The organism is Microbacterium sp. GCS4, from assembly GCF_001262495.1.
In the GTDB taxonomy this organism is placed as follows: domain Bacteria; phylum Actinomycetota; class Actinomycetes; order Actinomycetales; family Microbacteriaceae; genus Microbacterium.
Genome location: NZ_LGYE01000001.1, coordinates 449068 through 505340 on the forward strand (window position 1 = coordinate 449068; position 56273 = coordinate 505340).

Genomic DNA, 56273 nt, shown 5'->3' on the forward strand with positions numbered 1-56273 from the left:
CAGTTCCGAGGCGACCCTCTCGAGCAGGCTGCCGAGGTGCAGCTTCTTCTCGTGGATCTGCAGCTCCAGGCCGTGCACGCTCTCCGTGAGCCCCGCGAGGCGCTCCCGGAGCGACGTCTCCTGGGCACGGAGACCCGTGAGCTCCTCGTTCTGCGCCGACCTCGCGGCTTCCGCCCCGGCCAGAGCGAGTCGCGCCTCGCTCACCGAGCGGTCCAGCGAATCGAGGATGCGCGGGAGCTCGTCGGCGACTCCGGATGCCGCCTCGCGCTGAGCCCGACGGATCACCGCACGACGTGCCGCCTCGGCGGCCGCATCGCGCTCCTGCTCGCGTTGCCGCTCGAGTCCGGCGACCCGTGCCTGCGCCGCTCGGACGCGCTCACGGAGCGTCTCGATCTCGAGTCGCGCCCTGACCTCGCCCTCGCGAGCGAGTTCGAGCGCCTCGAGCAGACCATCCCGCGCCGAAGCATCCAGCACCGGCCGCGGTGCGGACACCGCGTCGTCGAGCTCGGCCTTCGCGGACTCCGCCGTCCGCTCGGCATCTTCCACGGCGGCCTGCGCCTGCGCGAGGCCGGATTCCAGACGCTCGCACTCGGCGACCGCCGACTCGTGCGTCACGGTGATGCGGTTGACCTGCTCGGCGTGGCTCGCGAGTGCGGCGTCATGCTCACGGAGCGCGCGCAGCGCGTCCTTGGCGTGGCGACGAGTCGACTCGACGGTCTCATCAGCGTCGATCCGCGCTTCGCGCAGCGAGTCGACGATGACCTGCACCTCGGCCATCCGGTCGGTGGCGGCATCGCGTTCGGCCGCGAGTTCGAGGCGCGATCGCTCGCCGCCCGTTCCGGTGCGCAGGGTCTGCGCCGTGACGACCTCGCCGGTCGCGGTCACGATCGTGGTCGTCGTGTCGCCCGCGAGGTCGAGTGTCTCCCGAGCCGTCCGCGCGGCTTCGATGTCATCCGCGATCATCACGTGCGAGAGGATGCCGAGGACGCCGTCCGGCGCGGTCACGGTGTCGATCGCGCGGGTGACCCCGGCGATCTGCGGGAGATCGACGGAGGGACGCAGCGCGTCCGCGACGACGAAGTCGACCACTCCCCTGCGGTGCTCACCCGCCTGGACGGCGAGGGCGAACGCATCCGCCGCTGTGTCGACGAGCACGCCCTCCGCGAGGGGCCCGAGCACCGCGGCGATCGCGGCCTCGAACCCGGCACGCACCTGGACGGCATCCCCCACCAGGCCTCGGATGCCGGACCCGCCGGCCTTCACGATCTCTGCGGCGCCGCCGGAGACGGCCAGCGCGCTGCTGAGAGCCGCGGCCTTCGCCGTGAGGGCGTCCACCTCGCGCTCGGCCGCGTGCAGACGCTCCCGCAGAGTCTCTCGCTCGGCTTCGGCCGCCGTGGCCGCGCGCTGCGCGCTCTCGTACGCGGCGGAGTGCTCCGCGGCGGTGCCTTCGGGCGCTTCAGCGCCGTCGATGGATTCCAGAGCCTCCGCGGCTTCGCGGCGTCGCGCGTGTGCGGCCTCGAGTGCGTTCTCCTGGCGCAGCACCGCTCCGCGCACAGCGGCGAGGGCGGATGCCGCCGCGTCCGCCGTGCCACGCAGCGCGGTCAGGCGCATGTCGTACTGCGAGACCAGAGCGCTCTGCTCGGCGATGTCGACGTCGAGCGTGTCGAGCTCTGCGCGGGCGGCGACGACCTCGCGACTCGCCGATGCCGCGGCATCCTGCGCGTCACCGAGCCCCGCGGAGATCTCCGTGATCTCGTCCTTGGCCTCGTCGATCGTGGCCTGAGTCACGGTCACCGCGGTGACGGCGGCGTCGTCGTCCTCCGATCCGAGGAGAGCGAGTCGCTGGTTGGCGAGCGTGTAGAGCCCGCGCATCCGCTCCTGCACCTGTTCGAGGCCGAATGCGATCCCCCGCGCCTGGTCGACCGCGACCGAGTTCTGGTCCTGTTCGAGTCGGGTGATGCTCGCCCTCACGGCCTCGGCCTGATCCGACAGCACCAGGCGCTCGGTGTGGCGCTCATGCTCGGTGCGCGTGTGGTCCGCGAGGGCCGTGCGGAGTGCGACGACGTCGTCGGCGAAGATGCGCGCCTTCGCGTCGCGCACCACGGCGGCGATGGTCTGCGCCTCCCTCGCGATCTCGGCCTGCCGCCCCAGGGGCTTGAGCTGCCGGCGGATCTCTCCGGCCAGGTCACTCAGGCGAGTGAGGTTCGTCTCCATCGCGTCGAGCTTGCGAAGGGTCTTCTCCTTGCGCCGACGGTGCTTGAGGATGCCGGCCGCCTCCTCGATGAAGCCGCGACGATCTTCGGGCGACGCCTGGAGGACGGTATCGAGACGCCCCTGCCCGACGATCACGTGCATCTCACGGCCGAGGCCGGAGTCGCTCAGCAGCTCCTGCACGTCGAGCAGACGGCAGGACTCGCCGTTGATCGCGTACTCGCTCGACCCGTTGCGGAACAGCGTGCGGCTGATCGTGACCTCGGCGTACTCGATCGGCAGCGCTCCGTCGCTGTTGTCGATCGTGAGCTGCACCTCGGCACGCCCCAACGGGCCTCGCGTCGACGTGCCCGCGAAGATCACATCCTCCATCTTGCCGCCGCGGAGCGTCTTGGCCCCCTGCTCGCCCATGACCCAGGCGAGTGCGTCGACCACGTTCGACTTGCCCGATCCGTTGGGGCCGACGATGCACGTGACCCCCGGTTCGAACACGAAGCTCGTCGGCTGCGCGAAGGACTTGAACCCCTTGAGGGTCAGGCTCTTCAGATGCATGCGCGTACCGCGCTTCCCGGCTGGATCACGCCCTCACGCTACCGGAATCCCGCGCCAGGACCGGCATCCCGCGCGGTTCGACGGTGAACGACACAGGGATGCGACACGCCGGACACGCCCGGGATGCTTGACGTCGGCTGTGAGCCTTCGCTACCGTGAACCTCCGGATCGCCACACGAAAGGAGGTTACCGATGATGATCACTCAGCTGAACGCACAGGCCACAGGCCTCGCCGCGCCCTTTGCGCCGCGCCTTGCGCACTCGGTAACCGCCGGCGTCCGTCGTAGCTCTCTGTCGTAGATCAGAACGCGTGACGGCTCAGCCGCATCGTTCGTCCGCAGAGCAGCCTCCGGAGGACTCCGCCCGTCATCGGGCATCGTCCTCAGCGCGTCTTCGCGCCCCCTCCCGCTGATCCGTCTTCGGATCACGGTTGCCGCCGACCCGGCGTCCGCATCCTCGCGGTCCGGGACCGGCCCGTCCGCACCGGTCGACCGACGACGAAGCGTCGTCCGTCCGCGCATCGGTGCCGACGCAGTCTCGCCTCATCACCACCATTCACCGAAGGACACCATCGTGAACACCACGCTGTACCGCAGCACCACCCACCCGCCGGATACCGAGGACCAGCTGGTCCTGCACATCCCCGACCACGACGAACTGCAGCGCCTCGCGCTCGCCGATCGTCTCTCCCTCCGGATCGGCCTCTGGCTGCTCCAGAGGGCTCAGCATCCGCGACGGATCCGCCGCATCGCGACGGCCCGAACCGCAGAGCTGATCGATCTCGACCGTCGGACGCGCTCCGCCGCCGAGACCACCGCACTGCTCACGTTCGACCTGCAGCGTCAGCTGCGCTGACCGGAGGCCGTCATGAGCATCGGACTCACCGCCGAGGCGACGCTGCATCCGCTCGTGCTCCCCGCACGGGCGGATGCGGCGGACGCCGACGAGTTCCGCGAACTCGCCCGCATCCGCAACCTCGTGTACCGCGAGATCACCGGTCGCGAGGAGCAGGACCTCACTCACGAAGCGCTGCTGCCGCTTCTCCGCTCCCGCGAGGAGCGCACCACTCGCGTCTGGGCGGTCCGCGTCGGTGACGAGACCGTCGGCCGCGCCGTGGTCGACATCCCCCACGAGGAGGGCTCGCGGGTCGCGATCGCGACGGTGGAACTGCGCCCGCGGGTCTGGGGCCGCGGGATCGGCAGCGCGATCCTCCCGCACATCGAGGCCTTCGCCCGCGACCACGGTCGTACCGTCATCCAGAACTGGACGGAGCAGCAGCAGGGCGACGGTGACCGGCTGACAGCGCGCACGGGCATCGGAAGCGTTCCCGACGACCACGTCGCCCGCTTCCTCACCCGGCACGGATTCGTGCTCGAGCAGGTGTATCGCATCAGCAGTCTGCCGCGGACCGCGGAGTCTCACGAGCGGGCGCAGCAGCTGCTCGCGAAGGCGCAGGAGGCGTCGACCGGCTACCGGGTGCTGCAATGGGAGATCCCCACGCCCGCCGAACACGTCGACGGGTTCGCGTGGCTGAAGTCGCGGATGTCGACGGACGCCCCCTCGGCCGGCCTCGACGCCGACGAGGAGGCATGGGACGCCGACCGTCTGATCCGCAGCGAGCAGAGGATCGTCGAGATGTCGCAGAGACTGCTCGTGACGGCGGCCCAGCACGTGGACACGGGCGAGCTGGCCGGCTTCACCGAGCTGGGCATCGGCCCCGATCTCTCGGCGACGACGCACCAGCACGACACCCTCGTGCTCCGCGAGCACCGCGGACACCGGATCGGGCAGCTCGTGAAGTGCGCGGCGCTGCTCCGCTGGTCGGACGTCGCGCCGGAGTCGCCGTCGATCATCACCTACAACGCCGAGGAGAACCGACCCATGCTCGCCATCAACGAAGCCCTCGGCTTCACCGCCATCGCCTACGAAGGCGCCTGGAGAAAGGACCTCACATGAGCACGATGGCTCTCACCATCACACCGCTGCTCGTCCCTGCATCGCTCGACGACCAGGAGGCCGCGGACTTCCGGGCCTTCGGGGCGTTGAACCGGCAGATCTGCGACGAGGAGACCGGGCTGCCCGACCTCGCGCCGGATGCCGAGCAGATGCTGCCCGCGTGGCAGGAGAACACCGACGCACTGAGCCTGGGCTTCGTCGCGCGCATCGGCACGGAGATCGTCGGGATGCTCGCGATGGACTTCGCCCAGGAGGCCGAGGCCCGTGCCGCGGAGATCGACCTCCTCGTGCCCGAGTCGTCAGCGGGGCTCGGCGTCGAGGATGCGCTTCTCGAACTCGCCGAGCGCGAGGCGCAGGCCCGCGGCCGCACCCTCGTGCAGATGTGGACGCTGCACCGGCCGATCGAGACAGACCGCATGATCACCCCGCGCACCGGATGGGGGCGCATCCCCGCCACCCGCCTGTCGGAGGCGCTCGAGCGCCACGGCTACGTGTGCGAGCAGGTCGAGCGCAACAGCGAGCTGGACCTGCGCGCCGACCCGACTCTGCTCGTCGCGGCGTTGGCCGAGGCTGAGCAGCATGCGGGACCCGACTACCGCACCGTGCACTGGATGGCGCCGACCCCACCCGAGTACCGGGACGGTTACGCGGCGATCCTCGCCCGCCTGTCGACCGACGCCCCCAGTGGCGACATGGAGTTCGTCGCCGAGGAGTGGGATGCCGAGCGGGTCGTCCGCCGCGATGTGCGCAACACCTCCGCTGGCCAGGCGTTCTCGGTCGTCGCCGTGCAGCACGTCCCCTCGGGCGCGCTCGTCGCCTACAACGAGCTGCTGATCGGCGCAGACCGGTCAGGCGTCACGCACCAGTTCGGCACGCTCGTGGCGCGCGAGCACCGCGGGCACCGCCTCGGCACGATCGTGAAATGCGCGAACCTGCTGCGCTGGCGAGAGCTCATGCCGGAGTCGGCAGTGGTGTCGACGTTCAACGCGGAGGAGAACCGTCCGATGTTGAGCATCAACGAGGCACTCGGATTCGTGCCGGTGTCGTACGCGGGGGCGTGGCAGAAGCGGCTCTGAGGATCATCCGCGCGGAGTACGCGTCGGCTGGTCGATCATCCGTCCGACCGACGCGATGGCAGCCCTCGGGCCGCGAGGCTTGGGAGCATGAATTCCTCCGTCCTCGAAGCACGAGCCCTCAGCAAGTCCTATGGCACCACGCGCGCACTCGCCGGGGTGGACCTCACTGTCCACCGCGGCGAGTCCGTCGCGATCATGGGTGCATCGGGCTCGGGCAAGACGACCCTGCTGCACGTCCTCGCCGGCATCGTCGCGCCGGATGCCGGTTCCGTGACGTTCCAGCCCTCGACCGGGCATCCGGTCGAGGTGTCGGGACTCGGCGAGACAGAGCGCTCTCGACTGCGGCGTGAGCGTTTCGGCTTCGTTTTCCAGCAGGGACTGCTGATCCCCGAACTCACGGCTGTCGAGAACGTCGCTCTCGCGTCGATGATCAACGGCGTGAAGCGCTCGGACGCCGTGCAGCACGCCGCCGCCTGGCTCGCCGCCCTCGGGCTGGCAGGAATGGAGGACCGCCGGATCGGCGAGCTCTCGGGCGGCCAGGCGCAGCGTGTCGCGATCGCGCGCGCTCAGGCGACGGGCGCGGAACTCGTCTTCGCCGACGAGCCCACGGGCGCGCTCGACTCGCGTACCTCGCACGAGGTCATGGATGCGCTGCTCTGGTCCACCACGGGACAGGGACGCACGCTGCTCGTCGTGACGCACGATCCCGAGGTCGCGGCGCGCTGCTCGCGAATCGTCTCGGTCCGTGACGGTCAGATCGTCTCCTCGGAGGTGTCGGCATGAACGCCCGCGTCCTCGCCCTACTGCTGCGGCCTGCACCCGGTCAGAACGCTGTGCTCGCATTGCCGATCGTGGCGTTCGCGCTCGTGACCGCGCTCGTGCTCACCGTGGTGGGCGGCGCGCAGGCGTTCTGGTCGTGGACCGACGACATGGCCGGCCTCTATCAGGCCCTCGCCGCGATCGCCCTCGTGCTCCTCGTGGTCCCGCTCGCCGGCCTCGGCGGTGCGGCCGCGCGGCTCTCCGCCCGACGTCGCGACGAACGCCTGTCGACTCTGCGGCTCCTGGGCGTCACCCCGATGGGCGTCGGCGTCGCCACTGTCGTCGAATCGCTGCTGGTCGCCGCTGCAGGCGCTCTCGCCGGTGTGGTCGTCTACCTGGCCCTGAGCCCGGCCATCGGACTGATCCCGTTCCGCGGTGAGGCGCTCGGAGCCGCATCCGTGCTCCTCTCCCCTCTCGCGGTCATCGCCGTGGTCGGCGGCATCCTGCTCGTCGCCGTCGGCAGCGCCGCACTGGGTCTGCGCCGCGTCGTCATCTCTCCCCTCGGCGTGCGGATGCGGTCGGCCGTGTCCTCGGTGCACTGGCTGCGCGCGGTGGTGGCCGTCTCGGTGCTGGCTCTCGCGTTCCTGCTGATCAAGGTCTTCCCCTCGACCGCGGGCCTCACGACCACGATCGTCGTCATCGCCGGGCTGTTCGCCGCGGCCCTCGCGGTCCTCAACGTCCTCGGTCCGTGGGTTCTCAAGGTGTCGGCATCCCGTCAGCTTCGCCGCGCCGAGCGCCCCGAGCGCCTGCTCGCGGCCCGTACCGTGCTCGACTCCCCGAAGGCCGCATGGCGTCAGGTGAGCGGCATCGCCATGGCGAGCTTCATGGCCGTGTTCGCCGGCACCGGCGTCTCGCTGATGTCGCTCATGGACGGCGAGGGGGCGTCAGCGCAGGATGCTGCACTCGTCACGGACATCCGCACCGGTCTCATCATCACCCTCGTCGGATCGTTCCTGATGGTCGCAGCATCCGTCGGAGTGAACCAGGCCGCGTCGATCCTCGACGAGCGCGAACTGCACCGGAGCCTCCACCACCTCGGCGTTCCGCTCGAGACCGTCGACTCCGCCCGCCGACGCGCGATCATGTCGCCGCTGCTTGTCACGGCGCTCGGGTCGGCGCTCTGTGCCGCAGTGCTGGTGTTCCCGCTCCTCGGCATGGCCGTGATCACCGCACCCGTGTCGCTGCTGACGATCGCGACGGTCGTCGCCGTGGGGATCGGCGTCGTCTGGGCGACGACCCGGGTCACACGTCCGCTGCTCGCGCGGTCGTTCCAGGCGGCGTGAAGCGGGTGCTCAGCGACGCCGCTGGCACCGCGGGCAGTAGTGGCTCGAGCGGTTCATGAACGCCTCACGACGGATCGGACCACCGCACCGGGGACACGGCTGGCCACCGCGCCCGTAGGCGTTGAGGGAGTGCGCGAAGTAGCCGGCCTGGCCGTTGACGTTCACGTACTGTGCATCGAAGCTCGTGCCGCCCTCGGCCAGTGCCTTGTCGAGCACGAGGCGGACCTCGGCGAGCAACCGGCGTGCGGCCTGCGTCGACAGCGACGACGCAGCGGTCTCGGGGTGGATCCGTGCGGCCCACAGCGATTCGTCGGCATAGATGTTGCCGACGCCGCTGATGAGCTGCTGGTCGAGCAAGACGCGCTTGATAGCGCTGTTCCGACGTCGGAGTGCCATGAGGAACCCGGCGTCGTCGAAGAGCGGATCGATCGGATCGCGCGCGATGTGCACGACCTGCGAGGGAATGCGCGTGGGGCCGTCGTCCTGCAGTGCGTCGACGGCGAGCGAGCCGAAGGTCCGCTGGTCCGCGAAGACGATGGCGAGGTCGCCGTGCGTCGGGTGCTCGACGTGGAGCCGCACGCGCTCGTGTCGCTCGGGCGTCGCATCAGGGGCACGCAGCAGCATCTGCCCGCTCATGCCCAAATGGGCGATCAGGGCGGACTCGTCGCCCTCGAGCGGCAGCCACAGGAACTTGCCCCGACGGTCCGCGGCCGTGAAGCGATGCCCCTCGAGTCGCGACACGAAGTCGGCCGCCCCGGCGCTGTGGCGGGTCAGGGCGCGTTCGTCGAACACGCTGACGGCCGTGATCCGTGCGCCGATCGTGGCGGGGGCGAGGCCCGCACGCACCACCTCGACCTCGGGAAGCTCAGGCACGCTCGTCGAGCACCCGCCACGCACTGAGCGCGGCGGCCATCTCGGCAGTCTTCTTGCTGCTGCCGAGACCCGTCATGGTCAGCTCGCCCACGACCACGGTCGCGGTGAAGCGGCGATCGTGATCCGGACCACTCGCCTCGATCGAGTACCGCGGAGGCGTCGCCCCGAGGCGCGCGGCCAACTCCTGCAGGCTCGTCTTCGGATCCATCGCCGCGCCGTAGCGCTCGGGGTCGGCAAGCAGCGGCTTCGTGAGACGCAGCACGAGATCGGTGGCAGCATCCGGTCCCGCCGACAGGAAGGTCGCGCCGATGACGGCTTCCATAGTGTCGGCCAGGATCGAGTCCTTGTCACGACCGCCGGTCTGCTCCTCGCCACGCCCGAGCAGGAGATGCGAGCCCAGACCGATCCCCCGCGCCACCTCGGCGAGGGCCACGGTCGACACGACGCTCGCTCGGCGCTTGGCCAGCGATCCCTCGTCGAGCTCGGGGTGCGTCGTGAACAGCATCACCGTGACGGCCTGCCCGAGCACCGAGTCCCCGAGGAACTCGAGCCGCTCGTTGTGCGGGATGCCGCCGTGCTCGTAGGCGTAGGAACGATGGGTCAGCGCCAACTCCAGAAGCTCCGCGTCGATCTCGACACGGAGCTTCTCAGGAAGTGTGCGCGTCCCTTCGGGGACCACTGTCACAGCGTTGGGGTCGCGACTCAGACGTCGGCGACCTTGCGGCCCTTGTACTCGAGGAACAGCTCGGTGCCCTGCGAGTCGGTGACGACCTTGGCCTGGTGCGGGCGGCTGTAGACGACCTTGCCGTTCTCGACGGTCTTGACGAGCGCGGGAGCCTCGGCCTTCCACTGCGCGCGGCGCGAGCGGGTGTTGGAACGGGAGACCTTGCGCTTCGGGGGGTTACCAGCCATGACTAGCTCTCTTCTTTCTCGGCGGCCCGGCTCTGTGCCGTACCGTCCTGGTCTGTGATCTTCTGGAGCGCACTCCATCGCGGATCGATGGGAGCGGCCTGCTCCGACCCGGTGCTCTCGGTCAGTCTCTCGCCTGTGACCGGGTCGAGCCCGAGGCAATCCGGCTGACACACCGGCTGGAAGGGAAGCGACAATACGGCCGCATCCCTGACCAGAGTTTCAAGATCCACGTGGTCGTCTTGAACCTCGAAGTCAGTTTCTTCCTCACAAGGATACGCGAAAAGCTCCTGGAACTCGACTTCGACAGGCCGGGCGATGTCCGTGAGGCATCTGCCGCACACTCCGGAGTACTCGGCATCGACGGTCCCGGAGGCGAGGATGCCCTCGTGCACCGACTCGAGACGCACGTCGACATCGAGCTCGGATCCCTGGGCGAACGAGACGATGCCCTCGCCCCACGCCTCGGCGACGGTCACCGTGAAGGCATGCTCGCGCATCTCCCCCGGGTTGCGCACGATGTCGCGGACGGGGAGGACGAAGGGGCCGTTGAGTCGGGAACGCACCCGGCAATGCTACCGGCTCCTGCACAGTCGAGGCTGGCCGTCGCCTGACCGCTCCGCGTGACGGGCTGTCAGATGCCGCGGGCGCCGGTGTCGAGGAACGCGGCCACCGCCGGCGGCACGAAGGGGGCGATGTCGCCACCCAGGCCGGCGACCTGTCGCACCAGCGAACTCGACACCAGCGCGTGCGCCGGGTCGGGAAGCAGGAAGACGGTCTCGATGTCGGCGAGGTGTCGGTTCACGATCGCCATGGGCGACTCGTAGGCGACGTCGATCTGCGAGCGGATGCCCTTGACGAGAACGCCGGCACCCACATCGCGCGCGTAGTCGACGAGCAGACCCATGCTCCACGAACCCACGACGACGTTGCCGTCCATGCCGTCCTCGGCGATCGACTGCTCGAGCAGCGACATGCGCTGCGCGATCGGCAGCATCGCCTCCTTGCCGGGGTTGTGCACCACGAGGACGTGGAGTTCGTCGTACAGCTTCGCCGCACGACGGATCACATCGAGATGGCCCAGGGTCGGCGGATCGAAGGAACCCGGGACGACGGCGATCCGGCTGCTCATGCTCCCAGCCTAGAGCACGGTCCGGCATGCACCGTGTGCGCGGTTCACGCTCAGTTCTTGGCCAGGGCAGCACGGTCCTCGTCGCTCACACGACGGGCGATGGCCGAGCGCAGACCCGGATTCGCTGCGAGCTCGGGATCGTCGGCGAGGATGCCCTCGGCGAGCTCCCGCGCACGGACGATGAGCTTCGAGTCCTTGACGACCCGGAGCAGTTTGAGCGACGACCGCACGCCCGCCTGCGCCGCGCCCAGCACGTCGCCCTCACCGCGCAGCTCGAGATCGACCTCGGCGAGCTGGAAGCCGTCGAGCGTCGCGGCCACAGCATCCACCCGCTCGCGTGCCACCGATCCCGATTCGGCCTCCGTCACGAGCAGACAGAGCCCCGGCACTCCGCCTCGACCCACGCGGCCACGCAGCTGGTGGAGCTGCGACACCCCGAAGCGATCCGCGTCGAGCACGATCATCGTCGAGGCGTTCGGCACGTCGACGCCGACCTCGATCACGGTCGTCGCGAGGAGCAGATCGATGTCGCCCCGCGCGAACGCCTGCATCACGGCATCCTTCTCGTCCGAGGGCATGCGCCCGTGCAGGACGGCCCGGCGCAGGCCGCCGAGGGTGGGATGGGTCGCGAGTGCCTCGTCGAGCTGCACCACACCCCAGCGGGGGCCCGCGGCGCCTTCCGGCTGCAGCAGCGTCTCCCCCGCTTCTGCGGTCTTCTTGGTGGTGTCGATCGCAGCGCATACCGCGAACACCTGACACCCCTGTGCGATCTCCTCGGCCGCACGCTCCCAGACCCGGTTGAACCAGCCCGGATGCTCCGCGAGCGGGGCCACGAACGACTCGATGCCCGCCCGCCCCTTCGGCATCGTGCGGATCACCGAGGTGTCGAGGTCGCCGAACACGGTCATCGCGACCGTCCTCGGGATCGGAGTCGCCGTGAGCACGAGCGCATGCGGACTCGACCCCTTCGCGCGAAGTGCCTCACGCTGCTCGACGCCGAAGCGGTGCTGCTCGTCGACCACCACCAGACCGAGATCGGCGAAGGTCGTCTTCTCCCCCAGCAGTGCGTGCGTGCCCACGACGATGAGCGACTGCCCCGAGGCGACCCGCAGGGCAGCCTTTCGCCTCTCGGCGGCCGGGAGCTGACCCGTCAACAGCGTCGGCATCACGAGGGGCGCGAGCTGCGGACCGAGCATCTTGGTAATCGACCGGAGATGCTGCGCCGCGAGCACCTCCGTCGGCGCGATGAGCGCCGCCTGCCCACCGGATTCGGCGACCTGCAGCATCGCGCGCAGCGCCACGAGCGTCTTTCCCGAGCCGACCTCTCCCTGCACCAGGCGGTTCATGGGCCAGGAACCCACGAGATCGGCGGCGACCGCTTCGCCGACCGTCTGCTGGTCGGGCGTCAGGGTGTACGGCATCGCGGCGTCGAAGCGCTCCAGCAGGCCGCCGGGGGCCGCGGGACGCGCCGTGGCCGAAAGCGATCGCACGGCGTCTCGCTGCTGCAGCAGGGCGGTCTGCAGAGTGAGCGCCTCGTGCATGCGCAGCGTCCGCACCGCGGGATCGATGTCGTTGCGGGTCTTCGGCCGGTGGATCTGCTCGAGCGCCTCCCGCGCCGTCAGGAGCTCCTCCCTGGCCCTGACCTCGGCAGACAGCGGCTCCGGCACGTCGGAGAGATCGTCGAGCACACGACCGACGAATTTCGCGATCTGCCAGGTCTGCAGGCTCGACGTCGCCGGGTAGATGGGGATCAGCACGGCGGCTCGGGCGTCCGCGCGGCGCCGTGCGGCATCCTCGTCGTCGAACAGCTCGTACTCCGGGTGCGCGAACTGCGTCACGCCGTTGAACTCGCCGACCTTGCCCGAGAACACTCCGCGTCGCCCGACAGCGAGCTCCTCCGAGCGCCACTTGGCGGCGCCGAGATTCTTGGCGAAGAAGGTCAGCGACATCTTGCCGATGCCGTCGCCGATCACCACGTCGGCCATCGCACCGCGACGGTTGCGCATCGCGCGGGCGCTCGACGACAGCACCTCGGCCACGATCGTGACGGTCTCGCCGATCGGGAGCTCGCGGATCGGAGTGAGCTCCCCCGGATCCGCATAGCGACGCGGGTAGTGCGACAGGAGGTCCCCCACCGTCGCCATGCCGAAGGCACGGTCGAGCGTCTTCGCCGGGGTGGCGCCGAGCGCCTCCGCCAGGGACGTGTCGAGCGTGAGCGGCATCCTCCGAGTCTAGGAGGCGGCACGGACACGGCGCGCACCGCGCCTGTCGTATCGTGAACGGGTGACGAGGATCATCGCCGGGACGGCACGAGGAGCACGGCTCGAGGTCCCGGGAGCGGGGACGAGGCCCACGAGCGACCGGGTGCGAGAGTCGCTGTTCGGCGCTCTGGAGTCGTCCGACGCGATCGTCGGCGCCCGAGTGCTCGACCTGTACGCGGGATCCGGAGCATTGGGGCTCGAGTCCCAGAGCCGCGGCGCCGCGGAAGCGGATCTCGTCGAGCACGGTCGCGCGGCCGCCGCCGTGCTGAGGCGCAACGCCGCGGTGGTCGCGAAGGCGGGCGGGCTGCCGGCGGCGCGGGTGCACCAGAGCACCGTCCGGGCGTACCTGCAACGTGCGACCGGCACCTTCGACCTCGTGTTCACGGATCCGCCCTACGATCTCGACGACGACGCGATGACCGCGGATCTGATCGCCCTCGCACCGCTGCTCAGCGCGGATGCGGTGGTCGTGATCGAGCGCGCGCGACGCTCGACGCCTCCCGACCTCGATGCCGCGGGCCTCGAGCTCCTGCGCGACAAGACTTATGGGGACACACGCATCTGGTGGGCCGTCCCCCGGCATCCGTCGCCCGCGTCCTAGCCCACCCGACCGTCTGTTTCTGCCGTTCGGCAGAAACAGACGGGCGATTTGTGTCATACGGCAGAAACAGACGGGTGTTCAGCCGGAGGCGGAGTCCCAATCGCGGTAAGGGTCCCATCCGCTCACGTCGACGGGGCGGTCATCGACCAGCAGGTCTTCGTCGCCGCGCGTCCGCACCTCGCCGATCCGCCGGTATCCCGGGGGAAGCGCCTCGGTCGGGAAGGCGGCGAGCAGCGCATGATCCTCCCCTCCGGCGAGAGCCCTCTCCGGATCGTCGCCGAGCGCGGCGCCCTCCAGCGCGATCGTGACACCGGAGGCGGCCGCGAGACGACGCGCGTCGAGTGCGAGGCCGTCGGACACGTCCATCATCGCGGTGGCCCCGGCGAGGGCCGCCACCGGACCGAGACCGATCGGCGGAGACGGGCGCAGCTGCGCCGCGATCGCGGCGCGCTCCCCGTCGCCGAGCACGGCGGGTTCGACCGGCACCGGGGCGTCGCCGTCGCGGAAGCGGCCGAACAGCACCGCGAGTCCGCGCGCGGCGTGGCCCAGCTCACCCGCGATCGCCACGACGTCACCCGGTCGTGCACCGGAACGGGTGACCGCAGCACGGCCCTCGAGATCGCCGAGCGCCGTGACCGCGACCGTGAGGACGTCGGACACCGTGAGGTCGCCGCCCACGACGGCGCAACCGGGTGCGAGCGCCGCACAGGCCTCGCGGAACCCGTCGGCGAGCTGCTCGACGAAGGACAGCCGCAGTTCTCGCGGCACGGCGAGGGCGACGAGGAGTGCCGTCGGTCGCGCGCCCATCGCGGCGACGTCCGCGAGGTTGACCGCGGCGGCCTTCCACCCGAGGTCATAGCCGCTCGACCAGGCGAGGCGGAAGTCGGGGCCGTGCACCAGCGTGTCGGTGGTCGCGACGACAGAGCCGGAGGGCGCGGCCACGACCGCGGCATCGTCGCCCGGCCCGATCAGCGCGTGCGCGGCGGGCACCGTCCTCGTGAGGATGGCGCGGAGGATCTCTCCCTCGGAGAGCTCTCCGAGGCGCGGGTCGTCGGAGTCGGGTCGGGAGGGCATGGAGTCAAAGGTAGCCTGGATGCATGCCCTCCTCCCGTCGTCTGCTCCTCGTCGCGGGGATGCTGATCGCCGCCGCCGGCCTCGCCGGATGCTCGACCACGATCCACCTGGAGCCGGCAGCCGACGCGAACAATCCGTCGTGCGCGGAGGTCTCCGTGCTGCTTCCGGATGCCGTCGGCGACCTCGACCGCGTGTGGACCGACGCGCAGGCGACCGGCGCCTGGGGCGAACCCACCGTCGTGCTCCGCTGCGGGGTCGACGTCCCCGCCCCCTCGACCGAGGTGTGCACGACCATCGGCGGTGTCGATTGGCTCGTGCTCGATCAGGAGGACGAACGCCAGCGCCTCGTCACCTACGGTCGCGATCCGGCGGTCGAGATCATCATCCGCCGCGGAGAGGAACTCGACTTCCGCACCGTCGTGGAGAGTCTGTCGACGAGCATCCAGTCCGGTCTGGAGCCGGCGACCGCTCGCTGCACCGACCGAGTGCCGACGGATGACGGCACCGGCTCGACGGAGGGCTGACGGCCGCCCGGCCGCGCCCGTCGCTCAGCGGCGCAGACCCGCCTCTCAGCGGCGCAGACCCGCCTCGATGAGCTCCGAGATCAGGTCGCCGTAGCTGAGGCCCGAGGCCACCCAGCACTTCGGGAACATCGAGATCGGCGTGAAGCCGGGCATCGTGTTGAGCTCGTTCACGACCAGCTCCCCCGAGGCCGTGAGGAACATATCCACTCGGGCGAGTCCCCGACCGTCGACGGCCTCGAAGGCACGGATGCCGGCATCCTGGATCGCGGCGATCTGCGCCTCCTCCAGCTCGGCAGGGCACACCACGTCGACGCCGTCGCCGCCGAGGTACTTGCCCTCGAAGTCGTAGAACCCGCGCGAGGTGAGCACGATCTCGCCCGGGAGCGATGCGCGCACCCCGTCGGCGCCTTCCAGCACCGCGACCTCGATCTCCCGGCCGGAGACGCCGGTCTCGATGAGCACCTTGTCGTCCTCCGCGAACGCGATCGCGAGGGCCGCGTCCAGCTCGTCCGGGGACTCGACCTTCGACACGCCCACGCTGGATCCCGCGCGGGCGGGCTTGACGAAGAGCGGAAGGCCGAGAGCGGCGGCCGCCGAGCGCACGGCCGCGGCATCCCGGTCCCACTGGCGAGCTCGCACGGTCACCCACGGCGCCACCGGGATACCCGCGGCCTGCAGAGCGATCTTCATGAAGTGCTTGTCCATGCACAGCGCGGAGTCGAGCACCCCTCCGCCCGCGTACGGGACCTCGAGCGTGTCGAAGTAGCCCTGGATCGTGCCGTCCTCGCCGTGCGGGCCGTGCAGGATCGGCAGCACGATGTCGATCTCGCCCAGTCCGTCGAGAGTCCCATCGGGTCGCACGACGCGCAGAGTGCGGTCACCGCCCGGCTCCGGCCACAGCACACGGGTGCCGTTGTCCACGACCTCCGGCAAGTGCGCGGCGTCGAGCGGGAACTTCGCGGGATCGTCGTCCTCGAGGACGAAGGCCCCCTCGCGCGTGATCCCGACGGGGATCACCGCGTAGCGATCGCGATCAATCGCGCCCAGAACCCCGCCCGCCGTTGCGGAACTGATCGAATGCTCGCTGGAGCGCCCTCCGAAGAGCACCACCACCGTCTGCTTGTCCATGGTTGGTCCTCTCACCCTGCGGGGTGTCGTCGTCCGTCGTCAGGTGGGGTGCGATGTCACGCGGGTCCATCTTCCCGTCCAGCACCATCTTCACCTGTTCGACGATGGGCATGTCCACCTCGGACTCGCGGGCGAGCTGCAGCACCGGCGCGACGGACGCGAGTCCCTCGGCGGTCTGCTGCATCTGCTTCACGACGTCCTGGAAGCTGTATCCCTGGCCGAGCAGGCGCCCTGCCGTGTTGTTGCGGCTGAGCGGCGACTGGCAGGTCGCGATCAGGTCGCCGAGCCCCGCGAGCCCCTGCAGGGTCTCGGGGTGAGCGCCGTTCGCGACCGCGAAGTCCGTCATCTCCACAAGACCGCGGGTGATGATCGAGGCCTTGGTGTTCTCTCCGTAGCCCACGCCGTCGACGATGCCGATCGCGACGGCGATGAGGTTCTTCAGGACACCGCCGAACTCGGTGCCGATCACATCGGTGTTCACGAAGGTCCGGAAGTACCCGTTGCGCGCGGCGCGGGCCACCTCCTCGGCGGTCTCCTGGCTGCGCGACGAGATCACGGCGGCGGTGGGCTGCTCGCGTGCGATCTCGAGTGCGAGGTTCGGACCGGAGGCGACCGCGATGCGGTCGGGGTCGCACCGCAGCTCCTGCTCGATGACCTGGCTCATCCGGAGACCCGAACTGCGTTCGACCCCCTTCATGAGGCTGACGATCTTCGCGTCGCCGTCTGCGAGCAGCGGGCGCAGCGCCTTGAGGTTCTCGCGCAGCGACTGGCTCGGCACAGAGAGGTACACCTGATCGACGTCGCGCAGTGCGATCGCCAGCTCGTGCGTCGCGGCCATGGTGCGGGGCAGGTTGATGCCGGGAAGGTAGCGGGAGTTGCGCTTCGCCTCGTCGATCTCGTGGGCGAGCTCGGCGCGCCGAGCCCACATCGTGACCTGGGCGCCGCCATCGGCGAGGATCTTCCCGAAGGTGGTCCCCCAGCTGCCCGCACCGATCACGGCGACGCGGGGGCCGGCAGGTACCGTGCGCTTAGGAGTCAAGGCGACCCGTCTCCTTCTGCCCGTGTGCGGCGGGGTTCCATCGCTCAGCCGGTGCCTTCTCGTCGCGGAGTCCTTCGAGGAGCTCGGTGATCGCGTTCATAACGCGTGTGGTGGCCTCGTTCAGCGCCGCCGGTTCGCCGGCCCGATGCTGCAGATCGGACAGGTCTACGGGATCGCCGATCACGACGTGCACGGGCTTGCGGAGCGGCCAGAGGCTCAGGCCCTTCTGATAGCGGCCCATGATCGCCTGCGTGCCCCAGTGGGCCATCGGGATCACCGGGATGCCGCCGGCCAGGGCGAGGCGGACGGCGCCGGACTTGCCGCGCATCGGCCACATGTCCGGATCACGTGTCAGCGTGCCCTCCGGGTACACGATGACCCCGCGGTCGTGCTCGACGAGTTCCTGCGACTGCTTCATGGTCTGCTTGGCCGCGGCCGCAGAAGATGTGCGCGCCACCGGGATCATGCCGGTCTTGCGCAGGATCCACCCGACCACCGGGACACGGAACAGGCTCTCTTTCGCCATGAACCGCGGAGCGCGGCCGACCCGCCACACGGCGACGGCCACGATCAGCGGATCGAACTCCGAGTAGTGGTTCGGGGCGAGCACGAACGAACCCTCGCGAGGAAGCTTCTCCGCACCGGTGATGCGGATGCGTGCGAGCAGCCCCACGAGCGGCAGCACGATCGCGGCGACCGGCCAGAAGAGGCTCGGGCGAGTCGTCTCCGGGGACCGGGAACCCATCGACGTCACCGGACGACGTCGAAGTCGGCGCCCAGGGCGTCGAGCTTGGCGAGGAACTTCTCGTACCCGCGGCTCAGGATGTCGACGCCCGAGACCTGCGATTCGCCCTCTGCCGTCAGCGCCGCGATGACGTGGCTGTAGCCGCCGCGCAGATCGGGCACCACGATGTCGGCACCGTGCAGCGGGGTCGGTCCCGTGATCACGGCCGCCTGCTCGAGGTCGCGGCGAGGCACACGTCGCGGGCCCGCCTGGAGTCCGCGAGGGTGCACGACGATGTCGGCGCCCATCTTGACGAGGGCGTCGGTGAAGCCCATGCGGTTCTCGTACACGGTCTCGTGCACGACGGAGCGCCCGTGCGCCTGCGTGAGCGCGACCACGAGCGGCTGCTGCCAATCGGTCATGAAGCCGGGGTGCACGTCGGTCTCGACGACAACGGGCTTCAGCTCGCCGCCTCGACGGAACAGGATGCCGTCCTCCTGGATGTCGAACCATCCACCCGCCTTGCGGAACACGTTGAGGAACGTGAGCATCTCCTGCTGCTTCGCGCCGCCCACGAAGATCTCGCCGTCGGTCGCGAGTGCGGCCGAGGCCCAGGATGCGGCCTCGTTGCGGTCGAAGATCGACCGGTGGTCGTATCCGCGCAGGGTCTCCACGCCCTCGATGAGGATCACCCGGTTGGGCTCGTAGGAGATGATGGCGCCCATCTTCTGCAGTACCGCGATGAGATCCATGATCTCGGGCTCGATCGCCGCGTTGCGGAGCTCGGTCGTGCCCTCGGCGCGGACGGCCGTCAGCAGCACCTGCTCGGTGGCGCCGACGCTGGGGTACGGGAGGTGGATGTTCGCGCCGTGCAGACGCGCCCCTCCCGTGGAGAGGCGGATGCCGCTCGGAAGCTTCTCGACGATCGCCCCGAACTTGCGGAGCGCGTCGAGGTGGAAGTCGATGGGGCGGTCGCCGATGCGGCAGCCGCCCAGGTCGGGGATGAAGGCCTGACCGAGCCGGTGCAGCAGCGGGCCGCAGAACAGGATCGGGATGCGCGAGGCTCCCGCGTGGGCGTCGATCTCCTCCATGTGAGCGGACTCGACGCCGCTGGGGTCGAACACGAGCGACCCGGGCTCGTCGCCCGCCGACACCTGGACGCCGTGCACCTCGAGGAGCGAGCGCACCACGGCGACGTCGCTGAGATCGGGGACGTCGCGCAGGGTGCTGGCGGTCTCGCCGAGCAGCGTCGCGACCATGGCCTTGGTCGCGAGGTTCTTCGCACCCTTGACGTCGACGCGGCCGCGCAAGGGGCGGCCTCCGCGGATCGCGAGGACGTCTCCGGTCAACGCTGGGACTCCATCCGCCAGAGCATCGCGCACAGGTGTCGTCATTCGGAGCCTCACTTCGTTCAACGGAATTCGGGACGGGGTCGCCCTCTGCTCCCCCGTCCCGCCGTTCACTGAACGGGGAGGGTCCGGGGCCGCCACGATTCGCGGCGGGCTTCGAACTGCGCGATCTTGTCTTCGTTGCGCAGCGTGAGCCCGATGTCATCGAGCCCTTCGAGGAGCCGCCATCTAGTGTAATCGTCGACACCGAGGTCGGCCTGGATCTCGCCGATGGTGGCGACCCGCTCCTCGAGGTTCACGGTGATCGACGCCCCGGGATTTCGGTCGATCTCGGCCCAGATCCGCTCGAGATCCTCCTCGGAGATCGTCGCGGCGAGCAGACCCTGCTTGCCCGAGTTCCCCCGGAAGATGTCAGCGAAGCGGGGGCTCAGCACGACGCTGAACCCGAAGTCGCGCAACGCCCAGACGGCGTGCTCACGGCTCGACCCTGTGCCGAAGTCAGGCCCGGCGACCAGCACGGATGCGCCCTGGAACGCCTCCTGGTTGAGCACGAAGTCGGGGTCCTGCCGCCAGCCGTGGAACAGCGCGTCCTCGAAGCCGGTCTTGGTGACCCGCTTGAGGAAGACGGCCGGGATGATCTGGTCCGTGTCGACGTTGGAGCGCTTCAGCGGAGCGGCGATCCCGGTGTGGGTGCTGAACTTCTCCATGGTCAGACCTCCGCCATCTCGTACAGGTCGCTCGGACTCGACAGCGTGCCGCGGATGGCGGTCGCCGCTGCGACGAGCGGCGACACGAGGTGCGTCCTCCCGCCCTTGCCCTGGCGTCCCTCGAAGTTGCGGTTCGAGGTCGACGCGCACCGCTCGCCCGGAGCGAGCTGGTCAGGGTTCATGCCGAGGCACATCGAGCAGCCGGCGAAGCGCCACTCGGCGCCGAAGTCGGTGATGATCTTGTCGAGCCCCTCGGCCTCGGCCTCCAGGCGCACACGGGCCGATCCCGGCACGACCATGACGCGCACGCCCTCGGCCTTCTTCCGCCCCTCGATGATCGACGCGAACGCGCGCAGGTCCTCGATGCGACTGTTCGTGCACGATCCCATGAAGACGGCGTCGACCGGCACCTCCTTGAGAGGGGTACCGGGGGTCAGGTCCATGTACTCGAGCGCCCGCTCCGCCGCGGCGCGCTCATTCGGGTCCAGGATCGTGGTGGGATCGGGCACGGATGCCGACAGCGAGCTGCCCTGGCCGGGATTGGTGCCCCAGGTGACGAACGGCTCGAGCTCGTCGGCGTCGATGAACACCTCGGCGTCGAACGCCGCGCCCTCGTCGGTCGGGAGCGTGCGCCAGTAGGCGACGGCGTCGTCCCAGTCCTGGCCCTTCGGCGCGTGTGGGCGTCCTTCCAGGTAGGCGAAGGTCGTCTCATCCGGGGCGACCATCCCCGCGCGGGCGCCCGCCTCGATCGACATGTTGCAGATCGTCATGCGGCCCTCCATGGAGAGCGCGCGGATCGCGCTGCCGCGGTACTCGAGCACGTAGCCCTGGCCGCCGCCGGTGCCGATCTTCGCGATCACGGCGAGGATGATGTCCTTGGCGGTGACGCCGGGGCGCAGCGTGCCCTCGACCGTGATCGCCATGGTCTTGAAGGGCTTCAGGGGCAGGGTCTGCGTCGCCATGACGTGCTCGACCTCGCTCGTGCCGATGCCGAACGCCATGGCTCCGAAGGCGCCGTGCGTCGAGGTGTGCGAGTCGCCGCACACGACCGTGATGCCGGGCATGGTGAGTCCGAGCTGAGGACCGACGACGTGCACGATGCCCTGCTCGGCGTCGCCCAGGGAGTGGAGTCGGACGCCGAACTCGGCGGCGTTGCGCCGCAGCGTCTCGATCTGGGTGCGACTCGTGAGGTCGGCGATCGGCTTGTCGATCTCCCACGTCGGGGTGTTGTGGTCTTCGGTGGCGATCGTGAGGTCGAGTCGGCGCAACGGGCGCCCCTCGGCCCGCAGGCCGTCGAAGGCCTGAGGGCTCGTGACCTCGTGCACGAGGTGCAGGTCGATGTAGATGAGGTCGGGCTCGCCGTTCTCGCCCTTCACGACGAGGTGATCGTCCCAGACCTTCTCGGCCAGGGTCCGGCGACGTGCGGACTCAGAGTCTGCTGCGGGGGTGTTCATTGCGATTCTCCTGAAGCTGGCGGTTCGGCCCACAGTGGACTCCGCGACGAGGAGGGGCTCAGAACGAGGTCTCGTCGCGGCCGCTAAGAAGGAGCACGATCCGCATGACGTCAGGTTACCACCGCTTCCGCGGACTGCGACGCGCCGTGACACAGTACTGTCACCCGCACCATCGAGAGGGCTCTGCATGACCGTCGACTCCCCCGGCTTCGCCACCAAGGCCGTCCACGCCGCCCGGAACCAGGATGCCGCGTCGTCGCGGGCCACCCCGATCTACCTCACCGCGGGCTTCGAGTTCGACGACTTCGACCATGCCGCCGACCACTTCGGCACGGGAGCCGGCTTCGGCTACACACGCACCGGCAACCCGACGGTGCGCGCCGTGGAGCGTCAGCTCGCGGCACTCGAGTCGGGAGCCGACGCCGTGCTCGTGGCGAGCGGTCAGGCCGCGGTGTCGACGGCCCTGCTGACCGTCGCGGGCGCGGGCGACCACATCGTCTCGTCCACGCACATCTACGAGGGCACGCGCGGCCTGCTGCTCGACAACTTCGCCCGCCTGGGGATCGAGACGACGTTCATCGACGACATCCGCGACCCCGACGCCTGGCGCGCGGCGATCCGCCCGAACACACGGGCGCTGTTCGCCGAGTCGATCGCGAACGCCCGCAACGACGTGCTCGACATCGCGGCAGTGAGCGCCGTGGGCGATGAGACGGCGATCCCGCTGATCGTCGACAACACCCTCGGCACGCCGTTCCTCGTGCGCCCTCTGGAGCACGGTGCCGCGATCGTGGTGCACTCCGCGTCGAAGTTCCTCGCCGGTCACGGATCGGTGCTCGGCGGCGTGATCGTCGACGACGGCCGCTTCGATGCGGCAGCCGCCGGCCACAACGCTCCGCACCTGGTGCTCCCGGGGCGCGCAGGCCTCGCGAGCGTCGCGGCACGGCACGGGGGCAACGCGCGCATCGCGTATGCGCGCGAATCCGTCGCCCCGCGGTTCGGCGCCTCGCCCTCGCCTCTGAACGCGTTCCTGATCGGCCAGGGCGTGGAGACCCTCGGCCTGCGCGTCGAGCGTCAATCCCGCAACGCTCTCGAGGTCGCGCGCTGGCTCGCAGCGCAGGATGCGGTGGAGAGCGTCGACTACGTCGGCCTCGAGAGCCACCCGGATCACGCGCTGGCGACGAAGTACCTCGGCGGGGGCTTCGGATCGATCTTCACCTTCACGCTCAAGGGCGGACTCGACGCCGCACGCGCGTTCGTCCAGGACGTCCGTGTGTTCACGCACATGACGCACATCGGAGACGTGCGGTCGCTCGTCCTGCATCCCGGGACCACCAGCCACGCCTCCCGCACCGAGGAGGAACGCGAGATCCTCGGCGTCCGTCCTGGGACCCTGCGCCTGTCGATCGGCATCGAGGACGTCGCCGATCTGATCGCCGACCTCACCCGGGTGCTCGAGCCGGCCCGCGAGGCGGTCGCATGAGCCGCCCGCAGCATTTCGGGTGGTTCCTCGCCCGCGGCTTCGGCCCGCAGGGCTGGGGGTATCCGTCGCTCGACTGGGACTACGACTGGACCCGTCCGGAGATCTACCAGGAGGCCGCACGCACGCTCGAGCAGGCCGGCTTCGATCTCGTCATCATCGAGGATGCGCCGTCGCTCGGCTCGCCCGACACGATCGACCTGCGCGTGCGGCACGCGTTCGGCGGGCCGAAGCACGACCCGCTCCTGCTCGCGCCCTACCTCTTTCAGGCGACCAGGCATCTCGGCGTGGTCCCGACCGTGAACCCCGCCGCCTACCTGCCGTACACCGCGGCCCGCCAGTTCTCGACCCTGCAGCACCTCAGCGGCCACCGCCTCGGGCTCAACGTCGTGACCGACACCGGCAGCGCCCGGCACTTCTCCGCGGCAGCGCAGCTCGGCCACGACGAGGCGTACGACCGCGCCGAGGAATGGCTGGACGGCATCCGCGCGCTCTGGCGCAGCTGGGACCAGGGTGCGCTCGTGCGCGACCGCACCACCGACGTCTACGCCGACGGCTCGAGGCTCCGCGCCGTGCAGCACCGCGGCGAGCACTTCGCCTTCGACGGTCCGCTCAACGCCATCCCGTTCACCGACGGCGAGCCGGCGATCGTCTCCCCCGGCGGCTCGGGGCGCGGACTCGGCTTCGCGGGTGCGAACTCCGACGTGCAGCTGGCCCTCGCGCCGCTCACGGAATCGTCGGTGCGTGCCTACCGGACGAAGATCCACGACGCTGCTCGCGCCGCGGACCGCACGCCCGAAGACATCAAGATCCTCTTCGCGATCCAGCCGGTCATCACCGCGTCCGCCGAGGAGGCGGACCGCATCGTCGCGGCCTCGGCCGAACCCGACGACGCGGCGCTCGTGCAGATCGCCCGCAAGCAGTCGAGCGACCTCGAGACCGACCTCACCGCGCTCGACCTCGACCGACCGCTCGACCTCGGGATCTTCGGCCCGCACGTCTCGCAAGGCAGCATCCAGCGGCTCGTCGGCGACCGGGGTGAGGATGCGCCGCTCCGCGCGCACCTCGCCGCGCTGGCCCGCAGCGGGCGCATCAGCGACCGCACCGGTTTCGTCGGCACCGCCGAGGAGTTCGCCGACCTGATCGAGGAGCTCGGAGACTGGGGCAACGACGGCGTGCTGCTATGGGGCGACTTCCACCCCGTGACGCTGCACCGCACGCTCGACGAGCTCGTCCCGGTGCTGCGGCGGCGCGGGATCCTGCGACGCGAGTACGTCGACGGCGGGCTGCAGGCCAACCTGCGCGCATTCTGAGGGCGGGCGATCCCTTCGTCGCCGGGGCTACCAGCCTATCGACCCGGGCACGCCCTTGAACGGTCCGACGACGGACGAGGTGACCCACCCGCCGTAGAAGCCGCCGGGCTGAGCCACGACGACTTCCCCGTCGACCGTGCACGCGTCCATGGGTCCGGCGTACACCGCGACGCGGTCGGCGAGCACCTCGAAGCCCCTCGACGGCTCCGGGTAGTTCCACCCGGCGCCCGCCGCCACGATTCCTCCGCCGTGCACGTCGAAGTAGCGCGCCGCGCCCTTGAACTCACAGAAGGACGAGCCCGAGGCGTCCACGAGGGCGCCGGGCACGAGATCGGCGATCGGAAGGTAGTACACGGGCGGATGGCTCGTCTCGAGCACCCGCACAGCGCCACGCGTGTCTGCGATCAGCTCCCCGCCGAGCCGGATGGTGACGCGAGCCGCGACCGGCTCGACGCGTGGCGGTCGCGGGTAGTCCCAGACGGACTCCTGACCTGCAGCCGGAACCTCTGGATGTGGTCTTCGCATCTGTTCACTGTACGTCCGTCGGTGTTGACTGGGGTCATGACCGCGTTGCCGATGTTCCCCCTCGGTTCGGTGCTGTTCCCGTACACGCCCCTGCCGTTGCGCGTGTTCGAGCCGCGATACCTCACCATGGTCGGCCGACTCCTCGACGAGGAGGACCCGCAGTTCGGCGTCGTGCTCATCCAGCGCGGCCACGAGGTCGGCGGCGGCGACCAGCGCAGCACGATCGGCACCATGGCGCGTCTGGTCAGCGTCTCCGCGGACGCCGAGGTGCTCCACATCGTCGCGGTCGGCACCGCGCGATTCTCGGTCGATCACTGGGCTGACGACGAACCCCACCCGAGAGCCGAGACCTCGCCCGTCCCCGCGCTCGTGTGGAACGACGCGCTCGCACCGCTGCGGACGGAGGCCGAGGCGATCGTGCGCCGGGTGCTCGCACGCAGCGACAGCCCCTGGGACCCCGACACCGAGCTGTCGGAGGATCCGATCGCCGCGGTCTGGCAGCTCGCCGCGATCGCCCCGCTCGGCGAATACGACCGCTACACGCTCCTGCAGTCCACCACGACCGGCGGCCTGCTCGGTCAGCTGATCGATCTGACGCTCGAGGCCGAATCGCTCGGGAAAGAGAGCTGAGACTCAGTCCACCGGCGTCGTGAGTCGCGCAGCGCGCTTCTCCCGCGAGGACGCCACCAGGCTCGCGATCGTCGCGACCGTCATCGACACGACGATCACGCCCAGGGACACGAGGTTATCGATGTCGGGCACCCATTCGACGTGCTCCCCGCCGTTGATGAACGGCAGCTCGTTCTCGTGCAGCGCATGAAGGATGAGCTTGACGCCGATGAAGCCGAGGATCACCGCGATGCCGTAGTGCAGGTACCGCAGGCGGTCGAGCAGATCGCCGAGCAGGAAGTACAGCTGGCGCAGCCCCATGAGCGCGAAGATGTTGGCCGCGAACACCAGGAAACCGTTCGTCGTGATCTCGAAGATCGCGGGGATAGAGTCGATCGCGAAGATCAGGTCGGTCACGCCGATCGTGATGAACACGATGACCATCGGGGTCCACATCCGCTTGCCGTCGACCGTGGTGCGGATCTTCGAGCCGTCGTAGGTCTCGCTGATGTCGATGCGGCGGCGGAGCAGGCGCACGATGAAGTTCTCGCGCTTCACGTCGTCGTCGTGGTCGCCCTCGGGCATCGCCTGCTTGATGGCCGTGTAGATCAGGAACGCGCCGAAGATGTAGAAGATCGGCGAGAAGTGCTCGATGATCGTGACGCCGACGAGGATGAAGGCCCCTCGCAGCACGAGCGCGATGATGATCCCCACCATGAGCACCTGCTGCTGCAGACGCCGCGGCACCGCGAACTGCGCCATGATCAGCACGAACACGAAGAGGTTGTCGACGGAGAGGCTGTACTCGAGCGCCCAGCCGGTGATGAAGTCACCGGCGTTTCGCCACCCGGCGACGTTGCCCAGGATCAGCGCGAACAGCAGCGCGAGCCCGACGTAGAACACGACCCACAGCGTCGACTCCTTGGTCGAGGGGATGTGCGGGCGCAGCCGGATGAGCAGCAGATCGCCGATGAGGATGAGGCTCAGAACCACCATCGAGGTGATCTCGAACCAGAGAGGGATGTCCACGGGCGTGCGGGACCTTTCGAGAGGGTACGGAGAAGTCCGAAAGTCTCTCCCCCGCACACATCGGTGCGGCGCGCGCCCGGAGCAGCTTCGATGATGCTCGTGATGACGTTACGCGCGTATCCGGGATACTCCCTCTCGCAGAAGTCCATGCTAGACCCTCGGGCGTGGTGGAATGGTCGTCGTGACCACGACTTCGCACACGGATCAGCCCGCCTCCGGAGCCACACCGCTCGAGACACCTCAGCGCAACCCCTGGGCCCGCTCGATCGGCTCCCTGATCTTCGTCAGCCGATGGCTGCAGGCGCCGCTGTACATCGGCCTGATCATCGCCCAGCTCGTGTACGTCATCGTGTTCATGGTCGAGCTGTGGCACCTGATCGTCGAAGACGTGTTCCACGACATCACGCACATCAACGAGGCGACCATCATGCTGAGCGTCCTCGGCCTGATCGACGTCGTGATGATCGCGAACCTGCTCATCATGGTGATCATCGGCGGGTACGAGACCTTCGTGTCGCGCATCAACACCGACGGGCATCCCGACCAGCCGGAGTGGCTCTCGCACGTCAACGCCAACGTGCTCAAGGTCAAGCTCGCAATGGCGATCATCGGCATCTCGTCCATCCACCTGCTCAAGACTTTCATCGCGGTCGGCAACATGGACGAGGACGGCATCAGCAAATCGGAAGCGGCCGGTCTGGGAAGCTACACGCCTACCGGAGTGCTGTGGCAGGTCGTGATCCACATGGTGTTCATCGTGTCGGCGCTCGCCCTCGCGTGGATCGACAAGATGTCGCAGAGCACGATCAAGGCGGCGCACGCGGCATCCACCGGAGCCGCCGCACACTGATCTGAGACGATGGGGCATCCCTCGACACTTCCCTGGTGAGAGACACCGAACGGAATCAGGATGCCCGTGCAGACGAGTGATCAGAGATGGGTGGCCCAGGCCGCGGCCGGCGACGAGAGCGCCTTCCGCGAGCTGTACCGCCTGTATGTCCGACCGGTCTACTGGATCGCCCACGGCATCATCGGCTCCCCCGCCGACGCCGAGGACGTGACGCAGGAGACCTTCGTGACCGCGTGGCGCAAGCTGCCGGGTCTGGAGCTGCAGGGAGAGTCGGTCCTGCCGTGGTTGGCGACGATCTGCCGTTTCCAGGCGGCGAACCGGCTGCGTCAGCGCCGGCGGGATCAGGCGCACACCGCGGATGCCGTCGATGACACGCTCCCCGCGGCGATCAGCGTCGAGGAGCAGGTGATCACCGCGGACCTCGCGGAGCGGATCGCGGCGGAGATCGGCACGCTGAGCGAGATCGACCGCGAGATATTCCGCCTCTGCGCTGCCGAGGGCTATGCGTATCAGGCGGCTGCGGAGGAGCTGGGCATCAGCCACGCCGTGGTTCGGAATCGTCTCTCGCGAGTGCGCACCCGCCTGCGCGGTGCCGTCAAGGAAGCGAGCGAGGCATGAACGACAAGACCACCGACGGGCTGCCGGAGCTCTCCGACGCCGCCGTCGACCGCATCGAGAAGGCGGTGTTCGAGGAGATCGCCTCGGAGCGGCCACGGCAGATGGCCGCATCCCTCCCCGAGAGGTCGCGCGTGCGCCGACGGCGCTGGCTCACCGGTGCCGGGATCGCGGCCGCGTTCGTCGTCGGGGTCCTCGTGACGCCGCCGATCCTGAGCAGTGTCGGCGGCAGTGCCATGAGCACCGCCGAGGGCGGCTCGGGGATCGCGGGCTGGAGCTCCGACGGTTCGAGCGGAGGCGTTGCGGACCGCAGCGACCCGATGGGCGTCTCGGAGGCGGCGCCGGAGTCCTCCACGGTGAATCCCGACCTGCAGACCGCCCAGGGGGACGTCGACGCGACCGACCGCGACATCATCGCGACCGGGAACGTCACCCTGCAGGTGAAGGACATCGCCGCCGCGGCCGATGAGATCTCGGCGCTGGCCGAGGAGTACGACGGCTACGTGGAGAGCACCGAGGTCGGCAAGAGCCTGGCGCTCGACGACGGCCGGGGCGCGGTCGCGCCGGACTCGGGCTACGGCTGGATCAGCATCCGTGTGCCGTCCGCCGACCTCCCGACGGTGATCGAGGAGCTGCGCGAATCCGGAGAGGTGCTGTCGTCGTCGATCTCGAAGCAGGACGTCACCTCGACCACGATCGACCTCCAGGCCCGCGTGGACGCGACGACGGCCTCCGTCCAGCGACTCACCGAGCTGATGGCGCAGTCGGGCAGCGTGTCGGAGCTGATCGAGGCCGAGGTCGCGCTGACCGATCGGCAGGCGCAGCTCGAGTCCTACCAGCAGCAGCTCACGGCGCTGCAAGATCAGGTCGCGATATCGAGTCTGCAGGTGCAGCTCACGAAGACCGCCGAGCCGACCACGGCGGACCCGGCGGGCTTCGGCGACGGACTGCTCGCCGGCTGGAACGGTCTCGTGGTGTCGCTCAACGCGCTCGTCGTCTCCGTGGGGTTCCTCCTCCCCTGGCTCGCGATCGCCGCGCTCGTGGTGCTGCTCGTCTGGGCTATCCGGCGGGCGCGACGCACCCGCCGCGAGCGGGGCGCTGCGTCGGTCAGCTCCCGTTCGGAGGCGATCGAGGCGTCTGAGAAGTAATCCTCCGATGGGGGCGGTCTCGACGCGTCGAGACCGCCCCCATCGTTGATTTTCCGGGGTATACAAGAAGTCTTGTCGTCCTATCTGTTCGCCCGTACCTTTGCGTGCATGGAAGACATCTCCGTCATCACCGCCGTGCACCACCCACTGCGGCGGCGCATGTACGACTACCTGCTGCTGTACGGCACGTCACAGGTCACGACGCTCGCGAAGGCCCTGCAGAGCCAGGTCGGCAGCATCAGCCATCACCTGCGGATGCTGGAGCGCGCCGGTCTCGTGGAGCGCGTCGAAGACCCGCAGGGCGATCGCCGCACGAGCTGGTGGCGTGTGGCTCGTCGGGGGCTCACGTGGTCGGCAGGCGACTTCGCCGACTCGCCCGCCGACGCGCTGCTCGCGCGCGAGGCCCAGCGCCAGAGCATCCGGATGCAGATCGAGCGGCTCCAGCAGTGGCAGCGCCGTCACGACGACCCCGCCTATGCGGCGTACGATGCGTCCAACACGGAGACGACGTCCTGGGCGTCGCCGGACGAGCTGCGCGACCTCTCGGCGCGGCTCCTGAAGACCCTCGACGACTGGAGGGACTCCGTCGATCTCGAGGACGGGCAGGAGCGCACCCCGATCTTCTTCTTCGCGCACGCCTTCCCGACGGTGCCGTGATGACCGCCGTCGCACCGGAGCAGCTGACGGTCCCTCCCCCGTTCCGCAGGGATCATCGCGTCCACGCCTGGATCATCGTGAAGGCGTTGTCGGATGCCGGAGACGCGGTCTGGACCATCGCCCTCGCCTGGACGGCCGTGCAGATCGCCACTCCCGCCGTCGCGGGGCTCATCGTCGCCGCAGGTACCGTGCCGCGCGCCGTGATCCTGCTGTTCGGCGGGGTGATCGCCGACCGGGCCGATGCGCGCCGCGTCATGATGCTCTTCAACACGGTGCGCGTGGGCGTGCTGATCGCCGTGGCCCTGTGGGTGCTGGCCGAGCCCCCGAGCGTGACCCTGCTGCTCTGCGCCGCGATCGCCTTCGGCGTGTGCGACGCGTTCTACGAACCCTCGGCTGGCACGATCTCCCGCCAGCTCGTCCGCCCTGAGGACCTCCCCGCCTACAGCGCCATGTCGCAGACGGCGACGCGGCTCGGCACCATGGCCGGCGCGGCGCTCGGCGGTGTACTGGTCGCGTGGTCGGGGCTCGTCGGCAGCGCGAGTGCCAACGCCGTCACGTTCGCTCTCGTGGTCGCGTTCATCGCGATCTGGCTGCGCCCGAGGTTCCGGCTGCCCCGCGCCGAGCGGGAGTCGGTCCTGCGCGGCATCGGACGCGGCTTCGGACACCTGCGCGTGCACCCCACCACCCGCACGCTCGTGATCGCCCTGTCCGGACTCAACCTCGCCGTCGGGCCGGCGATCGGCATCGGCCTGGCGCTCCGCGCCCACGACCAGGGGTGGGGAGCTCAGGCCGTGGGTCTCTTCGAGGCGCTGCTCGGACTGGGTGCGGCCCTCGGCGCCGCGAGCGTGCTGCGCTGGCGTCCTCGGCGGGAGGCGCTCGCGGGCTTCTGGGCTCTCGTCGTGCAGGGCGCCGCCATCGTCACCGTCGGCTTCGGACCTTCGTGGCTCGTGGCCTCGGCCGCCTTCGTCATCGGTCTCACGGCGGGATACGCCTCCGTGCTCTTGAGTGCGACGTTCGCCGCAACCGTCGACACCGCCTATCTCGGACGCATGAGCTCGCTCACCCGACTCGGAGACGACTGTCTGATGCCCCTCGCGATGGCGGCGTTCGGCGCTCTCGCGTCCGCGACCGCAGTCGGCATCCCGTTCGCCCTGTTCGGGGGCGCGATGATGGCGATCATGATCCTGCCGCTGAGCAATCGGACATTCCGCACCATGACGATCCGCGACACGTCATCCCCAGCCTGACGCCCGGTCCGCAGTGCGGATCGTCGCGACGCTAGAGTCGTCGCCATGAGCAGTGCCGCGCCGGAGACGACCTCCCGAGCCGTCCCGGTGGGACGCGACCTCACGCTCGATCTGGCCCGCGTGACATGCGTCGTCCTGGTCGTGTTCGTGCACATCCTGTTCACCGGCGTCGGCCGCGCTTCGGACGGGTCGCTCCTGATCGAACGAACGGTCGAAGCCCAGCCGTGGTTCAGCGCCGCCACCTGGGTTGCGAACATCATGCCGCTGTTCTTCGTCGTGGGCGGCTACGCGGCTCGTGCCGGCTGGCGGTCGACCGTCGCCCGCGGCGAGAGTGCCGATGCGTTCGTGCGCGTCCGACTGGCGCGGCTGGCGCGGCCGGCCGTCCCGGTGTTCGCGTTCTTCACGATCGCGCTCGGTGCGGTGCGGATGCTGGGGATCGACCCGGCTCTCGTCGACGTCGTGGCGGTCGGGGTCGGCTCGCCGCTGTGGTTCCTCGCCGCCTACCTCGTGGTCCAGGCGTGCGCTCCCGCGATGATGCGCCTGCACGAGCGCCACGGCGCCCGGGTGCTGCTCGTCCTGCTCGCCGGAGCGCTGCTCGTCGACGGGGTCCGGTACATCGTGATCGGCGGCCTGCTCGGCATCCAGCCCGTCCCGCCCGTCGGCTACGGCGCGGGTCAGGAGCTCTTCGGGGTGCCCAACATCGTGTTCGTCTGGTTGTTCGCACAGCAGGTCGGCTTCTTCCTCTACGACGGCTGGTTCGTGCGTCGGCGCTGGTGGCAGCTCGCGCTGCTGATCGCCGTGGGCTATCTCGCGCTCTGGGGTCTCGTGTCGCTCGACGGATACTCCTGGAGCATGCTCGCCAACCAGTGGCCGCCCACCACGCCCATGGCCGTGCTCGCCGTGATCCAGGCCGCGGGCCTCACCCTTCTGCACCGGCCCCTCACCGCGCTCATGAGGACCAGGGCGGCGCAGGGGGCTGTGTTCGTGATCGGCTCACGCCTCATGACGATCTACCTGTGGCATCTGCCGGTGATCATGATCCTCATCGGCATCCAGCTCGTGCTGCCGCTGCCGATGCCCGCGCCGGGCAGCGCCGTCTGGTGGTGGACCCGGCCGCTGTTCCTGGCGCTCGTGCTCGCCGTCGTGTGGGCCGCGTCGCTGTGGCTCGTGCGTTTCGAGGCCGCTCCGGCTCCGGGAGCGCCGCGCTTCCCCGGCGCTCGAGCATGCGTGGTCGCCGTGGTCGTGTTCGTCGTGCCGATCATCGGCATCACGACCTACGGGCTCGATTTCCCGCTGGCCGCTCTGTCGCTCGCCTGCACGCTGGCAGCACTGTGGTTCACCGGATCGAAGCGCGTGGAGTGACCTCCGCGGATCGCACCCGGGTACGACGAAAGCCCTCGGCGAACCGAGGGCTTTCGTGTGTTGTGTGACCCCAGCGGGATTCGAACCCGCGTTACCGCCGTGAGAGGGCGGCGTACTAGGCCGCTATACGATGGGGCCAGTCTTGCGGAGCTTTTCCGTCCCGCGACAACTGTTCAAGTATGCCATGACGATTCTCGTGCCGCCAAATCGAGGCGGGAGCGCGCCGGATCCCGGGCGTGGCGCGCCCGAAGAAGCGATTGCCAGCGGCCGTCGGAAGGAGTTGACTCGTCTCATGCGCGTCACGAAATTCGAACATGCCGCCCTCCGCATCGAGAAGGGCGACGACGTCCTGGTGATCGATCCGGGGTCCTTCACCGCACCGCTCGATGACCTGCACGGCCTGGTCGCGGTGGTCATCACGCACGAGCACCCGGACCACTGGACGCCCGAGCACCTCGACCGCATCCTCCGCGCGGCACCGGGTACGCCGATCTTCGCACCCGCCGGAGTCGCCCGAGCAGCGGAGGGCTACGAGATCACGGTCGTCGCACCGGGAGAGACCGTCACGGCCGGCGACTTCTCGCTGCGCTTCTTCGGAGGAACACACGAAGTCATCCACTCCTCGCTCCCGGTGGTCGAGAACGTCGGCGTGCTCGTGGACGACGTGTTCTACTACCCGGGCGACTCGTACGCCGTACCCGAGGGCATCGATGTGCAGACCATGGCCGCGCCTCTCGGCGCTCCGTGGCTCAAGATCGGCGAAGCCATGGACTACGTGCTCGCCGTGAAGCCTCGACGCGCGTTCGGCACGCACGACATGACGTTGTCCGTCGCCGGCAAGACCATGCACCGTCAGCGCCTGCAGTGGGCGACCGAGCAGAACGGCGGGGAGTTCTTCGTGCTCGAGCCCGGAGAGTCGCTCGACATCTGATGGCGGATTCTCCGTCAGCCGAGCGTCGCCTCGACGTCGCGGCTGTGCGGGACCTTCTCGCGACGGCATCCGCCGACCTCGCATCGCGGCCGCTCGTCCTCGCCGCCGAGGGTTGGGACAACGCAATCTGGCGACTAGGCGTCGACCTCGCCGTCCGCGTGCCGCGGCGCGCTCTCGCCGCCGACCTCATCCTGCACGAGCAACGCGCCCTCCCCGCACTCGCGCCGGCGCTCGCGCGCCTCGGTGTGCAGACTCCGGTGCCCGTGGTCGTCGGCCGCCCCTCGGAGCTCTTTCCCTGGGCGTGGTCGGTGGTGCCGTGGATCGATGGCTCGCCCGCGCTGGGGCGGCCGCGCGAGAAGAACACGGCGTGGGCCTCTCTGCTCGCCGCCGCGCTCGATGCCGTGCACGGGCCGGCCCCCGCCGATGCTCCGGTCAACCCGTTTCGGGGCGTCCCCCTGCCGCACAGAGACGCCGCCCTGCGCGAGCGCCTCGACGGGCTCCGCTCCTCCGGCCTCGACCCCGTGGCCGACGACCTCGGCGGCATCTGGGAACGCGGCCTCGCAGCCGCGCCCGCTCGCGAGCGCGTGTGGATCCACGGCGACCTGCACCCGGGGAACCTGCTGGTCCACGAGGGTCGGCTCGCGGCGCTCATCGACTTCGGCGACGTCACTGCCGGCGATCCCGCCTACGACCTGGCGGCATCCTGGATGCTCTTCGACGCGGATGGTCGGATCCGCTTCCGATCCGCGACCGCCGATCGCTACGACGACGCCATGTGGACGCGCGCACGCGCCTGGGCCGCGTACCTCGCTGCCGTCTTCCTGACGAAGAGCGACGACCGCCCGGAGTTCCGCGCACTCGGAGAGAGCACGGCGCGGGCGGTCGTCGACGGCTGAGCTACTGGGCGGCGCGCACCCGCAGATCGCGTGCGAGATGATCGCGCTGTTCGATCACGATGCGCCGCAGAGCGGCCGGCGCGTCGCCGTGCGCGTCGAGCCAGGCATCCACGCGGTCGAGCGTCGGCGTGGCCGGGAACAGTCCGACGACGAGACGCTGCGCGAGCTCGATGCTGCGCGTACGCCAGGCATCGGAGATGCGGGAGAAGTACTCCTCGTCGAAACCGTCGACCAGATCGCGACGACCGCCCGCGCGGAAGCCGGCGATCTCGGCGTCGAGATGGTCGTTGCTGAGCGAGTGGTCGTTCCACGCGTCGTCCCACGCCTCGGCGCGCACGCTCGCCTCGGGTCGCGACGATCGCGCCCGGCGTGCGGCGGTGCGACCGGTGCCCGTGTCGTCACGCGCGCTCTCGGCCTCGATCTCGTCGAGTCCCGCGTGCGCGGTCGCCACGAGAGACGTGAGCAGCTGCCAGCGCAGATCCGGGTCGATCGTCAGCCCCTCGGGCGCCGCACCGTCCAGGAGCGCGCGGACCTCAGCATGGTGCACGTCGTCGAACGCGGATGCCGCGGCCAGCGATCGAGCCCAGGACAGCTGCGCGTCACTTCCCGCATCCGCAGCCTGCAGAGCGTCCCACGACGTCTGGGCCCACAGCCGCTGCTCCTCGGCACGCGCGTCTTCGGACACATAGTGCTGTATAGCGAACGCCGCGTTGGCGATCACTCCGACCAGCAGCCCGATGTTGGACTCGCCGGGAGCGTGCCGTCGGACGATCGCCGTGTAGCGCGTCGCGGCGAGCTCTCCGTCGCGCGTCGCGTTCCACAGCGACGACCACACCAGAGCACGCGCGAGCGGATCCTCGATCGACGACAGCGACTCCTCGACGGTCGCGAGCGAGCGCTCGTCGAGCCTGGCCTTCGCATACGTGAGGTCGTCGTCGTTCAGCAGGACGAGGTCGGCGGCGGGCAGCTGCAGCGGGGTGCGCTCCGCGGCGATGTCCAGAGATACCTGGTCACGGCGAACGATGCGCTCGTCGACTCGGTCGTAGAGACCGATGCGCAGGCGGTGCGGGCGCGGCTCGTGCTGTACGAGCACGGCCGCGCCGTCAGCATCCCTGTCGAGCTCGAGCGTCGAGAGCCCCGATGTCTGGAGCCACGCGCGCGACCATTCGGTCATGTCGCGTCCCGAGACGGCGCTGAGCTGCACGAGGAAGTCGTCGAGCGTCGTGTTGCCGAAGGCATTCGCGGAGAAGTAGCGACGCGCGCCCTCGAAGAACGCCTCGTCGCCCACGAACGCCACGAGCTGCTTGAGCACCGACGCCCCCTTGGCGTAGGTGATGCCGTCGAAGTTGAGCTTCGCTGCCTCCAGGTCGGTGATGTCCGCGACGATGGGATGCGTCGTCGGCAGCTGGTCCTGCTGATACGCCCACGCCTTGCGGCGTGCGGCGAACGTGACCCACGCGTCCTGGAAGCGCGTCGCAGCGGCCGAAGCGTGGGCACCCATGTAGTCGGCGAAGGACTCCTTGAGCCATAGGTCGTCCCACCACTTCATCGTGACGAGGTCGCCGAACCACATGTGCGCCATCTCGTGCAGGATCGTGTTGGCGCGAGCGGCACGCTGCGCCTCGGTCGCCGCCCCGCGTGACAGGTAGGCCTCGGTGAAGGTCACCAGGCCCGGGTTCTCCATCGCCCCGAGGTTGTACTCGGGCACGAAGATCTGGTCGTACTTGCCCCACGGGTAGGGGTAGGCGAAGGCCTCGGTGAAGAAGTCGAGGCCCTGTCGGGTGATCTCGAGGATCCCCTCGGCCTCGAGGTGCTCGGCCAGCGAGCGACGCGAGAACACGCCGAGCGCGATGCGCTGCTCGTCACGGGTCCACTCCCCCTCGACACGCGCATAGGGCCCCGCGGCGACGGACGTGATGTAGCTCGAGATGGGGAGGGTCGGCGCGAACTCGATGCGCTGCACCCCGACGCCTTCGTCGACGGTGGCCGGCGCCTGGTTCGACAGCACCTCCCAGCCCGCGGGCGCGTCCACGACGAAGACATACTCGGCCTTCATGTCGGGCTGCTCGAAGCAGGCCATGACCCGACGCGAATCGGCGGGCTCGTACTGCGTGTACAGGTAGGTGAGGTCGTCTGCGGGGTCGTGGAAGCGATGCATCCCCTCACCGGAGCGGCTGTAGGCGCCGACGGCCTCGACGCGCACCGTGTTCTCGGCGGCGAGTCCCTGAAGGCGGATCCGCGCTCCGTCCCAGTCGACGGGCTGCTCCTCCTCGTTGAGCAGCACACGGTCGACGGACAGGCCGATGAAGTCGATCCACGTCTCGTCGCTCGTCGCGGAGAACTCGAGCGTGGTGGTCGTCGGGAATCCGGGTCGCGCGCGCTCGGGGGCGCCGGTCAGGTCGAGCTCGACGCGGATGCGGTGCACGGTGACGGATGCGGATCGCGCGGCCGTCTCCTCGCGGGAGAGATTGGCTGTGTCCATGTTCCCATCCTGTCATCCGCCCTCTATCGGTCATGCAGCGGGTCGGACCGGGTCACTTGCCGAGCAGCCGCCGGATCGCGGACTCGGGTGACACCGTGAGATCGAGCGTGCGCCCGCGCGCGTACTGACGGAACACCCTGGGGTCGATGTAGCTGCTGCGCGCCACCGCGATCGTGTTGCCGAGCGCCGAGGCCGTCGCCTGCACCGCGAGGCGCTCGGCCTTCTTACGGTCGTTGCGGCCCTCGAGCACGCCGATGCGCGCGAGCGCGTCGGCCGCGAGGATCGTGCCGTGCAGGGTGCGGAAGTCCTTCGCGGTGAACTTCCCCCCGGCAACCTCGCGCAGGTAGTCGTTGATCTCCGTGGACGACAGTCGTACGCGTCGCCGACCCTTGCGGTAGGCGAGGAGCGTCGCCCGGGGCGACCCGACCGAGAACTCCGTGAGCGCCTCGGCCAATGCTTCATCGGTGATCTCGATGGATGCGAGCTGCTTGCTCTTGGCGGGGAAGCTGAGGGCCACGGTGCTGCCGTCGATGCGCACGTCGCGTCGGCGCAGGGTGCTGAGCCCGCGGCTGCCGTGCTTGACCAGGTAGCGCTCGGAGCCGATGCGCAGCGCGCCGTCGTCCAGGAGCCGGAACGCGACGGCCAGGGCACGATCGCGCGAGAGCCCCGGCTCGCCGATCGCCATGGTCACCCGTCGGCGGGCGGAGGGCAGGGCGGCGGCGAGACGCAGGGCGCGAGCGAACTTGCGTTGGTCGCGGCCGGTGCGCCACAGCGGGTGGTACACGTACTGGCGGCGACCGGCGTCGTCGGTGCCGACGGCCTGGATGTGCGCGAGCGGGTCGGCGGCGATCCAGACGTCGGTCCATCGCGGCGGGATGACGAGGTCGGAGATGCGTTCGCGGTCGGCTTCCGACACGGGCTGCCCGCCCGCGTCGAGGTATCGGAACCCGGATCCCGAGCGGCGACGCCGGATACCCGGTTCCTCTCCTGGAACGACTCGTCTCAGCGCCATCCTCGTGCCTCCCAGGTCTCGCTCGTCGACGACATCGAGGATGCCGCCTCCCGACGAGGACGCGATAGGGCATGGCGTCGCAGCAGCGCGATCTGCTAGGACTCGGAGGTCGCGTTCGATGCGTCGTCACCGACCGGATTGTCGACGGCCACCGGGGTCTGTCATCCTCATGTGTATGACGATGTCACTCGAGCAGTTCCAGTCGGCCCTCGCGAGACCGGATCTGCGCGGCGGCCTCGCCCTGCCGCTCAGCGACGCCGAGGCCGAGCTGGTCGCCGCCGATCCGGCATCCGTGCAGAGCTGGTACGGCTACTGGCTGTCCCTGCAGCCGGTCGCACCGGCTCCCGAGGCACCGGTCGCGCCGGGTCCCCCGACCGGTCCGGCGAGCTTCGACGCCCCGCCACCTCCGCAGTACACCGCGCAGCAGAGCGTCCCTGCGTCGGATACCGCGCAGCCCACGGTCCCTCTCGCGGGTCCCGCGTCCGTGGATCCGGCCTTCGCGACCACCGCGGCGTACCCCGAGACCGGATATCCCGGTACCGGCCACCCCGGTGCGGGCTACCCCGGCGGAGAGCACGCCGGTGCGAGCTACCCAGGGGCCGCGCAGTTCGCGGGAGCCCCCGGCCTCGCAGCGCCCGCGCGGAAGAACGTCGGCCTGTGGGTCACCCTGTCGGTGCTCGGTGCGCTGCTCCTGATCATCGCGATCGTCGTCGTGACCGCGTTCGCCACGGCCCGTACCTGGACCAAGGTCGACGTTCCCGAGCAGCCCGAGACGTTCCACAGCGAGACCTATGAGACCGGGCGCTTCGACGTCACGATGGACGCGGTGAACCCCTGCTTCGTGAACCAGGACTGGACCGACTGCACGAACCTGCTCCTCGCGAGCTACACCGCGGCCTGCGTGGGCGTCGAGCTCACCGAGGACGCGACCGCCCTGTGCACCGAGTACAACAACGCAATCCTCGAGATGCAGGCCCAGGACACGCCAGGCTCGTACGTGGCCACGCTGGGCACCTACGGCAACCTCTCGCGCACCCCGGAGACGGACGTGCGCCAGGTGTCGAACGAGGATTACCGCCCCGCCGAGACGCATGAGGCCGTGTGCTATCTCGGCTTCCTCGGAGAGTGCGAGTAGCCCGCCCCGCAAACCACGAAACCCCCGCCTGAGCGGGGGTTTTCGTTGTGCTGGGGTACCTGGACTCGAACCAAGAACAACTGAACCAGAATCAGCCGTGTTGCCAATTACACCATACCCCAAGGGCGAAACCTGGGCCTCGCACCGAGAGTCAAGCCTACCCGAGCGGCGACCGGAATGCCAAAACGTCCGATCGCGGGTCGCCGCCCGGGCGTGCCGTCACTGCGCGAGGAACGCCGAGAGTCCGCGCAGGCGGCGGAGCGACTCGTCCTTGCCGATCAGCTCCATGGACTCGAACAGCGGCGGCGACACACGGCGACCCGTGATGGCGACGCGGGGCGGTCCGTAGGCCACGCGCGGCTTGAGCTCGAGGTCCTCGACGAGCGCCTTCGCGAGCGCGTCCTGGATCTTCTCCGGCGTGAACTCCTCGATGGGCTCGATAGCGGCGACGCACGCGTCGAGCACCTCGGCGGCGTTCGCCGGCAGGCCCTTCAGCGCATCCGCGTCGTACGACACCTCGTCGACGAACAGGAAGCCCAGCATGCCGGGGACGTCGCCGAGCAGCTGCACGCGCTCCTGCACGAGGGGCGCTGCACGGAACGCCAGCACGAGCTGCTCGTGGGTGGGCTCGTCGAAGAGACCCGCTGCCGCGAGGTACGGGATCGTCCGCTCGGCGAAGTCCTTCTCCCCCAGCATCCGGATGTGGTCGCCGTTGATCGACTCGGCCTTCTTCTGGTCGAAGCGGGCGGGGTTCGGGTTCACGTTCGTGATGTCGAAGGCCGCGATGAACTCCTCGAGCGAGAACACGTCGCGGTCGGGGCCGATCGACCAGCCGAGCAGCGCCAGGTAGTTCAGCAGGCCCTCGTGGATGAAGCCGCGCTCGCGGTGCAGGAAGAGGTCGGCCTGCGGGTCGCGCTTGGAGAGCTTCTTGGTGCCGGTTTCCCCCAGCACGAGCGGCATGTGGGCGAAGCGCGGCACGAACGTCGTGACCCCCGCGTCGATCAGCGCCGCATAAAGCGCGAGCTGGCGCGCGGTCGACGGCATGAGGTCCTCGCCGCGCAGCACGTGCGTGATCCCCATGAGCGCGTCGTCGACCGGGTTCACGAAGGTGTAGAGGGGGATGCCGTTGGGACGTACGACCACGAAGTCCGGGAAGGATCCGGCCGGGAAGGTGACCTCGCCGCGGATGAGGTCGACATACGTGACGTCTTCGTCGGGCACCCGCAGGCGGAGCGCGGGCTGGCGCCCCTCGGCGCGGAAGGCGGCCTTCTGCTCGTCGGTGAGGTCGCGGTCGAAGTTGTCGTAGCCGAGCTGCTTCGCGCGCCCTGCGGCCTCATTGCGGGCGTCGATCTCCTCGGCGGTCGAGTAGCTCTCATAGAGCGCACCCGTCGCGAGGAGCTTGTCGATCACGCCGCGGTAGATGTCGTGGCGCTCCGACTGGCGATACGGTGCGTGCGGTCCGCCGACCTCGACGCCCTCGTCCCAGTCGATCTTCAACCAGGTCAGAGCGTCGACGAGCTGGCGGAAGCTCTCCTCGCTGTCGCGGGCCGCGTCGGTGTCCTCGATGCGGAACACCATCTTCCCGCCGTTGTGACGGGCGTACGCCCAGTTGAACAGCGCGGTGCGCACCATGCCGACGTGCGGCAGGCCGGTCGGCGAGGGGCAGAAGCGGACGCGGACGTCGGCACCGCTGGCGGTCGTGGTGAGGGGATGAGGAGTAGCCATAGCCCTTCGATTCTACGGCTCAGCGGGGTTCGCCCACGGCGATGGCGGCGGTGTGCTCGAGCGGCACCGCATCGCCGACCGCGAGAACGTCGCACAGCTCGTCGAACCCTCGCCGGAAGGCCGAGCGCCCTGCCGGGTCGAGGCTCCGGTAGAACAGGCCGGCGCCGGCCACCCCGCCCTCCGCCGACGCCCAGAGCGACGCGAGCGAGGCCCGCCACGTCCACGTGCTCTCGGACACCTGGACGCCACGCCATCCGGCATCCGTCACCATCTCCGCGAATCCCGCGGTGGTCCGAGCGAAGTCACGCTCGGGAGGCAGTCTCTCCCCCTCGGCCGGCACGAGTCCCGCGCGGTCGCAGACCTCTCGCCAGAACCACGACGGAGACTGCACCCAGATCGTCGCCGCGACCCGCTGGCGCGCCACACGCGCGAGCTCCCGGGCCGACTCCCGCGGGTCCGCGACGTGGTTGAGCACGAAGTTCGCCGTCACCGTGTCGAACGACTCCTGTGCGAACGGCAGGTCGGGAAGGCCGCCGTCGACGCACACGATGTCCGGATGCTCGCGCTCCGCGACCGCCCGCATCGAAGGCTCCGGCTCACATCCCGTGACTGCCCAGCCCTCCCGGGCGAACTCGGCGAGCAGCGCCGAGGTGCCGGACCCGACATCCAGCAATGTTCGCCCTTCACCCGGCCCGAGCGCGGCGATCAGCTGCGGTCCGGTCCCCAGGCACAGGGACGCGTACGAGACCGCGTACGCCTCACCGGTGCCGTTCCACGCCTTCACGGCCTCACCGGCTCTCGACCTCACGCGGCGGACGCCGCACCGCGAGGGGCGACAGCACCACGATGACCAGCACGATGACCGAGGCTGCGATGCCGAGACCCGCGTACTGGAAGTTCGCCAGCACGACGCCCGCGAGCACGGCTCCCGCCGCGGCGGACAGGCTCATGAGCGAGTCGCTGCGCCCCTGACGACGCGTGCGCAGCTCCGGCGCGCTCGCCTCCGTCAGCAGCGCGGCCCCGGCGACGGTCGCGGCGCTCCAGCCCAGACCGAGCAGGATCAGGGCGACCATCACTCCCCATTCCTGATCGTTCACGAACACCGCGAACGCCAGAGCCCCGCCCAGGAGCACCTGCCCCAGGAGAACGACGCGGAGGCGACCCCATCGGTCGGCCAGGATGCCGAACACCGGTGAGAGCGCGTACATGCCGCCGACGTGCAGCGCGATCGTGATGCCCACCAGCGCCGAGACGTCGGCCGCGGTTGGCGCCATGCCGTGCGCGCCGTGCGCCATGTGCGAGAGGTGCACGGGAGTCATCGCCATGACCGAGGCCATCACGACATGTGACCCGGCGATCGCGAAGATCGCGTACCGTGCGACGCGGGGTCGGTCCGCGAACACCGCGCCGGTCGCGGCCTCCGCAGCCGTCGCGAGGCGCTGAGCCGTGAGGAGCGGGTCCGGGCGGAGCGCGACCAGGTACAGCACGAGCGCGGCGCACTGCGCGACGAAAGAGAACGCGTACGAGCCGGTCTGCGGCGGCATCCCGAGCATCTCGCCGACCACCTCGCCGGGGCCGAGTAGCAGCGGACCGGCGACGCCGCCGATCGTCGTGGCCCATACGACGATCGAGAGATCCCGACCGCGGTGCTTCGGCGCCGCGAGGTCGGTCGCCGCGAACCGCGACTGCAGATTGCCCGCGTTCCCGGCGCCGATCATGACGATACCGACGAGCAGCAGCGGGAACACCCGCAGCGACGCCGCAAGGATCACGACCGCGATGCCCACGAGAGCGAAGAGGTTGCCGAGCGTCAGGGCGCGCCGGCGTCCGAGCCGAGCGGCGAGGCGTGCGAGCGGGATCGCGCACAGCGCGGCGCCGAGCGTCACGGAGGCCGTCGCGAGGCCGGACAGCGCGTCATCGCCCGAGATGTCGGCGGCCAGCAGCGCCCCGAGCGACACGGTCGCTCCGAAGGCGATGCCCCCGAGCACCTGCCCGAGCGACAGGGTCAGCACCGTGCGTCGCTGCACCCTCGCGAGCTGAGCCGCCGACAGGGCGACGACGCTCATGACGCGCGTGGTGCGTCGCGCACGATGTTGCGCAGGATGCCGAGGCCGGTGATCTCCACCTCGACGGTGTCGCCGGCCGAGAAGGCGCCGACGCCGGCGGGCGTGCCGGTGAGGATCACGTCACCCGGGAGCAGCGTGAAGACGGCCGAAGCGTGCTCGATGATCGCGGCGACCGAGTGGATCATGTCCGTGAGCGGCGCGTGCTGGCGCACCTCGCCGTTGACACGGGTCTCGATGGTCGCCGTCGTGGGGTCGAAGTCCGTGTTGATGGTCGGGCCGAGCGGGCAGAACGTGTCGAAGCCCTTCGCCCGTGTCCACTGGCCGTCCTTGCGCTGCAGGTCGCGCGCCGTGACGTCGTTCGCGATCGTGTAGCCGAGAACGTGATCGAGTGCGTCGGCTGCCGACACGTTCTTCGCGACACGGCCGATCACGACGGCGAGCTCCCCCTCGTACTCGGTCCGCTCGGAGATGGCCGGGCGGACGATCGCGTCGCCGGGGCCGATCACGGAGGTGTTCGGCTTGAGGAACAGCAGCGGCTCCTCCGGGGCCTCGCCGCCCATCTCGGCCGCGTGGTCGTGGTAGTTCTTGCCGACGCACACGATCTTCGAGCGCGGGATCACGGGTGCCAGGATCACGGCATCCGCGATCGGCACACGCACGCCCGTCGTCTCGTAGCCCGCGAAGAGCGGGTCGCCCGCGAGGACGACGAGGTCGGTGTCGTCGACGATCCCGAAGAGGATGGCGTCGTCATGGCTGAATCGGGCGATCTTCATGCATCCAGCCTAGCCAGCGAGCCGCCCCGTCGACGGTCGAGACCCCCGCCCGCTGACGTCGGCGGGCGGGGGTCTCGGCAAGGAAGCGGCGTCGTCAGGCGTCGAGGCGCAGCAGCCAGCCGTGCGTGTCCTCGCGACGGCCGTACTGGATGTCGGTGAGCTCCTCGCGCAGAGACAGGGCGAGCTCCCCGAGCGGCTGCGGTTCGTCGAACCCCTCGCCGACGAGCGCGCCGATCGGGGTGACGACTGCAGCGGTGCCGCAGGCGAAGACCTCGACGATGTCTCCCGACGCGACGCCCTCACGCCACTCCGTGATCGAGATGGGGCGCTTCTCGACCGTGTAGCCGCGGTCCTCGACGAGCTGCAGCAGCGAGTCGCGCGTGATGCCCTCGAGAATGCTGTCGGACTCGGGCGTGACGACACGCCCGTCCTTGAACACGAACACGACGTTCATGCCGCCGAGCTCCTCGACGAAGCCGTCTTCGTTCAGGAACACGACCTGGTCGCAGCCCTTCTCGCTCGCGAGCATCTGCGGGAGGAGGCTGGAGGCGTAGTTGCCGCCCGTCTTCGCCTTGCCCGTGCCCCCGCGTCCGGCCCGGGAGTGCTCCTCCGAGAGCCAGATCCGCACGGGCTTCACTCCCCCGGTGAAGTACGCGCCTGCGGGACTGGCGATGACGTAGTAGGCCACCTTCTGTGCCGCGCGCACTCCAAGGAACGCCTCCTTGGCGAACATGAAGGGCCGCAGGTAGAGGCTCTGGTCCACACCGGACGGCACCCAGCGTCCGTCGACGGCGATGAGCTCGCGCAGCGACTGGATGAAGTACTCGGTCGGGAGCTCCGGCAGGGCGAGGCGGCGCGCGCTCGCCTGCAGTCGCGCCGCGTTGCGGTCGGGACGGAAGGTGTGGATCGAACCGTCGGCGTGACGGTACGCCTTGATGCCCTCGAAGATCTCCTGCGCGTAGTGCAGCACGGAGGCCGCGGGGTCTAGCGGGATCGGGCCGTACGGCTGCACGCGCGGGCGGTGCCATCCGCCCTTGGCCGACCAGCAGATGTCGACCATGTGATCCGTGAAGACCACACCGAACCCGGGGTTCTCGTGGACCTCCGCGACGCGCGCCGTCGTGGCCGCGTTCAGGTTCTTCGTGACCGCGAACTCCAGGGGAGCCACGGTGGTCTCAGCGTCGATGGTCGTCATTCGTTCATCCAATCCTCGTGGGGTGGGCGCATCGTCGCGCCATCTCAGACTACGCCCGCCGTTCAGAGGCGTGCAGCGATCGCGGAGCCGATCTCCGCGGTCTGCCGCGCACCCGTGCGAGCGGCGATGTCGGCCTCGACGGCGGCGCTCACGCGAGCGCTCTCCGCGGCGAGGCCGAGGTGATCGAGCAGCAGTGCGACCGAGAGGATCGCAGCCGTGGGGTCGGCCTTCTGCTGCCCGGCGATGTCCGGCGCCGACCCGTGAACGGGCTCGAACATCGAGGGGAACGCGCCGTCGGGGTTGATGTTTCCCGAGGCTGCGAGGCCGATGCCGCCTGTGACGGCGCCGGCGAGGTCGGTGAGGATGTCACCGAAGAGATTATCCGTCACGATCACGTCGAAACGCGAGGGGTCGGTGACGAAGAAGATGGTGGCCGCGTCGACGTGGAGATAGTCGACGGCGACGTCGGGGTGCTCGGCGGCCACCTCGTTCACGATGCGCTGCCAGATCGAGCCCGCGTGCACGAGGACGTTCGTCTTGTGCACGAGCGTCAGCTTCTTGCGGCGACGCTCCGCGAGGTCGAAGGCGTAGCGCACGACGCGCTCGACGCCGAAGGCGGTGTTGACCGAGGTCTCGTTCGCGATCTCGTGCGGCGTGCCCTGGCGGATCGCTCCCCCGTTGCCGACGTACGGCCCCTCGGTGCCCTCGCGGACCACGACGAAATCGATCTCCCCCGGGTTCGCGAGGGGGCCCGCCGCGCCGGTGAAGAGCTTCGACGGACGCAGGTTCACGTAGTGGTCGAGCGTGAAACGGAGCTTGAGGAGCAGACCGCGCTCGATGTTCGCGTCCTTGAGACGCGGGTCGCCGGGGGTTCCGCCCACGCCACCGAGGATGATCGCGTCGTGCGCGGCGATCGCCTGGAGGTCGTCGTCCGTGAGCGTGTCGCCGGTCGCGAGGAATCGCGCCGCTCCGAGCGAGAAGTGCGTCTTCTCGAAGGTCACGTCGCTCTCGGCGGTGACGGCATCGAGGACCTTCTCGGCTTCGGCGACGACCTCCGGGCCGATCCCGTCTCCGGGGATCAGGGCCAGCTTCACGACACGCGACATGCGACTCCTTGCATCGGGATGGACCGGCGCACCCGCGCGCGGGCGGCCGGTCCTCCCAGCGTAGTGGTCAGTGCGTGGGTGCCTTGCGTAGTGTGACGGCCGCGATCACGCCGGCCAGCACGACGAGCGCGGCTCCGATGAGCGAGGTCACGAGCACTCCGGAGCCGAAGGCCGCGGACGCCGCCGCCCACAGAGCCTCGCCGAGCTGCGCGGGGAGCGCTGCGGCCGCGGTGTACGCACCGGCAAGGGTCTCGGCCGCCGCGTGGGCGGCGTCTGCGGGGATCCCGTCCGGTATCACGAGCGCTCCGCGGTAGAAGGCCGTGATGAGGCCACCCAGCACCGCGGTGCCGAGGACGGCGCCGAGCTCGTACGCGGTCTCGGACACCGCACTCGCGGCACCGGCCTTGGCCGCCGGCGCGCTCGACAGGATCAGCTCGTTCGAGATCGTCTCCGCCGCGCCGATGCCGATGCCCAGCACCACGAACGCGAGGATGAGCGGCGCGACGCCGTGGTCCTCGGTGGAGACGGCGACGAGCAGGTAGCCGATCACCGAGAACACCAGTCCGGCGGGCACCAGGACGTGCGGCGCCACGCGGCGCGAGATCGGCACCACGCTGAGACCGGCGACGATCATCGCGACCATGCCGGGTACGAGAGCGAGACCCGCGACCATCGGCGAGAGCCCCAGGACCAGCTGCAGGTGCTGCGACACGAAGTACAGGAAGCCGACGAGCGCGACGACGCTCAGAAGGTTCACGAGGATCGCGCCCGAGAACGAGCCGCGGCGGAACAGCGCCATGTCGAGCATCGGGATCTCGGCGCGCAGTTGCCGGCGCACGAACAGCCAGCCCATCACCACGCCGAGCAGTGCCCAGGCGCCGGCGGCCAGCGAGGGGCCGTCCACGGCGAAGGATTTGATCGCGTACACGACCGGGATCATCGCGGCCATGGAGAGCAGGATGCTGATCGGGTCGATGCGACCGGGGTGGGGGTCACGGCTCTCTGGCACGAGCAGCGGCGCACAGATCAGGAGCGGGATGAGCACCGGCACGGCGATCAGGAACACGGAGCCCCAGGCGAAGTGCTCGAGGAGGAACCCGCCGACGATCGGTCCCAGGGCAGCGCCCGCGGAGAACGCGGACGCCCACACGGCGATCGCGAGGCGGCGCTGGTCGCGGTTCAGGAAGATCGACCGCAGCAGCGACAGCGTCGACGGCATCAGCATGGCGCCGAAGAATCCGAGGAGGGCGCGAGCGGCGATCAGCAGTCCGGCGGTGGGCGCGAACGCGGCGAGGGCGGACACGACGGCGAATCCGGTCGCGCCGATCAGCAGCATCCGGCGGCGTCCGAAGCGGTCGCCGAGCGTCCCCATGGTCACGAGGAGCCCCGCCAGCACGAGCGGATACACGTCGATGATCCACAGCTGCTCGGCGCCGGTGGGGGCGAGCGCGATGGAGATCTCCGGGAGCGCGAAGCTCAGCACTGTGTTGTCCACCGAGACGAGCAGCACCGGCAGCATGAGGACGACGAGCGCCGCCCATCCGCGGGCTCCTACCCGGGGAGCGTCCGTCTCCGTCGTCGGGATCGACGCCGTACGGGTCATGGGTCACACCTTTCGAATCGCGACGGCCCGAAACTAAACCGTCCGGCTGGTATAGTAACAGAATCACCGCTCCCCTGGCACTAGCGTGAACACAGGAATCCGCCGAGCAGAGGACCCCGATGCCCAGACCGCCCCTGGCCCGCGAACGCGTGCTCGACGCGTTCGAGAAGATCGTCATCAACGACGGCGAGCGTGCCGCGACCCTCGACGCCACGGCACGAGAGGCCGGGGTCTCGAAGGGCGGCCTGCTCTACCACTTCGGCTCCAAGGACGACCTCGTGGCCGGCATCCTGGATCGGCTCGACAGGCTCACGACGATCGATCTCGAGCGCATGAACGCCCACGACGAGGGACCCGTCGCCTATTACGTGCGCACCTCGGTGATGGAGGACGACGCGCTCGACCGCGCCCTCATCGCCACGTCACGCCTCGCGCAGGGCGGATCCGCCGCGGCCGGCGACGCGCTGCGGCACGTGCGGCGACGCTGGGAGGACACGATCCGCCCCCACGTCCGCGATCGCGCGAGCCTCGACCTCGTGATGCTCGTCAGCGACGGGCTCTACTTCAACAATTCGCTCGACGTGAACGGCGGTGAGCACCTCGTCCCCCATCGCGAGGAGCTCGAAGCGCTGCTGGAACTCGTCCTGCGCGCCACGGCGCCCTGAGGCCGCACACCTCGGGAACGCGGACAGGGAGGATGCCGTGCAGCACGGCATCCTCCCTGTCGTCGGCTGCGATCAGACCTCGGTGATCTCGATCTGACGGAACAGGTCGGCGTCGATCGCACCGCGCACGTCGTCGAGCAGCTCGTCGGACACCGGCGAGTCGAGGGTGAGGACGCTGAGCGCCTGGTCCCCCGCCGCGAGACGGCCGATCTGCATGCCGGCGATGTTGATGCCCGCCTCGCCGAACTTCTGTCCGTAGACCGCGACGATGCCGGGACGGTCGGTGTAGAGCATCACGACATGGTGCTTCTCGATCGGCAGCTCCAGCGCGTGGTCGTTGATGCCCACGAGCTTCTCGGTCTGCTTCGGCCCGGTCAGCGTGCCCGACACCGACAGCTGCGTGCCGTCGGACAGCGCGCCCGTCAGGGTGATCACGTTGCGATACTCGGCGCTCACGTCGTCCTTGAGCAGACGCACCGCGATCCCCCGCTGCTCGGCGAGGAGCGGAGCGTTCACGTACGACACGGTCTCGCTCACGATGTTCGTGAAGACGCCCTTGAGAGCGGCGAGCTTGAGCACGCTCACGTCGTAGGCGTTGAGCTCACCGTGCACCTCCACGTCGAGGCTCGTGAGGGGCGAGGTCGCGAGGGCCGCGAAGATCTGCCCGAGCTTCTCGACGAGCGAGATTCCGGGGCGCACGTAGGGGTCGATGACGCCTCCGGCGACGTTCACCGCGTCGGGCACGAGGTCTCCCCCGAGCGCCAGACGCACCGACTTCGCGACCGAGACGCCGGCCTTCTCCTGAGCCTCCTCGGTGCTCGCACCCAGGTGGGGCGTCACGACGACGTTGGGGAGGTCGAGCAGCGGTCGGGCCGATCCGCCCTCCGCGGGCGGCTCCGAGGTGAAGACGTCGAGTCCGGCGCCGGCAATCTCCCCGGCGACCAGAGCCTCGTGCAGGGCCTCCTCGTCGATCAAGCCACCACGGGCCACGTTCACGACGAACGCCGTCGGCTTCATCGCCGCGAACTGCTCGGCGCCGATCATGCCCGTGGTCTCGGGCGTCTTCGGCATGTGGATCGTGAGGAAGTCCGCCTCCGCGACCAGCTCGTCGAGCGAGAGCAGCTGCACACCGAGCTGCTGCGCACGCGCCGAGGTGACGTAGGGGTCGTACGCGACGACGCGCATGTCGAAAGCTGCGAGGCGCGCCGCGACCAGCGCGCCGATACGACCGAGACCGACGATGCCGACGGTCTTCTCGAAGAGCTCGGCGCCCGTGAACGAGCTGCGCTTCCACTGGCCCGCCGACAGCGAGGCGTGGGCCGCGGGGATGCGGCGGGCGAGGCTCAGGATGTGCCCGACCGTCAGCTCGGCGGCCGAGACGATGTTCGACGTGGGCGCGTTCACGACCATGACACCGGCGGTCGTCGCGGCCTTGATGTCGACGTTGTCGAGGCCGACACCGGCCCGCGCGACGACCTTGAGCTGCGGAGCGTGCGCGAGGGCTTCCTCGTCGATCTGCGTCGCCGAGCGGATGAGCACCGCGTTCGCCTCGGCGAGGGCCGCGAACAGGGCCTCCCGGTCAGTGCCGTCGACGTGCCTGACGTCGAAGTCGGGGCCCAGGGCCTCGATCGTGGCAGGAGAGAGAACTTCGGCGATGAGCACGACGGGCTTCGGCACAGTGGATCCTTCGGGGCAGCGACAGAGGGGCCGATGCGCCGCACACCGTGGGGGCGCGATCACCGCCCAGCCTACCCGAGGGTGCAGCGCCGCCCGCGCCGTGTGACGCTCGGCGACGCCTACCCGGTGGCGAGCGTGAGGCTGTACGCGATGAGGCTGAGCCAGAACACCGCCACCAGCCCGAGCCCCGTGAGCAGGACGATCGCGAGCTCCCCCACACGACGGCGACGACCGATCAGGTACGCGAAGACGAACACGATGGCCGGGAAGACGACCCCGAACACCAGGGCCACCCATCCCGCGGTGTCGAGTCCGCTCTGGGCCATCGTGATCAGGTGCGCGATCGCGTTCCAGATCGCGTAGGCGTAGAAGAGCCCGGCGATCCCCAGCACGAGTCCGATGATCCAGCGGGGCGAGGGGGATGCCGACGGCACGGTCGTGTCGCTCATGCGCCGATCGCCCCCACGGTGACGAACGGCCAGGGCACGAGGAGCACCACGCCGAGCAGGAGCACGCCCACGCGCATCCATGCCGCCCTGCCTCGCGTCAGCACCCAGCTCGCGAGGAACCAGAGCGCGGGCGCCGCGATCGCGAGCACGAACCACGGGAGGAACATCGCGTCCGCGACGAAGAAGTTCGCCAGCGGCTTGAGGCGCAGCCCTCCGACGACCCAGCCGACGCTGTACAGGAGGTAGATCCCTCCGACGACGCCGAGGGTCAGGAGCATCGCGGAGCTCAGCGCAGGGCGATCCTCGACGATCACCTCGTCGTCCACGACATCCCCACCGGCGTCATGGTGCGCGGAGGCGGAGGCGGGAGCGAGGGCGGGCTCGGAGGTCGGCGCCGGCGCCTGCGTCTGCGCGGCGTCCTTCCGGACGGGGGCAGACGGTCGCGCGCCGTCATCCCCATCCCACGTCAGGGCGTCGTCGTCGGGATCCGAAGTCATGTCTCCAGCGTAGGTCACGCTCTCCACTAGGCTCGGGGCATCCGGGCCGGAAGAGGGCCCCATCGGGAAGGATCACCGTGGCCGAGCAGAAGAAGGACGTGGACGCGACGGCGTCGGACGGAGCCGGAGGCGAACCCGCGCCGGGATGGAAGCCGACCGCACAGGCGAAGTCGAAGGCCACCACGTTCCGGTGGATCGCCGTCGCGCTCTGGGTCGTCGCGATCGCCGCGGAAGCCGTCGCGATCTTCTGGCTCCTCCGTCAGCGTGTGATGGTCGGCGAGGACGGCACCTTCGTCCGCGACGCGGACACCGGACTGCTCGAGAGCCAGAACGCCACCGCGCAGTTCCCGCAGTGGGCGTTCATCACTCTCCTCATCCTGCTCGTGGTGATCGCAGCGCTGTCGATCACCGGATCGATCCTGTGGAAGAAGGCGAATCGCCTCGATCCCGCCCGCAAGTCGGACACTGTGCGCTTCTTCGTGCAGAACCAGCTCGGCGCGATCATCGCGGTCGTCGCGTTCCTCCCCCTCATCATCCTCATCTTCCTCAACAAGGACATGGACAAGGGCCAGAAGGCCACCGCCGGCATCGTGGGCATCGTGCTCGCTGCTCTCGCCGTCGTCCTCGGCATCGACTTCGACCCGCCCTCCGTCGAGCAGTACACGGCCGATCAGTCCACCGTGATCCAGCTCCTCGGCAAGGACGAGGTGGTGTGGGTCGCCGGAGGCGCGGTCTACCACGTGTGCGATGAGGTGTCCGACATCCAGACCGGCAGCGAGAAGGTCACCGGGACCACGGCGGAAGCGGTCGAGGCCGGCAAGATCCGCCTCACGCTCAAGTTCGCCTCGGAGCTGCGCACGTGCGGACTCGCGGTGCCGGAGAACGCCGACGAGATCACCGAGGCTCTGCGAGCGATCCAGGGCGGAGCCGTCGACACTCCGCTGCCGGCACCGGTCTGGGCCGACCCGACCGACGCTCCCATCGAGGTCGAGGATGCGGCTCCCGCAGAGTGATCCGCAGACGCAGAACGGGCCCGGTGCGATTCGCACCGGGCCCGTTCCCCTTCTGTCAGCGTGATCAGCGCGCAGCGCTTCCGTCGACCCAGGCCGAAGGCCGGCCGCCGCGCAGCGGCGCGATCAGCACCGTCCTCCGAGGGCTACGGCGCCGTCAGCGCGCAGCGCTGCCGTCGACGTAGTCCTCGTCCTGCTGCTTCCAGGCGAAGAGCGAACGCAGCTCCTTGCCGGTGGCCTCGATCGGGTGCGTCTCCTCCTTGGCACGCAGGGCCAGGAACTCCTCGGCGCCGTTGTCCTGGTCGTCGATGAAGCGCTTCGCGAACGCGCCGGACTGGATGTCCGAGAGGACGCCCTTCATGCTCTCCTTGACGCGCTCGTCGATGACGCGCGGGCCCGAGACGTAGTCGCCGAACTCGGCGGTGTCGGAGATCGACCAGCGCTGCTTGGCGATGCCGCCCTCCCACATGAGGTCGACGATGAGCTTGAGCTCGTGCAGCACCTCGAAGTACGCGATCTGCGGCTGGTAGCCCGCCTCGACGAGCGTCTCGAAGCCCGCCTGCACGAGGTGGCTCATGCCGCCGCACAGCACGGCCTGCTCGCCGAACAGGTCGGTCTCGGTCTCCTCGGTGAAGGTCGTCTTGATCACGCCGGCTCGGGTGCCGCCGATGGCCTTCGCGTACGAGAGGGCGGTGGCCCAGGCGTTGCCCGAGGCGTCGCGCTCGACGGCGATGATGTCCGGGATGCCGCGGCCGGCGACGAACTCGCGACGCACGGTGTGGCCCGGTGCCTTCGGAGCGACGAGGATCACGTCGACACCCTCGGGGGCGTCGATGTAGCCGAAGCGGATGTTGAAGCCGTGCGCAAACGCGAGCGTCTTGCCCTCGGTGAGGTTCGGGGCGATCGACTCGCTGTAGATCGTGCGCTGGTGCTGGTCCGGCGCGAGGATCATGATGAGGTCGGCCCACTGGGTCGCCTCGGCGACGGTCTTGACCGGGAAGCCGGCCTCCTCGGCCTTCGCGGCGGACTTCGAGCCCTCCTTGAGAGCGATGGCGACCTCGACGCCCGAGTCGCGCAGGTTCTGCGCGTGCGCATGGCCCTGCGAGCCGTAGCCGACGACGGCGACCTTCTTGCCCTGGATGAGGGACAGGTCGGCGTCGGCGTCGTAGAAGATCTCGGTGCTCACTGGTTCTTTCTCCTTGATTGTTGCGTTTCGTCTCGCTCCGCTCGCTCGACGAACGGCGAAGCTCTGGATGGTGTGTGTCAGCCGCGCAGGACGCGCTCGGTGATGCTCTTGCCGCCGCGGCCGATCGCGAGAAGGCCCGACTGGGCGATCTCCTTGATGCCGAAGGGCTCGAGCGCACGGAGCAGGGCCTCGACCTTGCCGCGGTCGCCCGTGACCTCGACCACGAGCGCGTCGGAGGCGTAGTCGACGACGGAGGCGCGGAACAGGTTCACGACCTCGATCACGTTCGACCGGGTCGAGTTGTCGGTGCGCACCTTGATGAGCATGTGCTCGCGCTGCACCGACGTCGAGAAGTCGAGCTCCACGATCTTGATGACGTTGATGAGCTTGTTCAGCTGCTTCGTCACCTGCTCGAGGGGCAGGTCGTCGAGGTCGACGACCACCGTGATGCGCGAGATGCTCGGCACCTCGGTCACGCCGACCGCGAGCGAGTGGATGTTGAAGCCGCGGCGGGCGAACAGTCCTGCGACTCGTGTCAGCAGACCGGGGGTGTCCTCCACGAGGAGGCTCAGCACGTGCGTCGTCATGGTCAGTCCTCCTCGTCGAATGCGGGCGCGTGGTCACGCGCGTACTGGACGTAGTTGTTGCTCACGCCCTGCGGGACCATCGGCCACACCATGGAGTCGGCGCTCACGACGAAGTCGATCACGACGGGGCGGTCGTTCGTCTCGAGTGCCAGCTGGATCGCGGCGTCGACCTCGTCCTCCTTCTCCACGCGGATCGCGAGGCACCCGTAGGCCTCGGCGAGCTTCACGAAGTCCGGGATGCGGATCGTGCCGTGTCCCGTGTTGAGGTCGGTGTTCGAATGGCGACCGTCGTAGAACAGCGTCTGCCACTGGCGCACCATGCCCAGGGAGGAATTGTTGATGATGGCGACCTTGATCGGGATGTTGTTGATCGCGCAGGTCGCGAGCTCCTGATTGGTCATCTGGAAGCATCCGTCGCCGTCGATCGCCCACACGACGCGGTCGGGTTCGGCGACCTTGGCGCCCATGGCGGCGGGCACCGAGTAGCCCATTGTGCCCGCTCCCCCGGAGTTCAGCCACGCGTTGGGGCGCTCGTACTTGATGAACTGCGCGGCCCACATCTGGTGCTGGCCCACGCCTGCGGCATACACGCCCTCCGGGCCGGTGAGCTCGCCGATCCGCTGGATCACGTGCTGCGGAGCCAGCAGCCCGTCGGTCGTCGGCGTGTAGCCCAGGGGGAACTCGGCGCGAAGACCGTCGAGGTACGACCACCATTCCTCGGTGTCGGGCTTCGCGGTGCCGATCGCACTGCGGAACGCCGTCTCGAGGTCGATGAGCACGTCTCGCACGTCGCCCACGATCGGCACGTCGGCGGTGCGGATCTTGGAGATCTCGGCGGGGTCGATGTCGACGTGCACGACCTTCGCGTAGGGGGCGAAGAGCGCGGCCTTGCCGGTCACGCGATCGTCGAAGCGCGCGCCGAGCGAGACGATGAGGTCGGCCTCCTGGAGCGCGAGGACCGCGGGGACGGTGCCGTGCATGCCGGGCATCCCGAGGTGCTGCTGGTGCGAGTCGGGGAAAGCGCCGCGCGCCATCAGCGTCGTGACCACGGGGGCACCCGTCGTCTCGGCGAGGTCGAGCAGCTCAGCCGACGCCCGGCCGCGCACGACGCCACCCCCCACGTAGAGGACCGGCTTCTTCGCCTCCGCGAGCAGTGCCGCAGCGGCCTGGATCTGCTTTCCGTGCGCCTTGGTGACCGGACGATAGCCCGGCAGGTCGATCTTCGGCGGCCACACGAACGGCGCCACGTTCTGCTGCGCATCCTTCGTGATGTCGACGAGCACGGGGCCAGGGCGACCGGTCGAGGCGATCTCGTATGCTGCGGCGATCGCGCCGGGGATGTCGGCGGCGTCCTTCACGAGGAAGGAGTGCTTGGTCACGGGCATCGTGATGCCGACGATGTCGGCCTCCTGGAACGCATCGGTTCCCATCAGAGTCGAGAAGACCTGTCCGGTGATCGCGAGCAGCGGGACGGAGTCCATGTACGCGTCGGCGATGGCGGTGACGAGGTTGGTCGCCCCGGGACCGGAGGTCGCGATGCAGACACCCACCTTGCCGGATGCCGATGCGTAGCCTTCGGCGGCGTGCCCCGCGCCCTGCTCGTGGCGGACGAGGATGTGACGCAGCGACTCGGCATCCATGAGCGGGTCGTACACGGGGAGGATCGCGCCGCCGGGCAGCCCGAAGACGTCGGTGACGCCGAGCAGCTCGAGGCTGCGGACGACGGCCTCGGCTCCGGTGATCTCAGGTGCGGCGGACTTGGGAGCAGGGGGCCTCGGCACGGCCGAGACGGAGTCAGCAGTCATGACTCTCCTTCTGGTGGTCTGCGGGATGACGTCGGGTGCCGGAGAGGCGGCCGACGCTGATCAGCCGGTCGTCGCGCCTTCGGCGGCGGACCGCACAAGACGCGAGTACTTGGCAAGGACGCCACGGGTATAGCGCGGGGGAAGCGGCTCCCAGCCAGAGCGGCGGGAGGCGAGCTCCGCCTCGTCGACGAGTAGGTCGAGAGAGCGAGCTGCGATATCGACCCGTATCAGATCACCATCGCGCACGAAGGCGATGGGACCTGCGTCCACCGCTTCGGGTGCTATGTGGCCGATGCACAGGCCGGTTGTGCCGCCTGAGAATCGTCCGTCCGTCAAGAGTAGTACATCTTTTCCGAGCCCCGCGCCCTTGATGGCCGCGGTGATCGCGAGCATCTCCCGCATCCCGGGTCCGCCCTTGGGGCCTTCATACCGGATCACGATGACGGTGTTCTTCTCGATCTCGCCGTTCGCGACCGCGTCCATCGCCGCGCGCTCGCGTTCGAACACGCGGGCCTTGCCTTCGAACACGGCGGCGTCGAAGCCGGCGGTCTTCACCACGGCACCCTCGGGGGCCAGCGACCCGTGCAGGATCGTGAGGCCGCCGGTCGCGTGGATCGGGTTGTCGAACGTGTGGATGACCTCGCCGTCGATCGGCAGGGGGTCGAGATCGGCGAGGTTCTCGGCGAGCGTCTTGCCCGTGACCGTGAGCGCGTCTCCGTGCAGCAGGCCCTCGTCGAGCATCGCCTTCATGATCACCGGGATGCCGCCGTGCCGGTCGACGTCGTTCATGACGTACTTGCCGAACGGCTTCATGTCGGCCACGTGCGGCACCCTGTCGCCGATGCGGTTGAAGTCGTGCAGGCTCAGCTCGACCTCGGCCTCGCGGGCGATCGCGAGCAGGTGCAGCACGACGTTGGTGGAGCCGCCGAGCGCCATGGCCAGCGCAATCGCGTTCTCGAAGGCCTC

Annotated in this window: 53 protein-coding genes and 2 tRNA genes (2 of these 55 only partly in view); 21 read left to right on the top strand and 34 right to left on the bottom strand. The window is 69.5% G+C overall.

Translation table 11 applies throughout. The annotated features are described in order from the left end of the window. Positions 1–2763, bottom strand: the 5' portion of a protein-coding gene (gene smc, locus AKH00_RS02315) for a chromosome segregation protein SMC (RefSeq protein WP_050721089.1). Its footprint begins 783 nt before the window's first position; 2763 of the gene's 3546 nt are visible here — the first part of the coding sequence; its start codon is at positions 2761–2763; its stop codon lies off the left edge, out of view. Positions 2764–3336: 573 nt separating this feature from the next. Between smc and AKH00_RS02320 the strand changes: the two genes are divergently transcribed. The 5 genes from AKH00_RS02320 to AKH00_RS02340 all read left to right on the top strand — a co-directional run bounded on the left by AKH00_RS02320 (position 3337) and on the right by AKH00_RS02340 (position 7897). Continuing rightward, the gene (locus AKH00_RS02320) at positions 3337–3618 is read left to right on the top strand and encodes a hypothetical protein (RefSeq protein WP_050721090.1); all 282 of its coding nucleotides are present in this window, start codon (positions 3337–3339) and stop codon (positions 3616–3618) included. 12 nt (positions 3619–3630) lie between these two features. Next, positions 3631–4719: a GNAT family N-acetyltransferase gene (locus AKH00_RS02325; protein ID WP_050721091.1), complete on the top strand. Its 1089-nt coding sequence runs from the start codon at positions 3631–3633 to the stop codon at positions 4717–4719. Beyond that, positions 4716–5795 carry a GNAT family N-acetyltransferase gene (locus tag AKH00_RS02330; RefSeq protein ID WP_050721092.1) on the top strand — a complete coding sequence of 360 codons (1080 nt, stop codon included), beginning with the start codon at positions 4716–4718 and terminating at the stop codon, positions 5793–5795. The genes AKH00_RS02325 and AKH00_RS02330 overlap by 4 nt, the downstream gene beginning before the upstream one ends. An 87-nt stretch (positions 5796–5882) precedes the next feature. Further along, positions 5883–6578 carry an ABC transporter ATP-binding protein gene (locus AKH00_RS02335; RefSeq protein WP_050721093.1) on the top strand — a complete coding sequence of 232 codons (696 nt, stop codon included), beginning with the start codon at positions 5883–5885 and terminating at the stop codon, positions 6576–6578. Then, positions 6575–7897, top strand: coding sequence for an FtsX-like permease family protein (locus AKH00_RS02340; protein ID WP_050721094.1), 1323 nt, complete (start codon positions 6575–6577; stop codon positions 7895–7897). The genes AKH00_RS02335 and AKH00_RS02340 overlap by 4 nt, the downstream gene beginning before the upstream one ends. A 9-nt stretch (positions 7898–7906) precedes the next feature. Here the strand turns inward: AKH00_RS02340 and mutM are convergent, their stop codons facing one another. The 6 genes from mutM to AKH00_RS02370 all read right to left on the bottom strand — a co-directional run bounded on the left by mutM (position 7907) and on the right by AKH00_RS02370 (position 13033). Then, positions 7907–8770 carry a bifunctional DNA-formamidopyrimidine glycosylase/DNA-(apurinic or apyrimidinic site) lyase gene (mutM, locus tag AKH00_RS02345; RefSeq protein WP_050721095.1) on the bottom strand — a complete coding sequence of 288 codons (864 nt, stop codon included), beginning with the start codon at positions 8768–8770 and terminating at the stop codon, positions 7907–7909. Beyond that, the gene (rnc, locus tag AKH00_RS02350) at positions 8763–9449 is read right to left on the bottom strand and encodes a ribonuclease III (protein WP_235556661.1); all 687 of its coding nucleotides are present in this window, start codon (positions 9447–9449) and stop codon (positions 8763–8765) included. Before rnc ends, mutM begins: the two co-directional genes overlap by 8 nt. A 23-nt stretch (positions 9450–9472) precedes the next feature. Next, positions 9473–9682, bottom strand: coding sequence for a 50S ribosomal protein L32 (rpmF, locus tag AKH00_RS02355; RefSeq protein ID WP_050721097.1), 210 nt, complete (start codon positions 9680–9682; stop codon positions 9473–9475). Between the two features lie 2 nt (positions 9683–9684). Next, entirely contained in the window at positions 9685–10179 is a 495-nt protein-coding gene (locus tag AKH00_RS02360) for a YceD family protein (RefSeq protein WP_050722000.1), read from the bottom strand. A gap of 134 nt (positions 10180–10313) precedes the next feature. Further along, positions 10314–10811: a pantetheine-phosphate adenylyltransferase gene (gene coaD, locus AKH00_RS02365; RefSeq protein ID WP_050721098.1), complete on the bottom strand. Its 498-nt coding sequence runs from the start codon at positions 10809–10811 to the stop codon at positions 10314–10316. Positions 10812–10861: 50 nt separating this feature from the next. Next, a complete protein-coding gene (locus tag AKH00_RS02370) occupies positions 10862–13033 on the bottom strand; it encodes an ATP-dependent DNA helicase RecG (RefSeq protein ID WP_050721099.1) in 2172 nt (723 codons plus the stop codon). Between the two features lie 61 nt (positions 13034–13094). Between AKH00_RS02370 and rsmD the strand changes: the two genes are divergently transcribed. Continuing rightward, positions 13095–13673, top strand: a complete 579-nt coding sequence (gene rsmD / locus AKH00_RS02375; protein ID WP_050721100.1) for a 16S rRNA (guanine(966)-N(2))-methyltransferase RsmD — start codon at positions 13095–13097, stop codon at positions 13671–13673. 78 nt (positions 13674–13751) lie between these two features. On the opposite strand, the gene thiL is transcribed toward rsmD, so the two are convergent. Then, on the bottom strand, positions 13752–14747 hold the full coding sequence (gene thiL, locus AKH00_RS02380; RefSeq protein WP_050721101.1) for a thiamine-phosphate kinase: 996 nt from the start codon (positions 14745–14747) through the stop codon (positions 13752–13754). Positions 14748–14770: 23 nt separating this feature from the next. On the opposite strand from thiL, the gene AKH00_RS02385 reads away from it, so the two are divergent. Next, a complete protein-coding gene (locus tag AKH00_RS02385; RefSeq protein ID WP_050721102.1) occupies positions 14771–15271 on the top strand; it encodes a DUF3515 family protein in 501 nt (166 codons plus the stop codon). Between the two features lie 45 nt (positions 15272–15316). On the opposite strand, the gene AKH00_RS02390 is transcribed toward AKH00_RS02385, so the two are convergent. From AKH00_RS02390 to leuC, 6 genes are all read right to left on the bottom strand, one after another. Beyond that, the gene (locus tag AKH00_RS02390; protein ID WP_050721103.1) at positions 15317–16399 is read right to left on the bottom strand and encodes a D-alanine--D-alanine ligase family protein; all 1083 of its coding nucleotides are present in this window, start codon (positions 16397–16399) and stop codon (positions 15317–15319) included. Continuing rightward, positions 16305–17438, bottom strand: coding sequence for an NAD(P)H-dependent glycerol-3-phosphate dehydrogenase (locus AKH00_RS02395; protein ID WP_050721104.1), 1134 nt, complete (start codon positions 17436–17438; stop codon positions 16305–16307). The genes AKH00_RS02390 and AKH00_RS02395 overlap by 95 nt, the downstream gene beginning before the upstream one ends. Next, positions 17428–18183 carry a lysophospholipid acyltransferase family protein gene (locus AKH00_RS02400; protein WP_050722001.1) on the bottom strand — a complete coding sequence of 252 codons (756 nt, stop codon included), beginning with the start codon at positions 18181–18183 and terminating at the stop codon, positions 17428–17430. Before AKH00_RS02400 ends, AKH00_RS02395 begins: the two co-directional genes overlap by 11 nt. 5 nt (positions 18184–18188) lie before the next feature. Continuing rightward, positions 18189–19556 carry a UDP-N-acetylglucosamine 1-carboxyvinyltransferase gene (murA, locus tag AKH00_RS02405; protein ID WP_050721105.1) on the bottom strand — a complete coding sequence of 456 codons (1368 nt, stop codon included), beginning with the start codon at positions 19554–19556 and terminating at the stop codon, positions 18189–18191. Between the two features lie 65 nt (positions 19557–19621). Then, positions 19622–20218, bottom strand: a complete 597-nt coding sequence (gene leuD / locus AKH00_RS02410; RefSeq protein ID WP_050721106.1) for a 3-isopropylmalate dehydratase small subunit — start codon at positions 20216–20218, stop codon at positions 19622–19624. A gap of 2 nt (positions 20219–20220) precedes the next feature. Then, complete coding sequence (gene leuC / locus AKH00_RS02415; protein ID WP_050721107.1) at positions 20221–21672, bottom strand: 3-isopropylmalate dehydratase large subunit; 1452 nt, start codon at positions 21670–21672, stop codon at positions 20221–20223. Between the two features lie 187 nt (positions 21673–21859). Between leuC and AKH00_RS02420 the strand changes: the two genes are divergently transcribed. Both AKH00_RS02420 and AKH00_RS02425 read left to right on the top strand, forming a co-directional pair. Beyond that, complete coding sequence (locus tag AKH00_RS02420) at positions 21860–23155, top strand: O-acetylhomoserine aminocarboxypropyltransferase/cysteine synthase family protein (RefSeq protein WP_050721108.1); 1296 nt, start codon at positions 21860–21862, stop codon at positions 23153–23155. Further along, positions 23152–24465 carry an LLM class flavin-dependent oxidoreductase gene (locus AKH00_RS02425; RefSeq protein WP_050721109.1) on the top strand — a complete coding sequence of 438 codons (1314 nt, stop codon included), beginning with the start codon at positions 23152–23154 and terminating at the stop codon, positions 24463–24465. The genes AKH00_RS02420 and AKH00_RS02425 overlap by 4 nt, the downstream gene beginning before the upstream one ends. Positions 24466–24492: 27 nt before the next feature. Here AKH00_RS02425 and AKH00_RS02430 read toward each other — a convergent pair whose 3' ends face one another. Further along, positions 24493–24990: a DUF427 domain-containing protein gene (locus AKH00_RS02430; protein ID WP_050721110.1), complete on the bottom strand. Its 498-nt coding sequence runs from the start codon at positions 24988–24990 to the stop codon at positions 24493–24495. 36 nt (positions 24991–25026) lie between these two features. On the opposite strand from AKH00_RS02430, the gene AKH00_RS02435 reads away from it, so the two are divergent. After that, a complete protein-coding gene (locus tag AKH00_RS02435; protein WP_050721111.1) occupies positions 25027–25620 on the top strand; it encodes an LON peptidase substrate-binding domain-containing protein in 594 nt (197 codons plus the stop codon). A gap of 3 nt (positions 25621–25623) precedes the next feature. On the opposite strand, the gene AKH00_RS02440 is transcribed toward AKH00_RS02435, so the two are convergent. Continuing rightward, complete coding sequence (locus AKH00_RS02440; RefSeq protein WP_050721112.1) at positions 25624–26628, bottom strand: TerC/Alx family metal homeostasis membrane protein; 1005 nt, start codon at positions 26626–26628, stop codon at positions 25624–25626. Between the two features lie 181 nt (positions 26629–26809). Here AKH00_RS02440 and AKH00_RS02445 point away from each other — a divergent pair, with 181 nt between their 5' ends. From AKH00_RS02445 to AKH00_RS02470, 6 genes are all read left to right on the top strand, one after another. Continuing rightward, complete coding sequence (locus AKH00_RS02445) at positions 26810–27478, top strand: TIGR00645 family protein (protein WP_235556662.1); 669 nt, start codon at positions 26810–26812, stop codon at positions 27476–27478. A 60-nt stretch (positions 27479–27538) separates the two neighbouring features. After that, entirely contained in the window at positions 27539–28096 is a 558-nt protein-coding gene (locus AKH00_RS02450) for an RNA polymerase sigma factor (RefSeq protein WP_050721114.1), read from the top strand. Then, complete coding sequence (locus AKH00_RS02455) at positions 28093–29241, top strand: DUF4349 domain-containing protein (RefSeq protein ID WP_050721115.1); 1149 nt, start codon at positions 28093–28095, stop codon at positions 29239–29241. Before AKH00_RS02450 ends, AKH00_RS02455 begins: the two co-directional genes overlap by 4 nt. A gap of 108 nt (positions 29242–29349) precedes the next feature. Then, positions 29350–29898, top strand: a complete 549-nt coding sequence (locus tag AKH00_RS02460; RefSeq protein ID WP_050721116.1) for an ArsR/SmtB family transcription factor — start codon at positions 29350–29352, stop codon at positions 29896–29898. Beyond that, on the top strand, positions 29898–31145 hold the full coding sequence (locus tag AKH00_RS02465; protein WP_050721117.1) for an MFS transporter: 1248 nt from the start codon (positions 29898–29900) through the stop codon (positions 31143–31145). Before AKH00_RS02460 ends, AKH00_RS02465 begins: the two co-directional genes overlap by 1 nt. A gap of 45 nt (positions 31146–31190) precedes the next feature. After that, positions 31191–32507 (top strand): acyltransferase family protein, encoded by a 1317-nt coding sequence (locus AKH00_RS02470; protein ID WP_050721118.1) that lies wholly within the window; start codon positions 31191–31193, stop codon positions 32505–32507. A 65-nt stretch (positions 32508–32572) separates the two neighbouring features. Here the strand turns inward: AKH00_RS02470 and AKH00_RS02475 are convergent. Continuing rightward, positions 32573–32645: transfer RNA gene (locus AKH00_RS02475), tRNA-Glu, on the bottom strand. A gap of 154 nt (positions 32646–32799) precedes the next feature. On the opposite strand from AKH00_RS02475, the gene AKH00_RS02480 reads away from it, so the two are divergent. Both AKH00_RS02480 and AKH00_RS02485 read left to right on the top strand, forming a co-directional pair. Then, positions 32800–33438 (top strand): MBL fold metallo-hydrolase, encoded by a 639-nt coding sequence (locus tag AKH00_RS02480; RefSeq protein ID WP_050721119.1) that lies wholly within the window; start codon positions 32800–32802, stop codon positions 33436–33438. Then, positions 33438–34334 (top strand): phosphotransferase, encoded by an 897-nt coding sequence (locus tag AKH00_RS02485; RefSeq protein ID WP_050721120.1) that lies wholly within the window; start codon positions 33438–33440, stop codon positions 34332–34334. The genes AKH00_RS02480 and AKH00_RS02485 overlap by 1 nt, the downstream gene beginning before the upstream one ends. A 1-nt stretch (position 34335) precedes the next feature. On the opposite strand, the gene pepN is transcribed toward AKH00_RS02485, so the two are convergent. Both pepN and AKH00_RS02495 read right to left on the bottom strand, forming a co-directional pair. Further along, complete coding sequence (pepN, locus tag AKH00_RS02490; protein ID WP_050721121.1) at positions 34336–36816, bottom strand: aminopeptidase N; 2481 nt, start codon at positions 36814–36816, stop codon at positions 34336–34338. A 52-nt stretch (positions 36817–36868) separates the two neighbouring features. Further along, positions 36869–37828 (bottom strand): DNA topoisomerase IB, encoded by a 960-nt coding sequence (locus tag AKH00_RS02495; RefSeq protein ID WP_050721122.1) that lies wholly within the window; start codon positions 37826–37828, stop codon positions 36869–36871. Between the two features lie 175 nt (positions 37829–38003). Between AKH00_RS02495 and AKH00_RS02500 the strand changes: the two genes are divergently transcribed. Continuing rightward, positions 38004–38963 (top strand): hypothetical protein, encoded by a 960-nt coding sequence (locus tag AKH00_RS02500; RefSeq protein ID WP_050721123.1) that lies wholly within the window; start codon positions 38004–38006, stop codon positions 38961–38963. Between the two features lie 50 nt (positions 38964–39013). Here the strand turns inward: AKH00_RS02500 and AKH00_RS02505 are convergent. The 8 genes from AKH00_RS02505 to AKH00_RS02540 form a co-directional block, all read right to left on the bottom strand. Further along, positions 39014–39085, bottom strand: a tRNA-Gln gene (locus AKH00_RS02505). A 97-nt stretch (positions 39086–39182) separates the two neighbouring features. Beyond that, on the bottom strand, positions 39183–40688 hold the full coding sequence (gene gltX, locus AKH00_RS02510) for a glutamate--tRNA ligase (protein ID WP_050721124.1): 1506 nt from the start codon (positions 40686–40688) through the stop codon (positions 39183–39185). Positions 40689–40707: 19 nt separating this feature from the next. Continuing rightward, positions 40708–41496: a class I SAM-dependent methyltransferase gene (locus AKH00_RS02515; RefSeq protein ID WP_235556663.1), complete on the bottom strand. Its 789-nt coding sequence runs from the start codon at positions 41494–41496 to the stop codon at positions 40708–40710. Beyond that, positions 41477–42754, bottom strand: coding sequence for an MFS transporter (locus AKH00_RS02520; protein ID WP_050721126.1), 1278 nt, complete (start codon positions 42752–42754; stop codon positions 41477–41479). Before AKH00_RS02520 ends, AKH00_RS02515 begins: the two co-directional genes overlap by 20 nt. Continuing rightward, the gene (locus AKH00_RS02525; protein WP_050721127.1) at positions 42751–43527 is read right to left on the bottom strand and encodes a fumarylacetoacetate hydrolase family protein; all 777 of its coding nucleotides are present in this window, start codon (positions 43525–43527) and stop codon (positions 42751–42753) included. The genes AKH00_RS02520 and AKH00_RS02525 overlap by 4 nt, the downstream gene beginning before the upstream one ends. Positions 43528–43621: 94 nt before the next feature. After that, the gene (locus AKH00_RS02530) at positions 43622–44722 is read right to left on the bottom strand and encodes a branched-chain amino acid aminotransferase (RefSeq protein WP_050721128.1); all 1101 of its coding nucleotides are present in this window, start codon (positions 44720–44722) and stop codon (positions 43622–43624) included. Between the two features lie 62 nt (positions 44723–44784). Next, positions 44785–45828 (bottom strand): 3-isopropylmalate dehydrogenase, encoded by a 1044-nt coding sequence (locus AKH00_RS02535; RefSeq protein ID WP_050721129.1) that lies wholly within the window; start codon positions 45826–45828, stop codon positions 44785–44787. A gap of 67 nt (positions 45829–45895) precedes the next feature. After that, positions 45896–47431, bottom strand: coding sequence for an MFS transporter (locus tag AKH00_RS02540; RefSeq protein WP_050721130.1), 1536 nt, complete (start codon positions 47429–47431; stop codon positions 45896–45898). A gap of 119 nt (positions 47432–47550) precedes the next feature. Here AKH00_RS02540 and AKH00_RS02545 point away from each other — a divergent pair, with 119 nt between their 5' ends. Further along, entirely contained in the window at positions 47551–48096 is a 546-nt protein-coding gene (locus AKH00_RS02545) for a TetR/AcrR family transcriptional regulator (protein ID WP_050721131.1), read from the top strand. Positions 48097–48168: 72 nt separating this feature from the next. On the opposite strand, the gene serA is transcribed toward AKH00_RS02545, so the two are convergent. The 3 genes from serA to AKH00_RS02560 all read right to left on the bottom strand — a co-directional run bounded on the left by serA (position 48169) and on the right by AKH00_RS02560 (position 50719). Next, positions 48169–49773 (bottom strand): phosphoglycerate dehydrogenase, encoded by a 1605-nt coding sequence (serA, locus tag AKH00_RS02550; RefSeq protein WP_050721132.1) that lies wholly within the window; start codon positions 49771–49773, stop codon positions 48169–48171. 119 nt (positions 49774–49892) lie between these two features. Further along, positions 49893–50222 (bottom strand): hypothetical protein, encoded by a 330-nt coding sequence (locus AKH00_RS02555; protein ID WP_050721133.1) that lies wholly within the window; start codon positions 50220–50222, stop codon positions 49893–49895. Next, the gene (locus tag AKH00_RS02560; protein ID WP_082297356.1) at positions 50219–50719 is read right to left on the bottom strand and encodes a hypothetical protein; all 501 of its coding nucleotides are present in this window, start codon (positions 50717–50719) and stop codon (positions 50219–50221) included. The genes AKH00_RS02555 and AKH00_RS02560 overlap by 4 nt, the downstream gene beginning before the upstream one ends. Before the next feature lie 77 nt (positions 50720–50796). On the opposite strand from AKH00_RS02560, the gene AKH00_RS02565 reads away from it, so the two are divergent. Further along, positions 50797–51732 (top strand): hypothetical protein, encoded by a 936-nt coding sequence (locus tag AKH00_RS02565; protein ID WP_235556664.1) that lies wholly within the window; start codon positions 50797–50799, stop codon positions 51730–51732. A gap of 154 nt (positions 51733–51886) precedes the next feature. Here the strand turns inward: AKH00_RS02565 and ilvC are convergent, their stop codons facing one another. From ilvC to ilvD, 4 genes are all read right to left on the bottom strand, one after another. Next, positions 51887–52915 (bottom strand): ketol-acid reductoisomerase, encoded by a 1029-nt coding sequence (ilvC, locus tag AKH00_RS02570; RefSeq protein ID WP_050721135.1) that lies wholly within the window; start codon positions 52913–52915, stop codon positions 51887–51889. A gap of 77 nt (positions 52916–52992) precedes the next feature. Then, a complete protein-coding gene (gene ilvN, locus AKH00_RS02575; protein WP_050721136.1) occupies positions 52993–53502 on the bottom strand; it encodes an acetolactate synthase small subunit in 510 nt (169 codons plus the stop codon). Positions 53503–53504: 2 nt separating this feature from the next. Continuing rightward, on the bottom strand, positions 53505–55307 hold the full coding sequence (locus AKH00_RS02580) for an acetolactate synthase large subunit (RefSeq protein WP_050721137.1): 1803 nt from the start codon (positions 55305–55307) through the stop codon (positions 53505–53507). Between the two features lie 60 nt (positions 55308–55367). After that, positions 55368–56273 carry the 3' portion of a dihydroxy-acid dehydratase gene (gene ilvD / locus AKH00_RS02585; RefSeq protein ID WP_050721138.1) on the bottom strand. 813 nt of this gene lie beyond the right edge of the window, so the window shows 906 of its 1719 coding nt (coding positions 814–1719); its start codon lies off the right edge, out of view — the gene reads right to left on this strand; the stop codon is at positions 55368–55370.

Coding starts and splice junctions, on each gene's coding strand:
- coaD (WP_050721098.1), bottom strand. CDS start 10,811: ATGAGCAGCCGGATCGCCGTCGTCCCGGGTTCCTTCGATCCGCCGACC.
- AKH00_RS02435 (WP_050721111.1), top strand. CDS start 25,027: ATGACCGCGTTGCCGATGTTCCCCCTCGGTTCGGTGCTGTTCCCGTAC.
- AKH00_RS02455 (WP_050721115.1), top strand. CDS start 28,093: ATGAACGACAAGACCACCGACGGGCTGCCGGAGCTCTCCGACGCCGCC.
- AKH00_RS02480 (WP_050721119.1), top strand. CDS start 32,800: ATGCGCGTCACGAAATTCGAACATGCCGCCCTCCGCATCGAGAAGGGC.
- leuC (WP_050721107.1), bottom strand. CDS start 21,672: ATGAACACCCCCGCAGCAGACTCTGAGTCCGCACGTCGCCGGACCCTG.
- murA (WP_050721105.1), bottom strand. CDS start 19,556: ATGACGACACCTGTGCGCGATGCTCTGGCGGATGGAGTCCCAGCGTTG.
- AKH00_RS02335 (WP_050721093.1), top strand. CDS start 5,883: ATGAATTCCTCCGTCCTCGAAGCACGAGCCCTCAGCAAGTCCTATGGC.
- AKH00_RS02560 (WP_082297356.1), bottom strand. CDS start 50,719: ATGACTTCGGATCCCGACGACGACGCCCTGACGTGGGATGGGGATGAC.
- gltX (WP_050721124.1), bottom strand. CDS start 40,688: ATGGCTACTCCTCATCCCCTCACCACGACCGCCAGCGGTGCCGACGTC.
- AKH00_RS02540 (WP_050721130.1), bottom strand. CDS start 47,431: ATGACCCGTACGGCGTCGATCCCGACGACGGAGACGGACGCTCCCCGG.
- AKH00_RS02400 (WP_050722001.1), bottom strand. CDS start 18,183: ATGGGTTCCCGGTCCCCGGAGACGACTCGCCCGAGCCTCTTCTGGCCG.
- AKH00_RS02340 (WP_050721094.1), top strand. CDS start 6,575: ATGAACGCCCGCGTCCTCGCCCTACTGCTGCGGCCTGCACCCGGTCAG.
- rpmF (WP_050721097.1), bottom strand. CDS start 9,682: ATGGCTGGTAACCCCCCGAAGCGCAAGGTCTCCCGTTCCAACACCCGC.
- ilvN (WP_050721136.1), bottom strand. CDS start 53,502: ATGACGACGCACGTGCTGAGCCTCCTCGTGGAGGACACCCCCGGTCTG.
- AKH00_RS02430 (WP_050721110.1), bottom strand. CDS start 24,990: ATGCGAAGACCACATCCAGAGGTTCCGGCTGCAGGTCAGGAGTCCGTC.
- AKH00_RS02360 (WP_050722000.1), bottom strand. CDS start 10,179: ATGCGCGAGCATGCCTTCACGGTGACCGTCGCCGAGGCGTGGGGCGAG.
- AKH00_RS02465 (WP_050721117.1), top strand. CDS start 29,898: ATGACCGCCGTCGCACCGGAGCAGCTGACGGTCCCTCCCCCGTTCCGC.
- AKH00_RS02535 (WP_050721129.1), bottom strand. CDS start 45,828: ATGTCGCGTGTCGTGAAGCTGGCCCTGATCCCCGGAGACGGGATCGGC.
- AKH00_RS02385 (WP_050721102.1), top strand. CDS start 14,771: ATGCCCTCCTCCCGTCGTCTGCTCCTCGTCGCGGGGATGCTGATCGCC.
- AKH00_RS02530 (WP_050721128.1), bottom strand. CDS start 44,722: ATGACGACCATCGACGCTGAGACCACCGTGGCTCCCCTGGAGTTCGCG.
- AKH00_RS02485 (WP_050721120.1), top strand. CDS start 33,438: ATGGCGGATTCTCCGTCAGCCGAGCGTCGCCTCGACGTCGCGGCTGTG.
- AKH00_RS02545 (WP_050721131.1), top strand. CDS start 47,551: ATGCCCAGACCGCCCCTGGCCCGCGAACGCGTGCTCGACGCGTTCGAG.
- AKH00_RS02500 (WP_050721123.1), top strand. CDS start 38,004: ATGACGATGTCACTCGAGCAGTTCCAGTCGGCCCTCGCGAGACCGGAT.
- AKH00_RS02325 (WP_050721091.1), top strand. CDS start 3,631: ATGAGCATCGGACTCACCGCCGAGGCGACGCTGCATCCGCTCGTGCTC.
- pepN (WP_050721121.1), bottom strand. CDS start 36,816: ATGGACACAGCCAATCTCTCCCGCGAGGAGACGGCCGCGCGATCCGCA.
- AKH00_RS02470 (WP_050721118.1), top strand. CDS start 31,191: ATGAGCAGTGCCGCGCCGGAGACGACCTCCCGAGCCGTCCCGGTGGGA.
- AKH00_RS02555 (WP_050721133.1), bottom strand. CDS start 50,222: ATGAGCGACACGACCGTGCCGTCGGCATCCCCCTCGCCCCGCTGGATC.
- leuD (WP_050721106.1), bottom strand. CDS start 20,218: ATGGAGAAGTTCAGCACCCACACCGGGATCGCCGCTCCGCTGAAGCGC.
- AKH00_RS02370 (WP_050721099.1), bottom strand. CDS start 13,033: ATGCCGCTCACGCTCGACACGTCCCTGGCGGAGGCGCTCGGCGCCACC.
- AKH00_RS02420 (WP_050721108.1), top strand. CDS start 21,860: ATGACCGTCGACTCCCCCGGCTTCGCCACCAAGGCCGTCCACGCCGCC.
- AKH00_RS02580 (WP_050721137.1), bottom strand. CDS start 55,307: ATGACTGCTGACTCCGTCTCGGCCGTGCCGAGGCCCCCTGCTCCCAAG.
- AKH00_RS02520 (WP_050721126.1), bottom strand. CDS start 42,754: ATGAGCGTCGTCGCCCTGTCGGCGGCTCAGCTCGCGAGGGTGCAGCGA.
- AKH00_RS02450 (WP_050721114.1), top strand. CDS start 27,539: ATGCCCGTGCAGACGAGTGATCAGAGATGGGTGGCCCAGGCCGCGGCC.
- AKH00_RS02390 (WP_050721103.1), bottom strand. CDS start 16,399: ATGGACAAGCAGACGGTGGTGGTGCTCTTCGGAGGGCGCTCCAGCGAG.
- AKH00_RS02525 (WP_050721127.1), bottom strand. CDS start 43,527: ATGAAGATCGCCCGATTCAGCCATGACGACGCCATCCTCTTCGGGATC.
- AKH00_RS02425 (WP_050721109.1), top strand. CDS start 23,152: ATGAGCCGCCCGCAGCATTTCGGGTGGTTCCTCGCCCGCGGCTTCGGC.
- AKH00_RS02460 (WP_050721116.1), top strand. CDS start 29,350: ATGGAAGACATCTCCGTCATCACCGCCGTGCACCACCCACTGCGGCGG.
- AKH00_RS02330 (WP_050721092.1), top strand. CDS start 4,716: ATGAGCACGATGGCTCTCACCATCACACCGCTGCTCGTCCCTGCATCG.
- AKH00_RS02495 (WP_050721122.1), bottom strand. CDS start 37,828: ATGGCGCTGAGACGAGTCGTTCCAGGAGAGGAACCGGGTATCCGGCGT.
- thiL (WP_050721101.1), bottom strand. CDS start 14,747: ATGCCCTCCCGACCCGACTCCGACGACCCGCGCCTCGGAGAGCTCTCC.